Source organism: Streptomyces sp. NPDC021356 (assembly GCF_040641015.1).
In the GTDB taxonomy this organism is placed as follows: Bacteria; Actinomycetota; Actinomycetes; order Streptomycetales; family Streptomycetaceae; genus Streptomyces.
This window is the reverse complement of sequence record NZ_JBFACU010000031.1, coordinates 1-56,409: the sequence shown is the minus strand read 5'-3', so window position 1 is coordinate 56,409 and position 56,409 is coordinate 1. Positions and strand designations below refer to the sequence as shown.

Sequence of the window (56,409 nt, the reverse complement as noted above, 5' to 3'; positions counted from 1 at the left end):
GAGCTTCGCCAACTTCCGGGACAAGGTGACCGCGCCATCCGGGCTGTCGGTCTACCCGCGCGACATAACCCGCCCGTCGAGGCGGGAGGCCGAGCTGCGGTTCACCGACCTGCGCTGGTTCGAGGAGCTGCCGCATGGTGGCCACTTCGCCGCGCTGGAGCAGCCGGAGTCGCTGGTCAAGCAGGTGCGCGGGTTCTTCCGCCTGTTCCGCTGACTGTCCGTGCCACCCCCTGGGAAGCCCGCGCCCAGCAGATGGTCCTGTCCGTCCCCCGGGTTACCGGCAAAACGACGGCCGCGCTCGGCGAGCGGACACTGGCCCGTTCAGGCTTTCGGCGCGGGACCTGTCGTGGCACGGATGACGGGTTCTGGGTCGAAAAGGAGTTCGCCCGTTGGGGTGTCACGGTTGCTGACGAGCGCCAGGACGCTGCGGCCGACCTCCGGCGCGAGCCGGTCGGTGGGCTGGCGCACCGTCGTCAACGGCGGGTCCACGAACTCGGTGATCATCGATCCGTCGTATCCGACCACGGAGACGTCCCCGGGGACCGAACGTCCCTGACGGCGCAGGCCGCGGATTGCGCCGAGTGCCATGTAGTCGCTGGCCGCGACGATGGCGGTGGCGCCGAGTTCGAGCAGGGTGCTTGCAGCCGCCTGGCCGCCCTCCACGGTGTACGACTGCCGGATCACCCAGCGGTGGGGAGCGTCGATGCCTCGCCTCGCCATGGCGTCCGTGAACCCCTGCACGCGCCGGTCGGCCGGACGATTGCCCATCGGTCCGGCTGCCATGCCGATCGTGCGGTGACCGAGTTTGTACAGATGGTCGACGGCCGGCTCGGCGGCCAGGGCGTCGTCGGTCGAGAACACTGGTGCCGGGACGCCGTCGGCGAACGTGCCGTTGACCCCGACGTAGGGGATGTGCCGGGATCGGAGCAGGTCGTAGGTCTCGATGTCCGCCCCTTCCACGGTGTTCGAGGCGGAGAGGAAGACGACGGCCATGACGCCCTTGTCGAGGATCGAGGTGATGAACTCCCGCTCCTGCACCCCGCCGGGAAAGGAAGGACACAGGATGGTCCTCAGACCGTGCGGGGCGAGCGCCGACTCGATGTGCTCGGCGATATCGGTGAAGAACGGGTTGGAGACGTGCTCGGTGACGACCGCCACGAGCTGCCCCTGGACCGGGGGCTCGTAGCCCAGTTCCGCCATGGCGCGCTCTACTGCTTCTCTCGTCTTCGCGACCCCCTGCCGGTGGTTGATCACCCGGCTGACCGTTGCCTCGCTCACTCCCGCGCGGGCCGCGATCTCGACGATGCCGAGCTTCATGCCCACCCTTTCGTCAGATGCTCAGCCTTGTGTTTCACACGCTGCTCCGCAGCCGGGCCAGTCCCATCCTCGGTACCGGCAGGCGGTGCGGACCGGGCTGGAGCGTGACCTGGCGCCGGTCGATCATACGGCCGGTGGGGGACCACCAGGATGACGGCGGTGTTCTGCAGGGCTGTCCAGAAGAGCGGGTCGTGTACGAGCCGGGTGTAGTTGTCGAGACCGACGAAGGTGTCGACGCCCTGGACCGTCTTGTGCAGGCTGAGCAGGAACGACCAGCCGATGGGGTACAGCTTGAATACCGCGAACAGCAGCAGCGCGGGCACGACGAACAAGTAGGGTGCCAGGCGGCGTCCGTTCAGGCGCGGCGCGCGTACCGCCGGGGCCGCCTGCCGGGAGCGGGGGCGCCGGCGTGTGACCGCCGTCATCGGACGACCTTGCGGCCGCTCTGCTGGGCAAGCTGATCGGCCGCCTGCCGCAGTACGGTGGCCGGGTCGGCGCCCTTGAGCGGGACCTTGGTCTGGGCGTCGGTGGCTGCCCTGTGCGCACGGGCGTAGTCGGAGCTGTAGTTGTACGCCGGGGACGGGGTCTTGAGGGATTTCAGGAAGACCTCTGCCGCACACTGGTCGCCGAAGAACTCGGACGGTGCGTGGACGGTGACGGCAAGCCGTCCAACGTCGAGGCGATCACCTGCCTTCCGGACACGTTCTTCGCCTACAACCGCAACGACACCGCCTGGAAGTGGATGCAGTACGTCTACGACCGCCGTGACGACGAACACCCCGTCGCCGAGCAGGGCACCAACGGTGACTACCCCGAAGTGTCGTACACGCTGGTCAGTCAGACGGTCGAGGGGCTGATGGGCGTCCAGCCCGACGCGCCCGACCACGCGCTCGCCACTGCGGCCCGGCTGCCTTCCGGTATGAGCTGGCTCCAGGTCAAGGACCTGCGGGTAGGCCGCAACACGTTCACCCTGCGGCACGACGGTACGACGAAGTCCACCCTCACCAACGCCGCGGGCCCCGACACCTGCACCTGGGAGGCGCGCTTCGCAGGCAGTCACAGGTCGATCAAGGTGAACGGACTCTCCCACCGGGCGCGGACGAAGCAGGTGAACGGCACGACATACAGTTATGTCACGGTGCCGGTCGCACCCGGCGCCTCGGTCACGGCGGAGGCCGCCTGACTCGAGTCGCTGCGCGGCGGCGCAGGACGGGAGAAGTGCGCGTCCGCATTCACCGGTAGTTCGTTGAATCCGATGGTGATGGGTTGACGGCACGTCGGGTTGGTCGTAGAGGGGAGGTAGGAGTCAACTGCCTTGCCGGGAAGGGAGAAGAGGACCGCTCACCGCCCGTGTCCGCCCCCTGAGCCGTTGGAGGACTACGCGGCCAGGTTCGACGACCTCTTCTTCAGCCTGGCCCAGCGGCGCGGGTTTCGCGAGTGCCTGACCGGACGTAGCGTGGCCCACGACAGGGTCCAGGTCGTACGATCCCAGCGGGGCCCTCCTCCCGAACTACTGGAGGAACGATGAGCTGGTCCAGGGCCGTGGGTCAGGCAGGTGAGACTGGTGCCGTCCTCACGGATCGTCATGATCTCGGTCCGCGCGCTGTGCGCCGGCCCGGGCGGAAGCCGGTCGACGACCGTACTGCACTGGCAGGGACCGTGTATGTCCTGCGCAAGGGGTCGTGGTTGTACGGCGCACGGTGTCAGCGCACACGGTCCGCAGCGAGTCCGACGGGGCATCGTCGGCCACGGACCGCCGACCTGACCATGAGCGGCGTACACGAACGTCCCGTCCGAACGGATCGGCTGCTCCGAGGTCATCTGCCAGCGGCGGCTGCGGGACTGGCCCGAGGCCGTGGTATGGCCACGCCTGCATGAGATCCTGCTCGTCGAGGTACGACGTGTCGACCGGTTGGACATGGACGACTGCGCGATCGACGGCTCGCACGTCAGGGCGCTGAAAATGGGGGGCACACTGAGCCCTCGCCGGTCGACCGAAGCCGCCCCGGCAGCAAGCACCGTGTGATCGTCGACCGCCACGGCACCCCGCTTGCCGTCTCGCTGACCGGCGGCAACCGGCACGACGTCACCCAGTTCATCCCGCTCCTGGACGCGATTCCGCGCATCCGGGGCCGACGTGGCCGTCCTCGCCACAAGCCGAAGCGCGTGTACGTCGACCGAGGCTACGACTTCCGCAAGTACCGCCGACTCCTATGGGTCCGCGGCATCGTCCCGAAGATCGCGCGACGCGGCGCCCCGCACGGCTCCGGCCTGGACAAGACCCGTTGGGTGGTAGAGAGAACCCTGCGTGGCTGCACCAGCTCAAACGCCTGCACATCCGCTACGAGATACGCGCCGAAATCCACCGGGGGCTCCTCCAACTCGCCTACGCCATCATCTGCTTGAGACGGCTATGGACCGCATTCTGAAGCGATCGGTCAGACCAGTTCGCGGTGCTGTCCGTTCACCCAACGGATCTGTGCGACCGCATTCGCCGGCCACGCCAGCGTCTGGCGCAGCTCCAGCACCGGGCGGTGCTCGTCACACATGAGCGTCACGCGATGTGCGCCACCGGCGGCGGAATCAGGTCGAAGGCCAGCCAGGGCGTCCGCTCCTCGGCCTTCTCGGTCTTCGGCGACTTGCTGTGGGCGATGAGCCTGCCCAAGTTCTGTGCTGAACACGGCCGGCCCCGTTGAGTTCCGGCAGCCATGCCGGTTCATCCGGTTCGCCCCTTTTTACGCAAAGGGTTGTCACGGCCCATCGACTCGCCTGTCACAGGAACATCTTGATCCACATCACAGCGCAACGGCCCGACCGGAAGCAGGCATCCTCAAAAGCGACAGCGGCTCGCCAGTCCGAGCGGGCCGCACAAGACCACTTCCAAGGAGTGCGCATGCGCGTCAAGAAGATCTCCGCCCTCGCCGTGATCGTCGCCGCGACCGGCCTCTCGCTGACCGCGTGCGGCGCCAGCGACGGTTCGAGCGCGGCCACCCAGAACAGCACGTCGGCTTCCACGAACAGCTCCACGGGCGGCCAGGGCGCGGCCGACGCTTCCTCCGACGCTTCCTCCGGCACCTCCAGCGACACCACCGGCGGCACCGCAACCGGCACCGGCACCGGCACCAGCGGCAGCACCGGCAGCCACACCGGCACCAGCGGCGGCACAGGGAAGAAGACCCCCGCCCGGACCGGGACCACGGCGTCGGGCGCCCCGTGCAAGACCGAGCACCTCGGCTTCAGCGCCGCATCAGCCGGAGTCAAGAACGAGATCGTCGTCAACCTGAAGAACACCGGCTCCGCCACCTGCCGCATGCACGGCTTCCCCGGCGTCCAGCTCCTCGGCCCCGACGGCCTGGGCGACAAAGGCCCCGACGCCGCCCGCACCGACACCACCGCGCCCACCGTCACCATCGCCCCCGGCGAGGAGACCCGCTTCCTCCTCCACTACATCCCCGACACCAGCGGCTCCGGCAAGACCTACACCAGGCTCGCCGTCACCCCGCCCAACGAAACCGTCTTCGACGTCATGAACCTCGACGGCCTGAACATCACCGTCCCCGCCACCACCGGCAACGCCCCCGACGTATACGTCGACCCCGTCGGCTACCACACCGGCACCGGCAAGTGACCGCACCAACAATTCCGGCCCCCGCAAGACACCGGCCCCAGAGCCCCCGTTGGTCAGCGTGGCGCCGTAGGATCCGGTGCCCTCGACCCCGAAGGCCAGGATGGTGCCGAACGAGGCGGCCCAGTCTGCCAGTTGCTGAAACCCGCCGGTGTCGGTGGGGATCGTCAGGGTCGCCAGGATCCCGCCGATCGTGTCCATCACGGCCGCGACGTGCACGTGCTTGTGTGTGTCGACGCCGATCACGACATGCCCGGACCTGGGCTGCTCGCTGTGCTGCACGGGTGGTCCCTCCGGTCGGTAGCGTGGAGTTCACGCTGTCGCCGGTCGGACGGACAGGACTGTCGCGGGGACGCTTTGGCGAGTCGGCTTTAGGCTCCTATCAGGTCACGTCCGTCCGGCGGCAGCGCTTGCTGCGTGCCCGGCGGGCTGCGGCCCCCGCGCGCCCCGCACACTGCCGACCTTGACGTTGACGACGACCAGGAGGAGTGAGCGCCGCGTCCGCCGGCCGGGGCGGGTCGTCGTACTCCGGGAATCCCGCCACCGACCGGCGGGGACGGGACAGAGATCGCGGCAATGCCGGCAGCGGGTATCGGATGCGGCTCGGTCGCTCCGCGCCTATCTCAGACCGCCGCTCAGCACACGACCGAGTGCTGCCTGGCCTGCGGGGCCCCATGTCGGCTTGCCGCCGGGAAGGCCCCGGTCTCCGTTCTGTCCCATGAGCATGAGGAACAGGCTTTTCAGAGCGGCCAGACCGCGAGCGCGCCGGATCGTCCCCCCGTCTGCCTGCGCGTACACGTTGAAGAACCGCGAGGCGGCGCCCGCGGGAAGGATGACCCATGCGGCCGCGAGGTCCCACGCCGGATCGCCGGCGAACAGGGCGCCGAAGTCGACGATGCCCGAGAGCGTTCCGTCCGAGACGACGACATTCGCGGGATGAAGGTCGCCGTGCACCCAGAGTGGCGGGCCCTCCCACTCGGGCGCCGCGACGGCGTCGTCCCAGACGGCCCGGACATCGTCGGCGAGGTCGTCGGGGACGACGGAGTGGAAGAAGTGGTCGAAGCCGTCCGTGCACTTCTTGGGGTGAGCGCCGAAGTCCGAGCTGATCGGCGCCTCGGCGGGCGCCTCCCCGTGGAGCGCCCGGAGGAAGCCCGCCAGCGTGTCGGCCGCATGGTCGCCGCGGCTGATCGAGCTGTGGTCCAGCGGCTCGCCGGGAACCCACGTCATCACGGTCCAGTGCTTGGGGAAGCGCTCGGACGGTTCGCCGAACCGTACCGGGGTCGGCACCGGGAGCGGCAAGCGTGGGGCGAGCACGGGTAGCCACCGCCGCTCCTTGAGCTGGAGCTCCGGGGTGGGATCCATGCGCTGCATGCGCACGGCCAACTCGTTCCCGAGGCGCCACATTTGGTTGCCCCAGCCACCCGCCACCTCGCGGATGGCCAGCCCTGCAAGGTCTGGATGTTGCTCCTGCAGCAGGTCGCGGACCAGGTCTGCGGTGATCTCGATCTCGGTGTCGGTCATGCGAAGTCACAGTACTGGGGCAGGATTCCGGGTTCGCTCGTGATCCGCGACCGGCCAGCTGCCCGGGCCGGCAGCCGACGGCGGTACCTCGACGACGAAGAACAGGAAGTCGGGATGGGCCGACAGGCCCTGGAAGCCGTCCGGAAGTCGAAGGTATGGCTGGTAGTCGCGTGGTGGTCAGGTCGGGGACCCCGGTGCGCGTACGCCGTGAAAGGATGGCTCACCGACGCGATCAGCCGGCCGCCGGGCCGGAGTACCCGCCGCAACTCGGCCAGCGTCGGCCCCCAGTCCTCCAGGGAGCGCAGCACCGGCGCCGCGACCACGTCGTCGAACCTCCCGTCGGCGAACGTCGCGTAGGTCGACCACGTGGAGGGCTGCATCGTCGCCGAGCCGCCGCCTCGCCGGCGCGGCATCCCGGCGCTGATGCCGATGCCGGTGTGGGAAGGACAGGCCCTCGGTCGATGGGCCGACAACCAGCGCGCCGCGGCCCGCCACACCGTCAGGAACGCCGAGTGGCGCGCGGCAGGCGAGCAGGACGGTCCAGTACCGGGGAGCTGTCCGAGGCGCGCGGGAAGGCGCTGGAAGCGAACGACGCGGGATGGTGCCCGGTGTGGGATGCGGGACGGCAGCGCGTCTACCGGTTGTGCCAGGCACACGTGAGGGCCGGCGGCCCGCTCCCCGAGGCCGCGGGTGATGTGATCGTGCAGGGCGAAGGCCTGGGAGCGTGGGCGGCCGCGCAGCGTGCGGGACGGGACCGGCTGATGCCCCCGCAGCAGTACCTGCTGGAGTCGCTCGGGCTGGAGCCCAGCCCCGTCGCCGAGGGCGCGGCGGTGCGGCCGGTGGGGCGGCGGGAGGCGGCGCGCGCGGTCGACCTGGCGACGCCGCGGCCGTTCTTCGAGCGGGATGGGCACCTGCGGGTACCACGGAAGGCGGTAGAGGTGCTGTCGGACGGTGACCGAGATCCGACTGGGCGCCGTCGGCGACAACACCCGACGCCGCGCCGACAATCTGTCCGACGAGCAGCGCGCGGAGTGGACCACCCTCGGCATGCGCTGGTAGTGATCAGGAGGGAGAGGTAGCTCCAGCAGGCTTCGGATGGGCTGGGTGTCTCTGCCAGCGGCGGTCGGCCTTTCCGCGACTGCTGGTTCTGGGCCCCGGTCACCGTGTCTCCGTGGCCGCGGCCCCTTGGCGGCACACACCGCCGTGGCAGCCGACGGCGGGCAGAGCCGGACGGACTGGCACCGTGTCGTACGGCCCCGGTTGTAGGTGGCTACCGCCGTGGTTTACCAACCTGGGTTGGATGGCATCCGCGCCTGCCGGCCATAGGGTTCACGGCGACCAGGAGGTGGGCCATCGACGACTTGGCGGGCAGCGGGAGGACCCTGCCGACAGGTCGCCGGCCCTTGCGTTGACAGGAGGAAGAGTGAGACCGCACAAACTCATCGCTGGGATGTGCGCGGCGGCTGCCGTGGTCCTGGTGGCCACGCTCGGTTCTCCGGCGCAGGCCAGCGAGGCCCAAGGCGTCGTCACCGGCAGCGGGTACTACAAGGACGACTGGAACGACGAGGGCATCGTCTCCACGACCTCCCACACGCGGAGCAACGTGGCCGCGATGTGGCAGGCCGTACTGTGGGCTGACAAGTCGTTGAAACCCGACGGGAAGCCGATGTCCCTGGCGGACATCGACTGTGTCTTCGGGGCGCAGACGCAGTACACCACGAAGCGGTGGCAGCACCGTTACGCGGCAGCCGGCTTGGTGGCCGATGGCATCGTCGGACCGAAGACCCTGCACTACGCCGGCCGTGCACTGGACGAGGCCGGCGGCGACCGGTACGTCTACGTGGGCCTGACGGCGAACCACGGGGAGACGGGACGTTACGTGACGTTCGTCCGCTCCAGCAGCGGCGTCTGGAGCATGTACCTCGGCAATGAACTGCGGCCCCTGTACTACGGCAAGGCGACGTTCAGTGCCTGCCGCTGACCGGAACGGCGACCGACAGAGCGTGCGGCACGGCCTGGCCGTCTCCCGGCGACAGCTCAGGCATGCGCCCAGAACTCCAGCTCATACGGCCGGACGACTCCAGGAAGACATCCGGCCCTCTTCAGAGCACGACGACACACACGGAGGTACATCCATGTCGATTGTCACCGGTGCCCGGCGCATGGCCGTGGCGGGGCCCACCAGCCAAAGAAGGAAGCCCATGTCGTCACACGTCCGGCCACGCCTCACGATGGCGCTGACGGCCGCCATGGCGGCACTGGTGATCGGCGGTCTGACCGCCGCACCCGCGTCCGCCAGTAACAGCTACACCGGCGCCGCCTACATCGGCGGTCAAGGGGACTTCATGGACGACTGGACCGACGAAGGCATCCTGTCCACCAGCTCGAACACGAACTCCAACGCCACATGCTTGTGGCAGAAGGTCCTGTGGTCGTACGGCTACCTCAGCTGGGGGGAAGTAGACGGAAGGTTCGGCTCGGCCACCAAAACCGCCACTGTGAATTTCCAGACGAAGTGGATGGGCTTGAAGTACGCCGACGGTGCCGCGGGCAAGGACACGTTCACCGCGGCCAGTGGCCATGCCCCCTTCGCCCACGGCTACGGTCTCGCGACCGACAACGGCAGCGGCGTCACCACATACGTGGGGTCGAAACACTCGTTCAACCTCTGGCGTAACGGTGACGGCCACTACGACTTCTACGACAGCAGCGGTGTCGTCCGCAGCGCCGGATACAACTACCTCACCTGCACCTGAGCCTCGGCACGGGGCCGGGCGGCCCGGAGCGCGCGGGGGCGCCGCACGGCGGCCCGGCACGGGCGCGGGACGCGGCACGGACGACGCCGTGCCGGGCGGGCCAGGCCGACGGCGGGCAGCACAGAGGCGAGCAGCAGCGCCTCTCCGGGCATGCGGCCTGCAGGCCGCTTCTCAGCCTGCGGAGCGCCCACCGGTGCGCAGGCTGAGTGCCCGCTCGTCTCGTTCAGCCCGAAGTGCTGTGAACTGGGCGTTCAGCTCCAGCCAGCCATCGGGCGGCATGGGCTCGGATACGCGCTCGCCGTCCCAGCCGTCGAAGAAGGCGGCGCAGGAAGCTGGAAGGGCCTGAAGGGATGGAAGTCTTGATCTGGCGTCGGGCGTCCGGCTGATGGTGGGGCTCCCTGGTCGCGCTGTCGCCTTCGCAGGAAGGTCCTCGATACAGACAGCGCGCTGGGGTTGCCGTCTGCCGCGCGGCGGGCTGGAAGACGTGAGGCTGGCGCGCGGGCTGATGTGTCCGGTCGCTGAGGTGGACCCAGGTGCTGCTCGAGATCCGCATCGGAGATGCGGGAGTCCTCGGCGCCAGAGGCCACAGCGTAGTCCCGCATGCCTGTTGTAACTGAGCGCTCCACCTGGCTCGGCTGAGCGCTCTGTCTGGCCCGTCTGGCCAACTGCAACGCTCAGGTGTGCCAAGGGGCGAGCTATGGCATCGACAGGGCTGTACGCTCGGCTGCTTCCAGCCAGGTGGTGTACCAGCGGGCGAACGTCATAGGCAGCCCCTCGTCGTCGAGGAGCGGAGCGAGGTCGACGTCGTCTACCCGGCAGTCGGACCAGATCGTGCCGCGGTGGCTGCCGCTGATGATCAGCCACTCTCTTTGGGCGCAGCCCAGGTGACAGATCACGATGGCGCCGGCGGTGCGCTCAGGGGCGAACATGACGCTCTCCCACCGTTCGTCCCACGCCTCGATGGCGTCGTCGAAGTCCTCGACGGCGTCGAAGTCTTCTTCCCCAGGGCGTTGGGCGAGGACGTCGGTGAGCAGTTCCGGGTCCGGCCCCTGGCGGGGAAAGGGCTCGGCAAGCCCGGACAGGTCGGCCAGGTCCGCGCCGTCACCCTCCCAGCGCCAGCGGCCTTGCACACGGCGAACCGGGAACAAACCGTGCGCGGGGCCGGCGCCGCCCGCGCCGACGTGGAGCAGGAAGACTCGGTACTCCTGCGGCAGCCGCACGCCCATCTGAGCTTCGAGTTCGGCAAGCTCGTCCTGGGTGAGCGGGTCTTCCATGATCCACCTGTGTCCCCATGCCCCGAACACCTTGCTGCCTGCGGGACCTGCACCCGCCACCTCGACGCGCTGACGTACGTTCACCCACCACTGATCAGTCATATGCAGACCGTACGTGCCGCCATCGACACCCGGGGTGCGGGACCTCGCGCTGCCGTCGGCCGTCTTCGACGAGGTCTGCTCGAGGAAATCATCATGAAGGTCGGGGAGCACCGGGAACCGGCTGCCGCATCCCGGCGTGATCCGTCATGCTGACGCCGGTACCGATTACGGGAGGTGGCGGGTGGAGCGGGGCGCTCTCATCGCGGGCAGGTACGAGCTGACGCGGCCGCTCGGCCGGGGCGGCATGGGTGAGGTGTGGTCCGCCCGTGACCGGGACCTGCACCGCGATGTCGCCGTCAAGCTCCTGCACCACGACGACACCGCGTCGCCCGAGCTGCTCCAGCGCTTCGCACGCGAGGCCGTCGCCGCCGCCCAGATCAACCACCCGAACGTCGTGGCCCTCCATGATCGCGGCGTCCATGAGGACGTGCACTTCCTGGTCATGGAGCACGTCGAGGGCACCAGCCTCGCCCAGCATCTGCACCGGCACGGCCCCCAGCCCGTGGGGCGCGCCCTGGGGATCGCCGAGGAGATCTGCGCCGCCTTGGTCGCCGCGCACGCCGTCAACGTCGTGCACTACGACATCAAGCCGTCCAACGTCATGCTCACCGCCAACGGCCGCGTCAAGGTCGTGGACTTCGGCATCGCGGGCTTCACGCACACCCACACGTTCACGGTCGCGCCGACCAGCCTGCTCTCGCCGGTGGGCACCGCACAGTACGGAGCGCCGGAGCAGTTCCTGGACCAGCGGGGTGACGAACGCTCCGACCTCTACGCCCTCGGCAGCGTCCTGTTCGCTCTGCTCACCGGGGAGCCGCCGTTCGGCGACGGCAGTCCGCTGGCGGTGGTCCGCCGCAAACTCGACGAAGAGCCCCGGCGGGTGACCGCGGTACGTCCCGACGTCCCGGCGGCGGTGGCCCGGTTGCTGACGGACCTCCTCCAGCGCGACCCGGACGGCCGTCCCCGTACGGCGACGGCCGTGCGGCAACGCCTCGCCCGGCTGCGCGAGGACCCCGGCCGAACCGTCCCGCTCGCGCCGCCCGCCCCCACGCGCGCCCTTCGAGGCGACGGAGGCCACGAAGAGGGTGCGGAGCCGCCCAAGGACCCCGTCCCGGAGCCGCCCAAGGCCCACGTCCCGGCCCGACGTCGGACCGCCCGTGGAAGCATCCTGCTTCTCGCGGCCCTTCCCGTGGCCCTCGCCCTGGTGGCCACCGTCGTCCACTACGCCACGGCCGAGCACAGCACCGACCGTGCCGACGGCACGGGATCGAGCCCCGGTCCGAGCCCCACGGCGACGGCCCGGTTCCAGCGGATGCCGAACGTGTGCGGCTCCCTGGAGCGAAACCGGTTACGCGGATTCAACCAGCTGGCGGCCTGGGAGCTCACCGAGACCGACAACGACAGCAAGAACGCGAACTGCGGATGGAAGGCGGACGGCACCATCCCCTTCCAGCTGGTCCTCAACGCGCGGCTGCTCGACAGCGAGGCGGACGCGCGCAAGGAGATGGCCGCGATCACGCGTGGTCCCAATCCCTACGACCGCACCATCAACACCAGCGAAGTACCGGAGTCCGACCTGCCGGCGGACGAGGCGCTGCAGTCGGTCAAGGACGAGTCGAGCGAGAAGTCCGGCAAGAAGGACTCGACATGGGTTCATTTCCGGCGCGACAACCTCTTCGTCACTGTCTGGTACAGCGAGTCCGAGATCCCCGCGGACGAGACGGACCGGCAGAAGTTCTGCACGAGCAGGGCGGTACAGACCGCCCGTATCCTCGACGGGTTCCTCACGGACGAGCCGGAGAATCGTGAGAAGCCCATCTGGGGCTGACCGGCGTCGCGTGCAGGGGCGACCGCCCCGACTCGTCCCCGTCTGCGATTCTGTCCGGCATGTCCGCACGCAACCGACGGCTGCCCCGGCACCGTGCCTGACCCCTGACGAGAACCGACGTCACCGAGTATCTCGGCCCGCACCTGCACCACCTCAGGGAGCTGCGGTTCCTCCCCGGGGACGACAGCGGGACCATAGTCCTGCAAGTGGCGTGGGTGGCTCCGCACTCACGTACCTACGGCCGGGGCGTCCACCCGGACTCGGTCGGTTTCACCATCGACGTCCACCCGGTGGCCGCCGCAGACCGCGCCGCCGTTCGCGCCGTCCTGCGGGCGCAGGCCCTCCCGCAACTGCGCGAGTGGACCGAGCTGACGGACCGGAGCCAGCCGCCGGTCGCTGCGCTACTACGAGGAGCAGGGCCTGCTCGTCAGCTCCCGTTCGCCCAGCGGACAGCGCCACTACGAGGACGAGCACGTCCAGCGGGTGCGCCTCGTGCAGGCGTTCCTGGCAGCAGGCATGTCCAGCGGCACCATCGCCGAGATGGCGCCCTGCATGTCCGAGCCGACCGAGGACAGGGCGCGGCAGGCGCTGGAAATCATGGGCCGCGAGCGGGCCCGGCTGTCTGAGGCCATGGACGGCCTCGCGGCCGCCAGGGCCGCGCTGGACCACCTCATCGAGGACAACCACGCGTACCTGGCACGGTCGCCGGACGAAGTTCCGTGAACTGGGGGACGTTCGGATCAGCGCGCGGACCGGAGGAAGATGCCCGCGACGTGGAGTCCGGTCAGATAGATGGTCGCGGTCTTCTCGTAGCGGGTGGCGATGCCGCGCCACTGCTTCAACGTGGCGCACATGCACCGCTCGACGGTGTTGCGCTGTTTGTAGGCCCCTCGGTCGAAGGCGGGCGGTCTGCCGCCGCTGGTCCGCGCCGGGTCCGGCTGGTCCGCGCCGGGCCCGGCTGGCCCGCGCCGGGTCCGGTCGGCCCGCTGGTCGGCCCGTTCAGGGATCACCGCGCGGATGCCGCGTCTGCGCAGGTGGTCGCCGATCTCGCGGGACGAGTACGCCTACCAACGAAACGATCGCTTTCCCACAGGCCCCACCGGAGCTGCAAGCAGCGGCGGTTGACGCTTATCCGCGTGGGATGTCTTGTCAGCCAGGACCATGTCGGCCTGGTGCGGGACGCCAGGACCATGTCCGGCCTGGTGCGGGACGCCAGGACCATGTCCGGCCTGGTGCGGGACCGTCCGCGGCGGCGGGAAACGCGCAGGCGGTCCACGATGCCCGTGAAGGCGGGTGCGTCACCGGCCTGTCCGGCGGTGAGGACGAACGCCGGTGGCCGGCACCGGCCGTCGGCCGCGTGGTGGATCTTCGTGGTCGGTCCGCCGCGGGAGCGGCCGATGGCATGGTCCTCCGGCTCACAGTCCGGGGCCCCTTTTTGCAGGCCCCGGCCGCGTGCCGGTGAGCGCGCATGATCGCGGAGCTCACCGACACGGCCCAGGTCAGGTCCTCGTCCGCGCCGGCCTGGGCCAGCCAGGGCGGTGAACATCCGCTCCCAGGCGCCGTCGACCGCCCACTCCGCAGCCGATTGAAGACGCCCCGCCAGTTGCCGGACTTCTCCGGCGAATGCACCCGCCGGGCCCCGGTCTGGAACTTGTAGGCGATCGCGTCGATCACCTCACGAAGGTCCCACCAGCGGCCACTCCGCCTCAGCGTCCGGTCCGGGAGCAACGGCTCGGTCCGCGCCCACTGCGCATCAGCCAACGGCCCACCCAGACCAACGATCAGACGATCCGAACGAAACCGCCTAGTACGCGAGCTGCCCGATGCCTCCGTCAACGCGCAGCACGGTCCCTGCGGTGTAGGCGGATTCGTCCGACGCGAGGTAGACCGCCGCCTTCGCCAGCTCGGTGGCGGTTCCCAGGCGATGCAGAGGCACGGTCTGCCGGAGTTCCTCGTAGAGGGCGGCCTGGCGCTCGGGGCCGAGGGGCGCGAACGCGTTGGTGATCGTCGGGCCCGGGCTCAGGCCGTTGACGCGGATGCCCCGGTCCTTCAGCTCATGGGTCAGCCCGCGCGTGTAGGAGAGCAGGCCCGCCTTGGCCGCGCCGTAGACCGTGGCGTTCTCATGCCCGATGTACGCGGAGACCGAGCCGACGAGGATGACCGAGGACTGCTGCGAGAAGAGCGGCAGCAGGTCCCTGATCAGGAAGAACGGCGACTTCAGATTGGTCGCGAGGAGCCTGTCGAACGCCTCCTCGGTCCATGCCTCGATGGGGAGGTGGGTGACGTCGGCGGCGTTGCTCATCAGGATGTCGAGCTTGGGCCATTCCTCCCGCAGGCGCGCCGCGAGCGCCGCCTGGCCGGGTACGTCGCCGGCGTCACTGGCGATGGTCAGCAGCGGGCCGTCCAGCACCCGGGCCGCCTCGTCCAGCTTTTCCTGCGAGCGGCCGGTGATGGCGACGGTCGCTCCCTCGGCGAGGAATTCGCGGGCCGTTTCCAGGCCGATGCCGCTCGTCCCTCCTGTGATCAGTGCGTGCTTTCCTGCAAGACGATCCATTGTCCTGTCTCCCTTCAGATTGCGGTGCGGCCACCGTCGGCGGCCACGACCGCGCCGGTCATGTAACTGGCCCGGTCACTGGCGAGAAAGGCGATCACGTGGGCCACCTCGGCCGGGTCGGAGGTGCGCTTGAGTGCGGTGGTCAGGCCCATGCCACCCATGTCCGGGCCCATTGCCGCGACCACCTTCGAGGTGCGCATCGGGCCCGGAGCGACGGCGTTGACCCGCACGTTCGAGTCGGCGTATTCCGCCGCCCAAGTGCGGGTGAGCGATTCGAGCGCCGCCTTGGTGGCGCCGTAGACGGCCATGCCCGGCATGCCGAGGCCGGCCGCGGTGGAGCTGACGTTGACGATGCTGCCGCCGCCGCCCGCGGCCATCTTCTCCGCGAGCAGGCCGGTGAGCAGGAAGGGCGCCCGCACATTGACCGCGAAGGCGGCGTCGTAGCTCGCGAGGTCCTGACCGGTGGTCGGGGAGAACGTCATCACGCTGGCGTTGTTGATCAGGATGTCGACGGCTCCGGCGTCCTCGGCCAGCTGCCGCACGCCCGCCAGGCCGGACAGATCGGCGGCGATGAAACGCACCGTCTGGGCGGAGCCGCCACCGGCTGCGCGGAGGTCTTCCACGACCTGGGCGCCTCTCCGCGGATCGGTACCGGTAAGGATGAGGCCGGCTCCGCCCGCGGCCAGCGCCTTGGCCGTGGCGTGTCCGAGTCCGCCGATCGCACCGGATCCGGTGACGAGTGCCGTCTTGCCTGCGAATTCCATTGCTTCGCCCTCCCTGCCGGTCGGCGAGCGACCGACTTCTGTGTGACTGTTCAAGAAGTGTCCCAACGGAAGCTACGACTTCTTGAACGCCGAGTCAAGAAGTCGTAGTATCGGCCGTGTGGCACGAACCGGACGCCCCCGCGAGTTCGACAAGGAACGGACGCTGGAGCGCGCACTCGAACTCTTCTGGTCCCGGGGATACGGGGCGACGTCGATCCAGGACCTGGTCGACGCGCTGGCGGTCGAACGAGGCAGCCTCTACGGAGCGTTCGGCGACAAGCGCCGCTTCTACCTCGAAGCCGTCAGGCTCTACTGGGAGGTGTACGAGCGGCACCTGACCGCTGCGCTCGACACCAGCCCTCTCCTGCCGGCCCTGCGGGAGATCCTGAACCATCCCGCGCGGCTGGACGAACTGATCTCCGACGTGGGCGTGCCACATGGCTGCCTGGTCGGCAACACGACCGCCGAACTCGTCCCCCAGGACAGTGAGGCCACGGAGATCGTCACCCGCTCGTACCGCCGGTTCACCGACATCGTCGCCGGCGCGCTCCGCCGAGCACAGGCCGCCGGAGAGGTCACGGACACCTGCCCCCCCGAGGCCCAGGCGCAACTCCTCCTCTATATCGTCCAAGGCCTCTCGCTCGTGTCGAGAGCGGGGCTCGACAGGACGGCGGCCCTGGCGGCGATCGACACGGCGCTGGACGGGCTGCGGGCGTGACCGGAGCCCTCGGGGCGGCACCCATCGGCCCGGTCCACATGCTGACCGAGTGGGCGATGGCGAACGGCGACGCAGTGCCCGAGGCGCTCGAAGCGGATCCCGGGCCGGTCGCCCGCGGCGACTGACTGATCGTTTCGGAATGCGACGGGCGGGCCGGGCGGCCGTCACTCGTCCGGAGTCGGGCCATGAAGGCGATGAGCCGACCAGGGTGCATCCGACCTGCTCAGGTCTGAGGCCCCCGGACGCCTCGGTTGACCATCGCATTATCTGCAACTAGGTTGGTGGCAGTTGTCGGCGGCGACAGGAGTCGAAGATGGCGGGGCTCAGCAGCAGAAGCGCCGTCGCGATTCACGCGCTTGCGATGCTGGCGCACCGGCGGGGAGGCTCGTTGACTTCCGCCGAGATCGCGGACAGCCTCGAAAGCAATCCAGTTCTTGTGCGGCGCATCCTCGGCCGCTTGAGAGACGCTCACCTCGTGCGGTCCACCGAGGGGCGGGGAGGTGGCTGGTCCCTCGCTCGCACCCCGCGGGACATCACGCTCTATGACGCGTACGCCGCCGTGGAGGGGGAGCAGATCTTCTCCAGGCACCCCCATCCGCCCAGCGGGGCGTGTGCGGTCGGCCGCAACATCGGCGACCTGCTCGACGCCGAGTTCCAGAACGCGGAGCGGGCTCTGGAGGAACGGCTCGGCAGGACGACGATCGCCGCCCTGCTGCAGCAGATACTGGCCTCCGACAACGAAGCGAAGGACCGCTGATTCAGCGGTGGTGTGACGCATACACGTCCTGCGTCATGACGCACACCCAAACTGTAACTCTCTTAGTTGCAGTTTGCTCCGGGGCCCGGTGCTCCAGGACCTCCCGGCTCCCGGTGTCAGCAGCACCGTCCATCTGCACGCACCCGAACCTGAACACCTGCTCATTACGTGCCAGGAATGAGAGCGATGAACCAGAAAAACGAAGCGACCGCGACCGCCGAGGCTCGCGGTCCTGCGACCTACGACCTCGTGATCAGTCGCGCACGTGTCTTCGACGGCCGCCAGACGCTCACCGGCCTGTATGACGTCGCCGTCGACGGCGCACGGATCGCTTCCGTATCGGCCGAGCCACTCAGGGGCAGACAGGAGGTGGACGCGGCCGGAGGATGGGTCATGCCGGGTCTGATCGACACTCATATCCACTTCTACGACGTACGCGCGGTCTCCGATCCCGATTCGATGCGGGCCTTCGAGGAGAACGAGCTCCCGGGACGGCTCGGGCTGTTCCTCGACCACGGGATCACCACCATCAAGTCGGTGGGCGATCCGACGGACGGAATCCTGGCCACACGGGCCAGAATCGCCGCTGGCACGCTGCGGGGCCCGCGACTGCTGGCGACCGGTTGCGGCATCACCGGACGCGGTGGGCACCCCGCCGCCACGGTCTTCAGCGACAACCCCTGGGCGCGCGAGCGCTTCACGGGGGAGGCCGGCAACGTGCAGGAGATCCGCGATCTGGTGCACCACCTGGCTGACCGCAAGGTGGACGCGATCAAACTCCTGTCAGAGGGGGCGTGCGCACACTCCGGCGGGCCGAAATACCTCTGGCAGAATCCTGCCTTTCCGGATGGTGTGGAGTTGGAACGGCTTCCCCTCGACCTCCTTCGGGCGGGTATCGAGACCGGGCACGAGCGGGGTCTTCGGGTCACCGTCCACACCACCCAGCAAGCCGCGGCACGCGAGGCGATCGAGGCCGGGGCGGACGGCCTGGAGCACGGGGTCACCGTCGAGCCCCTCACCGACCGCTCGCTCATCGACCTGATGCTCGAACACGGCATCACCTACACACCCACGCTGTGGATCGACGACGCCCACCCGGACGCCCGTGGCAATCTCCGGAAGGTCGCCGAGAGCGGCGTGCACATCGCGCTGGGCAGCGACACCTTCAGTGGTCGGGGCCTGTTCGGAGCCAACACTCTGGAAGAGGCCGAACTCATGGTGGCGGCCGGGATGACGCCCACCCAGGTGCTGGTCGCAGGCACCAGCGGTGCGTCGCGGCAGTGTGTACGCCCCGACCTCGGCACGGTGGCCCCCGGCAAGCGCGCCGACCTGCTCGTGCTGAACGCCGATCCCACCACGGACATCCGCAACGTACGCGATCTCCGCATGGTGCTCCTGAACGGCGAACTCGCCGTCGACAAACGCTAGATGCTCTGTCCGGGGAAGCTGTGAACGGGTGAGCCAGGTCCCCGCTGGGGGATCTTGAACAGGTGAGGGCCTTTCGTTGCTCGGTGCGGATTGCGACATCTGCACCGAGCAACGAAAGGCCCTCGTGGACCACGGTAATGCACCCCTGACCGAGACCGGACGGCTGCACCTGGCACGCTGCGTGGTCGAAGCCGACTGGCCTCTTCACCGGGCCGCGGAACGCTTCCGGGCCGAAGGGCGGGAAGGTGTCGGTGGGATGCGCGCGCCAGTGCTGCGGGGCGCTGGGCAAGCGGGCCGTCTGCCAGGTCGCGGTCAGTGTGCACGCGGTCTCCGGCACCGCGTCCTGCCCGCTGCAGTGGCGGTTGTCCGTCTCCCGGGAGTGGGCCGACGATCCGGGGTGGCGGCGCAGGACCGGGATGCCGCAGGAGATCGGGCACCGGGAGAAGTGGCGCCTGACCTTGGACAGCATCGATGAGCTGGTCGGGTGGGGCATGGTCCCGCCGGTGCCGGTGGCCGACGCCGGCTACGGGCAGAACGCCGACTCCCGCGACGCCTCGACGGCCGGGGCATCGGCTATGTCGTCGCCATCCGCTCGGATGCGGCCGTCCAATCGCACGACGCCGCGCCGGTCCCGCCGCGCCCTGCGCCCGGAGGGCCCGTACCCTCCGAACGCTGTGGGTGTGGGGCGGGCTAGCAAAATCCGTTCAGGCCCCACCACTCGCCGTTGGTGCGCTCGCCGCCCGCCAGGAGGCCGTTGCCGCGGCCCTGGTAGGTGACCAGCCAGCCGAGGTTTCCGGAGCCGCCGTCGATGACGTACTTGTCGTTGGTGACGGCGGCCAGGTCGGGTCGGCCGTCGCCGGAGAAGTCGCCGACCGCGATGAGGTTCGCCATCGCGTTCCAGCCGCCGTTGCCGACCAGGACGCGTCCGCCGAGGGCCGAGGCGCGGCCCGGGTAGAGCCACAGCTTGCCGGTGGAGGCCTCACGGGCGTAGAGGTCGGGGCGGCCGTCGCCGTTCATGTCGCCCACTCCGGTCAGCGCGTTCACGCCGTTCCAGCCGCCGGTGCCGATCAGCTTGCGTGAGCCGAGGGCGCCGGTGGAGGTGCCCGGGTACAGATACAGCTTGCCGGTGGACTTCTCGGCGGCGATCAGGTCGGCGCGGCCGTCGCCGGTCAGGTCACCGACGGCGGTGATCTCGCGCATGCCGTTCCAGCCGCCCGTGCCGATCAGCTTGCGGGCGCCCAGGGACCCGGTGGAGGTGCCGGGGTAGAGCCACAGCTTGCCGGTGGATGTCTCGCGGGCGATGAGGTCCTCGCGGCCGTCCCGGCTGAAGTCTCCGTGCCGGGTCAGGGCGTTCATGGCGTTCCAGCCGCCCGTGCCGATCAGCTTGCCGGTGCCGGTTCCCGAGGCCAGCCACAGCCGGCCGGCCTCGTCGCGGGCGATCACGTCGGTCCTGCGATCGCCGTTCATGTCACCGAAACCGGGCGTCTCGGGGGACGCCTCGGCGGACCAGCTCGGGTAGGCCTGCTGAGAGCATTCGCGCTCGGTGCGGGCGAACTTGACCGAGCTGATCGTCGCGGTGGGGGACGAGGAGTACTCGCCGGCGCCATTGGGGTCCGCGGGGAAGTAGCCGCCCCAGGGGCTGTAGTTCTTGTCGTCGTAGAGGCAGGCGATGGACTTCGTACGGTTGACGTACGAATGGATTTTGTTGTCCCAACTGCCGAGATCCGCGACGCTCTTGTTCGTCTTGTACATCGTCCCGGTCGCGCTCTGGCCCGACCAGCCGCACCAGTAGCCCGTCGGGCAGTCGTACGAACTGGCCGCTGCCGAAGTGGCGTTCACGGCGGCCACACCGGTGCCGGCGAGCACGAGACCGGCGAGCGCCGCCGCCCCCCGGGCAAAACGGTTTCCCATATGCATCCCTCCCTTGGCTGTGCGCTCGTACTTTACCCCGCCTTTACCGGTGGGGGTATTCCTTCATGGGGAGGGACGCGATGCGCCGGCGGAGTGCCCCGGACAGCAGCCGCAGGCCGGCACACCAGTAGCACGGGGACGATCGGTCCGGGAACCCGGCTTGTCGACGGACACCTCATGGATCCGGCGGAGCAACCCGCAGCCACGAAGACCCACACCCGACTCGGCACCTGTCGGGACGGTCCCGTCCCAGCGGATCCAGGGCTGAGGAGCGACGGTGGCCTCGGCGCAGCGTGGCAGCAGCGGGCGATCGCCTCACGGAATAGGTCGAACAGGCGCCGCAGGGTCACGTGGGGCTGTGTAGCGAACGGTGGAACTCGGTCGGACTTTTTCAGCGGCTGCCGACGGTGAGCCGACCGTCGGAGGTGATATCGAAAGCCTGCGGGGCAGCCCTTCCAGCGCATGGTCCGGCGGTTCGGCTCAGGTGCTGCGCGCGCGGGCGGCGAGCAGGGCTGCCAGGGTGCACGGTGCGAGCAGTGCACCAGGTCCATCATGCCCACGGCGGTTCCGGACCGGACGGGCAACGCCGCCGTCCCAGCGGCCCTCCGGGCGCTGATCCGCAACGCCCGCCCCGTCGGGATCAGCGTCCCGGTCTTCGACCTTCTCCGGGACTGGGACACGAGATCAATCCTTGCTGCTCATACGGTGCTCGCGATGGGTCTGCCGCCGTCCGGGTCGTCGGATGGGCGCCTCGGTGGTGAACCACGTAGGCAGCAGTTCAGGGTGCTGATCGGTTACCTGGCGGGCAGCCGCGGAACGCCGCTGCAGGTGATCTGGTGGCTGTGTTGACGGGGCCGCCCAGATTCACCACGAGTGCGATTGCGTCCGCTCACGTCTGAGGAGTCTCCGGATCAGCAGGAACACACCCACAGCGATCAGGGTCATCCCCATGAGGATCAGGGCCGCACCCAGGGTGATCAGAAACGTCCCGATGAGGATCAGTAGTGCCCCGGCGAGGACCAGCAGTGTGCCGATGATGAAGAGAAAGATGGCGAGGACGGTCACAGTTGTCCTCCTGTCTCCCTCCCGCTCTAGCTTCTTCCCCGCTCCCCGAGGCTCCGATGTCCCGGAGGTGGGGGGCAAGGTGGGGATGATCCCGTAGACGTACATCGGAGCGATGTCCTGCCCCCACGTCCGCAGTAGCGGGGGCCGCGCGGCAGACGCGGGCCTGTCGCGGTCAGGGAGCCGGCCACCGTGGTACTGGAATGCCATCCGAGCAGACGTGAGGACTTGTGGTATGTCTCACAATAGTGAATAACAGATGAAAGGCACGCAATCATATCGAAAGGTGCCAGCTGATGAGTGCAATGTCCGCAGAATCCGGGGCAGGCAGCGGGACCTCCGGGAACCCGCCCTCTTCCATGACCGGGCCCAAGAGCCTGGTGACGGAGCGGGGGCGCACCACGATCGCGGACGTGGTGGTGCAGAAGATCGCCGGGATCGCCGCCCGTGAGGTGGCGGGGGTGTACGACCTCGGCACCGGCGGGACGCGGGCGATCGGCGCGGTACGCGAGCGCATCCCGGGCTCGCGGGGGCCGAGCGTCACCCAGGGTGTGTCGGTGGAGGTCGGCGAGACGCAAGCCGCGGTGGACGTGGACATCGTCTGCGTGTACGGCGTGTCGATCGCGGAGTTGGCGGCCGCGGTCCGCCGTAACATCATCCAGGCGATCGAAGGCATGACCGGTCTGCAGGTCGTCGAGGTGAACATCGCGGTGGACGATCTCCGCGTGGCCGGGGACGCGGACGAGGACGCGGACGCAAGTCCGGTCACGCGCGTGCAATGAGCCAGTCCGAGTTCTCCTGCCTCAGTGCGGCGAAAGCCGCGCTGGTACCCGAGCGGGACCCTGATGTGATCGCGGCAGCCGCGGGCGGCTGTCCGGCGGTCAGCCGGCTGTCCGCGGGCCCGTTCGGTGCCGCCGCCGCCTGTCTGCCGGGGCGGCGCGTGGCGGGGGTACAGGTCGCGGGAGAAGTCGTGCGCGTGCACGTGGTCGGCCGCTACGGCCATGCGATGGCGGAGATCGGCGCGCAGGTGCGCGACGCCGTGGCCGCCGTCGCCCCGGGAGCGGTGGTGGACGTGGTCATCGAGGACCTGGACCTCGGCGATCTGCCTCCCGGCGGATGAGGGCCGCCGAACGCTTCCTGTCTACTTCCGCCCGTCTGCTGTGAGGTGTGCTGTGACTCCTACCGCTCTCGGCCTGGGTTTTGGCGTGGCTCTGGGCTTCGCCGGTGTCTTCGGTGGCATCGTCGCCTTCGTCGTGGTCCTGGTCGTGGGGCTGGCCGGACTGCTTGTCGGCTGGGTCTTCGAGGGAGGATTCGACCTGCGGGCGTCCCGCGACGCCTACCGCGCCGGTACCCACCGCTCCCGGACGCGGGTGTGAACGGCCCCCGCGATGGCGTCGACACCGACGCGCCACAGGATCAGGCGTTTGATCCAGGAGGCGGGCCGGGCCGCACCGTGATCGCCGAACGGGTGGTGGAAAAGATCGCCGCCCGGGTGGTGCAGGAGTCCGAACGGCTCGGCGGCGATGTGCCCCGGGTGCTGGAGATGCCCTTCGGACGCCGCGGCATGGACCGTCCGGCGCGAGTGACGGCCTGGGTCGACGGCCAGGTCACCGGCTTGGCCATCACCGTCTCCCTCGTGTGGGCGGCCTCGGCTCGCGCCACGACCCGGCGGCTGCGCGACGATGTCATCGACCGGGTGGAACAGCTGACCGGGCTGCACGTGGACCACGTCGACATCGACATCGCACGGCTGCCGCCTCCGCCCCGGCCGGCGCGGAGGGTGCGATGAGCGGGGTCGGGCACCGGATCCTGTGCGCGCTGACCGCCCTGGTGCTGGCCGCCGCCGGCATGAGCGTGCTCATCGACGTGATCGCGGTGGCGGTCAGCCGTATCACGGTGGTCTGGCCGCAGCAGGCTCTGGCCACGCACCTCGCGGACAGTCGCTGGGGCGAACCCGCGGTCATGGCGGTGGCGGCCGCGATCGCCCTTTCGGGCCTGCTCCTGCTGCGCACGGCAGCCTCCCGCGGCCGACGCCGCCTGGTCCCGCTGCTCAGCGCGGACGAACAGACCCGCGTCGTCCTCACCCGGCGCGGCCTGTGCCGCAGCGTGGCCGACGCCGTCGGGCAGATCGACGGCGTCGACGCACAACGCACACGGATCGGCCGCCGCCGGGTCAAGGTCAAGGCCACCACACCGCGGCGCGACGTCGAGCAACTGCACGACCTGGTCAGCGCGGCGGTCGGCGAGCGGCTGGAGGCGCTGTGCACCGCCCGCGAGTACCGGGTGACCGTTAAAGTGCGCACCACCGGGAGACGTCCATGAACCGTCCTCCCCACCGCATCAACCGGATCGCGCTGGCTCTGGTGGGCCTGGTGCTGCTGGCCGGCGGAGTGCTGGCCCTGCTGCGAGGCGCCGGGTTCTTCGGCGCGGCCGGCCCGGATGCGGCGCTGCTCGTCCCCGGCGAACGTCACTACGCGGCGGCCTCGGGCTGGGTGTGGCCCGCGGTCGGCGCCGCCGCCGCCCTGGTGACCATCGCCGGCCTGCTCTGGGCCCTGGCTCAGCTACGGCGGGCGGGGGTGCGGAGCCTCGCTCTGGAGGCCGACCGCAGCCGGGGTGCAACCCGGCTGAGCGCTGCCGCGGTCACCGACGCGCTGGAGGACGAAGTGCACTCGTACCGGGGCGTCCACCAGGCACACGCTCGGCTCACCCACAGCTCCCGCTACCCACGCCTGGACCTGCGCGTCGTCCTCGCCGCCGATGCCGATCCGCGCCCGATCCGCGCCAGGATCGAACGGGAGGCCGTGGCCGTCCTGCGACGCGTCCTCGACCAGGAAGACCTGCGCGCCCGGATCCGCTTGGACGTCACCTCCCGCCCCGTGCGCGGCCGCATCGGATGAGCCGTCCTGCCGTACGCCGCCGTCCCAGGGTCGGGGCTTGGCCGGCATCGACGGGGTCTCACCAGCAGGCGTCGGGGAAGCAGGCCGAACTCGACCGTCGGGTGGTGGCCGCCCAAAGCGGCAGGTTCGGCGATCTCCTGAGATCTTTTGAGTGAGCGGATCCGGAGCAGTGAGAAGCCGTTGTCAATCCGCGCGTGATGGCTTTGTTTCGCAGCTCAGGCATGTTGTAGGCGAGTGGGCGGCAGGGATGCAGGTGCCGTGTCACCGTACCGTCGGAGGGCTGGATGCCGTCGGCCATGGGGCTGTCGGAGGAGCGGGAGCTGTCCTCGCCTCAGCGTCTGGAGACCGCCGCGAGGAGGCAGAGCGCGCTGCGGTCGCGCGCGCCGCGGCCGAGCGGGCCTGCGAGCGCGCGGTGATCGCGTGGGAGGAGTTCGCGGCGGCGCCGGCCGAGGCCCGTGCGGCGGACGGTCCGTCGCCGGATAGCGGGGGGCGTGGGACCGGGACCGCGGCCGCCGATCGGGCACGATCGTGCCCGATCGGCGGCCGGGCCTTCAGCCGGCCGTCCTAGCCCAGGACCACCAGCGCATCATCGGCGCCCTGGAGGTGGCGGTGCCGGAGGGGACGGGGCCACTGAACTGCCGAAAGATCGCCGCCCGGCCGGGTTGGGAGGCGTCGGCCGCCAGGGTGGGGCGGGTGCGAGCCAAGGCCCGGCGGGTGGCCGAGCGGGGCCGGCTGGTCAAGGAGCCAGGCGGCCGGTTCAGCGCCGTGTGGCCAGGCGGCGGGTCATGAGCGCGGTCATCGACCAGTAGGTCATCGCCTCCGCGGCCGTGGCGGTGCGCTCGTAGGCGCGCGCCAGGCGACGGGGCGCGGCGGAACGGTGGCCTGGCCGCTCTGATCTCCGGGCACTCACTCCGATACGCGGGCAAACGCCCGGGTCAGGCGGAAGCTCATACACCACTTCTCCGGACGTAACCGCGCACACAAGCAGCTGGGCACTCTGGACCCGCAAGTTCCACCGCGGATGCCGGGTGCGCCGGCGCCAAGGGGTGGAGACAGCCCGTTGTCCGGTCTCCGGTCGGTTCAGGTGCCGCCGCCGGCAGTTGGAGACTCCCCTCACTCCAATGGCCGCTTTGCGGGCCGACTCGGTAGAGGACCGCGCGGCAAGGCGGCGGAACAGCGGTATCGGCTGGGAAGAGTGGCTGATGCGGCCTCCTGGTACGAGCGCAGCCGCCGTGCCGTACCACGGCACGGTCGGGGTGTCATCTCTGCGGGGGAACCGAAGACTCACTGGCGCAAGGCCCCACACCTTCCCTCGCCGTGGACAACGCTGTGCATGGCGGGCTCCCACCGTCAGAACGGGAAAGCGATGAAGAAGGCGATACCGGTCCTCATTCCGCTCGCGATACTCGGCGCCGTGGCCTCCCCCATCATGGCAAGTGAGTACTCCCACGGGGGTTCGACCACGGACCGGGCCGTCCTGCAACCGGTCCCCCTCAACGGCCGGCACCAGGACTCCGGCTCCCTGACTCTGTTGCTGAGGGGCAACCAGGCCACCGTCGAAGAGCGCGTATCCGGTGTCGCGACCACGTTCATGAACGCGCCCTACCCGCACGTGCAGCACCTCCACGGCGGCGCGACGGGTGCGTGCCCGACCGCCAAGGCCGACGCCAACCACGACGGCGTGATCAGGACGGCCGACGGTAAGCCCTCCTACGGGGCGATCCGGACCACCCCCCTGCCGGTCGGCGGTGTCGCGCGCCCGGCGGCGGGCACCAACACCAAGATCGCTCCCAGCTTCGCCCATCACCGCACCATGACGCTCGATGCAGCGACGCTGCAGTCGATCCGTAAGAGGATCGCGGTCATCGTCGTCCACGGCTTGGATCCCGCCACCACGCCCGAGATCGTCACCAGGCGGAGGAGCGAGCCGGCGTCGAGCCTGCCGCCGACGGCCTCCTCCCCAGCCTTTTACGGACACCTGAAGGCCGGGCATGTCGGCAAGGTGCCCACCGCTGCGGCAGCAACCGGCCCCGGTGCCGACCAGAGCATCCAGAACACCGGCTTGTTCGCCGCCCGCGGCGCCCTGCCGCCGCGGCCGAAGGCGCCCTGGTAAGGGGCAATGCCGCTCCAGCACCCGTTGAGCTGCGAGCCCGGGCCACCCCAGGCCCATTGCCCATTGCCCATTGCCCATTGCCCATGACTGAACTGCCCCCTGGAGCGACAGGTGACCGTCACGGCTTCGTGGAGGCCCCCTGCGACGTGGCATCTGCGGCTTCAGCGCGCGTCTTCACCGGGGCCCGGACCAACGCCGACGCCCGGCCCGCAGAAACGCGGGAGGGCATGCTGGCGCAGCCGGTGATGACCCAGCCGGCGGATTCGGCGGACGCACGTCGGGTGGGCGCCACCACATCTGTCCACTGGGCCGTCGGCGATGCCGTGCAACTCGCCCGGAGCCTGCGCCAGGCCATGGACACCACCAACGTCGTACCCATGCCCGGAGGAGCCGACTGATGACCGCGGACCACGAGACCGTCACCTGCCTGTTCGACTTCAGCGAAGCCCTCGAGTTCGACCCCGCGCTCGCGCACCTGATGCGTCGCGGCTCCCCCACACGGATCCGGCTCCCCTACGGCGACGCCGATGCATGGCTCGTCACCGGGTTCGACGCCGTCAGACAGGTGACCACCGACCTCCGGCTCAGCCGGGCCGGCATCATCGGCCACGACTACCCCCGGATGACACCGGAGCCCATCGTCTCCCCCGAGTCGATCAACGTCATGGATCCGCCGCACAGCAGCCGCGTCCGCCACCTCGCCTCCCAGGCGTTCACCCCGCAGCACGTCGAAGGCATGCGACACCGGATCACGCGACTCGCGGACCGCCTGCTCGACCGGATGGAGGAACACGGCCCACCGGCGGATCTGGTCTCTCACCTCGCCGACGCGCTTCCCCACCACACCATCCTGGACCTCCTCGGCGTCGAACGCCGGGAATGGCCCCGGATCCAGGAATCCGTGCATCAACTACTCGTCGTCGGCGCTGACAACAAGGAGGCCGCCGCCACAGCCAAGGCAGACCTGACCGCGTACTTCGCGAAACTCGTCGACCAACGCCGAGACACGCCCGGCCCGGACCTCATCAGCACGATGGCCGCAGCACGGGACGGTGAGGAACAGCTCGACGACAAGGAACTCGCGGTAACGGCCTTGATGCTGGCGCTCAGTGGCCAGGACACGGCGACGTGCCAGATCAGCAACATCGTGTACCTGCTCCTGACACGTCCCGAACTGCTGCGACACCTCAGGCGCCAACCCGAGACCCTCGCCGACGTCCTGCACGAGATGCTCCGCCACATCCCGTTCCGCAAAGGGGTGGGCATCCCCCGGATCGCGCTCGAGGACCTGGAACTGGACGGCGTCCGGGTCCGGGCCGGCGACTACGTCCACGTCTCCTATCTGACCGCCAACCGTGACCCCGAACGCTACCCGAACCCCCACATCATCGACCTGGACCGCCCGAGCAGCCCACACATGACATTCGGCTGGGGAGGGCACAGGTGCATCGCCATGCCACTGGCCATGGCTGAACTCGAAGTAGCCGCCGGACGGCTCCTGGAGCGATTCCCCGGGCTACGGCTCGCCGTGCCGCCCGAAGAGGTCCGGTGGGACACGAAGACGATCAGACGGTTTCCGCTGGAGCTACCGGTGACCTGGTAGGAGACACCTGCGGAGAGGTCGCTTTCTCCCCGTGTTCCCTTCAGGAAACTGCTGTTTGGCCGGTGGTGCCGGGTTGCGCCAGGAGATGGTGGCCGCGTCGGTGAGACAGTGGACCATGAGGTCGGTCATGGCAGGTTTCTCGGCTACCTCACGCCGGTCGCCTTCGAACAGAGATCAACTACGCTGGCCATCGCTGCATGACGACCGGTGTCCACGATCAAGGTGGAAGCCCCGGGCCCGGCGCCACCGCTGCACCGACCGCTCGCTCACCCGCAACGCGGCGGTGATCTCCTTGTTCGTCACCCCGCCCTCGAAACGAGCCACGGCCTGCAGCCTGATCCGATGCGCTGGTACGTCAAGGAGGGCGCCGCGCCCGGCCCGGCCGTGCTGTTCTTCCACGGCGGCGGATACATCTAAGGGGGCGGTCCGCTCACCACTGGATGGTGAGCGGACCGCCCCTCGCGTCGTCCGGACTCCTCTACGAGCGCGGTTGGTCCCGCACGATCTCCTGCGCTTGGGCCACGACCTTCGGCCGCGGGGACCAGCGGAACAGCCAGTATCGGTGAAATTGATCATGAACGCCGAGGGCTGATCATTCAGCACAGGCCGCCCGCGTGCGACGGGTGTTCGGTGAAAGAACCGCGATGGTTGGTGGCGGGTGGTTACGTCCGCTGCATGCCAGTCGAATTTCTGGCCGATGAGCAGGCCGAGGCATACGGGAAGTTCTCCGAGGAGCCGACGAGGCCCGAGCTGGAGCGGTTCATCTTCCTGGACGACGTGGACCGGGACCTGATCGCGCCGCGGCGTACGAAGCATCACCAGCTTGGGTTCGCCCTTCAGATGTGCACGGTGCGGTATGTGGGGCTTTTTCTGGGTGAGGACCCCTTGGATGTGCCGTGGTCGGTGGTCGAGCATCTGGCCGAACAGCTGGGGATCGAGGACGCGTCGTGTGTGAAGCGGTACACGGAGCGGCGGCAGACGGTGTACGACCACGCGTGGGAGATACGTGACGCGTACGGCTATCACGCCTACGAGGACCGCGAGATGGGCCGGAAGTTCCGGGCGTTCCTGCATGGGCGGGCATGGACGGCGCATGCCGAGGGGCCGAAGGCGTTGTTCGATCACGCGGTGGGCTGGCTGCGCCGTAACCGGGTGCTCTTACGGGGGGGGTGAGTGTGCTGGCCCGGCAGGTCGCCGAGGTCCGTGCCGTCGCGGACAAGCGGCTGCATGCCACAGTCGCGAAGGCGGCCCGGCGAGCGGACCCTGCGCTGCCCGGCGACCTGGTGGCCACGTTGAAGACACCGGAGGGCGGGCGGTATTCGGAGCTGGAACGGATGCGCCGGCCGCCGACGCGGTCCACCGGCACCGCGACGAAGGGCGCGTTGCAGCGGGTGGAGGACATCGCCGCCTTCCAGCTGGGGCGGGTGAGGCTGGAGCGGGTTCCGCCGAACCGGCTGTCCGCGCTGGCCCGGTACGGGCTGGGCACCAAGGCGCCGAAGCTGGAGCGGACCCCGGAGCCCAAGCGGACGGCGATGCTCACCGCGGTGATGCGGCACCTGGAGGCGAAGGCGGTCGATGATGCGCTGGACCTGTTCGAGATCCTGATGGCGACGCGGCTGATCAGCACCGCGAAGCGGTCCACGGACAAGGAGCGTCTGTCGACGCTGCCGCAGCTGGAGAGGGCGGCCCGGATCACGGCCCGGATCTCGAAGGTGGTCATCGAGGAGCTGGAGCTGATCGATGAGACCGGCTGCGATGTGGATACGGCTGCTCTGTGGCGGGCGCTGGAAGAGATCGCGCCCCGGGCCGTGCTCTCCAGCGCGGGGGCCACGGTGGTGAGCCTGGTGCCGGAGGACGAGGACACCGCGGAGAGTGCGCTGCGCGGGGCGCTGGCGCTGCGCTACAACACCGTGCGCACGTTCCTGTCGCTGCTGGGCGAGTCGAAGGCGTTGGATGCGGCGGCAGACGGATTCTCACCGGGGTGCAGCGGCTCCCGGCGCTGGCGCGGCGGAAGGTGGGCGAGAAGCCGCTGCTGCCGCGCGAGGTCGACGACAAGCTGGTGCCGGCGCACTGGCGCAAGGCGGTGTACGCGAACGCCGAGCTGCCTCAGGGGGCGGTGGACCGTGACGCCTATGTGGTGTGCGTGCTGGAGCAGTTGTTCCGCGCGCTCAAGCGCCGTGACGTCTTCGCCTCTCCCTCGCACCGCTGGTCCGACCCGCGTGCCCGGCTGCTTCAGGGCAAGGGCTGGGAGGCGGTGCGTGAGGACGTCCTGGCGGGTCTGAGCCTGGACGAGGACACCGAGCAGCACCTTGGGGAGCTGATCGCCGTGCTGGACGCGACGTGGAGGCAGATGGCCGAGCGGCTTCACGAGGCCGGCACGGATGCGAAGATCAGCATCGAGGTGCAGCCGAACGGGCGGGCGAAGCTGAACGTGGAGAAGCTTCACGCGCTGGGTGAGCCGAAGTCGCTGAACTGGCTGCGCAAGCGGGTCGAGAAGATGCTCCCGAAGATCGACCTGCCGGACCTGCTGTTCGAGGTGCATGCCTGGACCGGGTTCCTGGACGCCTTCGTGCACCTGGGCGACGGCAGGACCCGCATGAAGGACCTGGCCACCTCGGTCGTCGCCCTGCTGGTGAGCGAGGCGTGCAACATCGGCATGACCCCGGTCATCAACCCGAACATCGAGGCACTCACCCGTTCCCGGCTGGTCCACGTCGACCAGTACTACCTGCGAGCGGACACCATCGCCGCGGCGAACGCCGCGCTGATCGGGGCCCAGGCCCGGGTGCCGATCGTCCAGCACTGGGGCAAGGGGCTGCTCGCCTCCGTCGACGGCCTGCGCTTCGTCGTCCCCGTCCGACCATCAACGCCGCGCCGAACCCCAAGTACTTCGCGAAGAAGACCGGATCACCTGGCTGAACGCGATCAATGACCAGGTGATCGGCATCGGGCAGATGGTGGTGCCCGGCACCCCGCGCGACTCCCTGTTCATCCTGGACGCGCTGCTGAACCTGGACGGTGGGGTGAAGCCGGAGATGGTCGCCACGGACAACGCCTCTTACTCCGACATGGTCTTCGGCATCTTCAAGCTGCTGGGCTACCGCTTCTCCCCGCGGTTCAAGGACATGGAAGACCAGCGGTTCTGGAAGGCCCAGAGGCCCGGCACCGAGACGGCAGGCGGGTACGGGCCGCTGGAGGCAATCGCGCGGAACAAGGTGAACGTGAAGAAGGTGATCACACACTGACCGGGCATGCTGCGGGTGGCCGGCTTCCTGGTCACCAACCAGGTCCGCGCCTACGACCTGCTGCGGATGTTCGGCCGCGAGGGCCATCCCACGCCGCTGGGGCAGGCATTCGCCGAGTACGGACGGATCGCCAAGACCCTGCACCTGCTCGCCGTCGTCGACCCGGTCGACGACACCTACCGGCGCCAGATGCACAAGCAGCTCACCGTGCAGGAGTCCCGCCAGAGGCTCGCCCGCGACATCTGCCACGGCAAGAAGGGCACCATCCACCAGGCATACAGGGACGGGATGGAAGACCAGTTGGGCTCGCCGGGGCTCGTTTTGAACGCAGTCGTCCTGTGGACGACAGGCTACATCGACGCCGCTGTCGCCCAACTCCCCGCCGAGGGCCTTGAGATCAGGGACGAGGACGTCGCGCGGCTGTCCCCGCTGAACACCGGAATCTGAACTGCCTGGGCCGCTACAGCTTCACCTCCTCCACCCCAGCCGCCGGGTTGCTGCGGCCGTTGCGCGCTCCGGACGCGCCCGACCTCGATGACGACGGCGGCGGGGAGGAGTGACGGCCCGGCTTCACGCCTCCTGGGGCTGGTCGCCGTAGGTACGGGCCTGGGTGAGCCACATGGCCGCGTACTCGCCGTCCTGCTGGAGCAGGGACTCGTGTGTCCCCTCCTCCAGGAGGTGGCCGCCGTCGAGGACGATGATCCGGTTCGCGGCGCGGGTGGAGCCGAGCCGATGGATGAATAGCCAGGGTTGAGGTATCGACTTGGGTATGGCCATGCAAGATCAACGATCACGGGGCTTGCGAAGCAACGCGTTGTTTCCACACGGCTTCGTGCGCCGGCCAGGCGTTGCTCCTGTCCGCCGGACAGGTCGCGGCCTCCCCGGTGGGAGAGGGCGAGGTCGGTGTCCAGGCCGTCGGACAGGCGGGTGATGACGTCGTCGGCGCCGGACGCCTTTGCGGCAGGGAGCCGCGGAGACCTTGCTATGACGTGAGTCACCTGGCATTTCCGGGGATGCAGGGGAACTCGATCATTCCTTCCTGCGACTGCTGTTTCAGTACGTCGACGATTCTGAGGAGAACCCGGTGAGAGCACTGCGCTGGACGGCCGCAACCGCTGCCGTCCTTTTCGGACTGTCGGCCTGCGGCAGCGCCGACCCGAGCCCGACCACCGCGGCGTCGTCATCGGCGCCGTCCGACTCGGCAAGTACGGGCGGGCACGCGCAGGCTCCCACATGCCCCGAGCCGCCGAAGGTGTCGACGCCGCCGAAGCGGGTCGTCACGATGGACGGCGGTGCGGCCGCGATCCTGGAGCGCCTCGGCCTCGAAGACCGGATCGTCGGCACCGCCGCGCCCGACTTCTTCAAAGCCTTTACCGGGGCCGAGGCGAAGAAGCTGGCGAAGATCCCGGTCCTGGACCCCGGCCAGGGCAATGCCGAAAAGGTCATCGCGGCCAAGCCCGACCTCGTCGTCGGTATTTCCAGCTACAGTTTCGGCGGGTTCGACGGCACGCCGACGGTCCAGCGGCTGGCCAAGGCCGGGGCGAAGTCGTTGGTGGCGTGCGACACGAACAACGGCACCACGGTCAAAGACCTGTCCGAGACGACGACGTTCATCGAGCAGGTGGCGAAGGTCTTCGGTGTCGAGGAGCGGGGCGCCGAACTGGTCGACCAGATCACCGCGTCGGCCGGCAAGGCGAAGGGCGCCTCCGGGACGCCGGTGCGGGTGCTCGCTCTCTCCGCACCGCCCGCGGCCGGGCAGCCGGTCATGGTGCAGGGTGGGGCCGGGCTGTCCAACGGCATCATCACGCTGGCCGGCGGCAAGAACATCGCCGAGGACGCGCTGCAGGACTTCGCCAGCCTGAGCGCCGAAGAGATCGCGAAGCGCGACCCGCAGGCGATCGTGGTGATCTCCGGGTTCTCGAAGGGCAGCGACGACGACCTGCTGAAGTCGATCCGCAGCAGTTCGGTGCTTGCCGGGACGACGGCGGTGAAGGAGAACCGGTTCGTCGTGGTGCCGCAGAGCCTTCTGCTGTCGCCGAGTGTCCTCAACGCAGACGCGGTCACGAAGATCGCCTCAGGAATCCACGAGTGAGTGAGGCCGGGAGCCGCCGCCCCCGGGGCAGCGGGCTGCTGGGCAGGCTCCCCTTCGCGATCGTGGTGCTCGTGCTGCTCGCCGTGCTGGTCGTCTCGTCCCTGGTCGCCGTCGGCCTCGGGCCGGTGTCCATCCCGCCCGGCGAGGTGACGTCCATCGTGGGCACCCACCTCACCGGGCGGGACGCGGCGGGCCCGTCCGACTTCATCGTGTGGGACCTGCGCGTACCGCGGGTCCTGCAGGGTGTGTTCGTCGGCGCCGGGCTCGCGGTGGCCGGGCTGCTCACCCAGGCGATGGTCCGCAACCCCCTCGGCGAGCCCTTCATCCTCGGGCTCACCTCCGGGGCGGGTGTCGGCGCGGTACTGGTACTGACCAGCGTCGGCGTGGGCGTCGCCGGGCTGCTCACGCTGCCGTTGGCCGCGTTCGGCGGCGCGGTGGTCACCGCACTGGCCGTGTTCGCGTTCTCCCGGGCGCACGGGCGGATCCAGCCGGGCCGGCTGGTGATGACCGGCGTCGCCGTCGGTCAGCTCCTGGCCGGGGTGATCTCGTTCCTGTTGCTGCGCACACACGACGTCAACGCGCAGCAGCAGATCTTGTTCTGGATCCTCGGCAGCCTGGCCGGCGCCCAGTGGCCGCTGGCCCTTACCTGCTCGTCTGTCGTGCTGGTACTGGTCCTCGTCTCGGCGGCGGGCGCCGGGCGACTGAACCTGCTGGTGCTCGGGGACGAGGGGGCCGCGTCGCTCGGACTCGACGCCGCCCGCCTCCGTACGGTGCTGCTGGGCGTGGTGGCACTGCTGACCGGGACCGTCGTCGCGGTGTCGGGCAGCATCGGGTTCATCGGGCTGATCGTGCCCAACCTGACCCGGTTGCTCGTCGGCGCCGACCACCGCCGTGCGCTGCCCGTGACCGCAGTGCTCGGCGCGCTCCTGATCGTCTGGGCCGACACGGCCGCGCGGCTGGTTCTGGCCCCGACCGAGCTGCCGATCGGCATCCTCACCGCGGCGATCGGTGTCCCGCTCTTCCTTGTGATTCTGCGCCGCAGTGCGGCGGGAACGGTGGGGCTGTCATGAGACTCGTCTTCGACGGCGTCACCGCCGGCTACACCGAAGTACCCGCTGTCCACGACGTGACGTTGACGATCGCCGCGGGCGAGTTCGTCGCCGTGATCGGCCCGAACGGCAGCGGGAAGTCCACTTTGCTCAAGACTGTCTACCGGGCACTGCGGCCGCGGGCGGGGACCGTACTGCTCGGGGACGAGGACGTGTGGACGGCTCGGCACCGCGATGTGGCGCGGCGGGTCGGGGTACTCGGCCAGGACCAGGCCGGCGGCTACGACTTCACCGTGCGCGAGGCGGTCCGGCTCGGCCGATACCCGCACCTCGGCGCCTTCGACCGGCTGTCCGCGGCCGACGAGGCGGTCGTGGCGGACGCGATGGAGCGCACCGGCGCTGCCGCGTTCGCCGACCGGCCGCTCTCCACGTTGTCCGGTGGGGAGCGGCAGCGGGTACTGCTGGCCCGGGCGCTGGCACAGGAACCCGGACTGCTGGTGCTGGACGAGCCGACCAACCACCTCGACCCGGCGCACCAGATCTCCGCGCTGAGCCTCGTCGCCTCGCTCGGGATCACGGTGGTCGCCGCCTTGCACACGCTGGACCACGCCGCCCGGCACGCCACGACGATCGTGGCCCTGAACAGGGGCACCATCGCCGCAGCGGGAGCACCCGCAGAGGTGCTGACTCCCGCCGTCTTCCGCGACGTGTTCGAAGTGGACGGCAGTGTCGTCCCGGACCCGGTCGACGGGCGGCCTCGCGTGCTGCTGCGGGAGCTGAGCGGCTGAGGTCAGGGCCGGCGAAGTCCGCGACGGTACTCATCGGTTGCGCGTCACTGCGGGTTCCGCCGCGGGTCTTCGGCCGGCACTCAGCCGAGCAGGCGTTGCAGGAGCTCCGGATGGTCTGCCAGGGCCTGACAGAGGCTCTCCGTGCGGAGGCCGTCGTACTGGGCGGGGTTGGCAGTCGTCCAGTCGATCGGGCCGAACGGGGGCTCGGGGTCGTACTCGATGAACAACTGGACCACGCGCGCGACATCCTTTCCGGCGAGCCGGGCGACGAGGTACAGGGCCATGTCGATGCCAGCCGAGACTCCGGCGGAGGTGATGACGTTCCCGTCCTCGACCCAGCGTTCCGCCACCGGAATCACCCCGAACTTGGCGAGCAGGGGGCGGTACCGCCAGTGCGTGTTGGCGCGGCGCCCTTCCAGCAGGCCGGCGGCGGCGAGCAGCAGCGACCCGGTGCAGACTGAGCCGATGTCCAGGTCCGTTCTGGTGCACTCGCGCCAGCCGGTCAGATCCCGCAGCTCGCTGCGGTGCCGCTTGGCGGCGCGGGAGGTGAAGTCGTAGAAGGCCAGCTCGGACGCGGCCACGCCGACCTGCTTGGCGACGTGCTCAACCGCGTCGGGCGGCAGCTCCAGGCGCATCCGGGGGAACCGGCCGCGCCAGGTCAAACATTTGAGCTGAACCGCGAAGCCCAGCCTGGTGGCGCCGGTCTTGTTCCGTAACCAGCCCGCCTCGTCGCTGGACAGGGTGAAGTGGTCCACCACCCCGTCCAGGCCCAGATCCCGCCCCACTGCTCAGCTCCCTTCCGCACGCCCCGTGGTCGGCATTGGGCTGGACGGTAGAGGTAGGCGATGGACAACGAGCGCCGGTATCGGCGAAGTGCCCCGCAGGGACGGGGGGGACCTGATAAACGTACCGGCTTCTGTCGCAGGGCCGCGTCCACGTCGCGGGGCACGGCGGGGCCGCCAGGCGCACGGGCCGACACGCTCCCCGCCGGGGCGCTGGAGTGTACGGGCCCGTCAGGGTTGGGCAGCTGCAGGCGGAGCAGCTGACGGCGCCCGTCGAAACCGACCACCCCCTGCTCGGGGGTGACCCTCACCTGCTCAGTGGATCTCCCACCCATTAGGCACCTGACCTGCGAACGGAATTCACAGTCGCAGTCCGGCCCGCCAGTGGCTGGAGAGACTGCCCCGCATGCCATGCCCGGCGGGCACGTAACGCCTTCGGCTGCTTCGATGGTGGAAGTGTGAAGGGAGACCCCTGGTGTCTGTGGCCCGGTCGTTGTCACCTGAAAGCGTGACCGAGCTGACCAGGGCGCTGGACCTGAGCGGGGTGTTCGCCAACGGCACGCTCGGCGGGGTGCTGGCCCGGGACCGTCGTCTGGATCTGTTCGGCTTCCTGGTGATCGGCATCGTCTCCGGCCTGGGCGGTGGCATCCTCCGGGACACCCTGCTGCAGCACGGCACTCCCGTGGCCCTGACCGACTACACCTATCTCACGGCCGCCGTCGCCGGCACCCTTCTGGCCTTCCTGGCCGATCTGAGCCGACACGCCTCCGGTTGGGCCTTCAGCCTCCTGGATGCCTCGGCGCTCAGCGTCTGGGCGGTCGCCGGAGCGCAGAAGACACTCGCTGTCGGCCTGGGCTGGCTGCCGGCCGTGCTGCTGGGCACCATCACAGCGGTCGGCGGCGGGGCCATCCGGGACCTGCTGCTGGCTCGCACCCCTTCCGTCTTCGGCGGCACACCGTTGTACGCGACCGTCGCGATCGTGGTGAGCGCGGTCATGGTGGTCTGCAGCCGGCTCGGCGCGCCCACTGTAGGCGTGCTGGCCGGAATCACGGTCGGTATCTCGCTGCGGCTGGCCGCGTTCCACTGGGGTTGGAGGCTGCCGGGCAGCCGCGACTGGCGGCCGGGGGCGTTCAGGGGCCGGGATCCCTGACATGAACGGGCGCTGCGATCACCCACCGAGATGCAGGAGTACACAACCATGACGCTCAAGGACTCCGCGGATGCCGTCCTGGCCGGTCTCGCCGGCATCCGCTCCGAGCTCGAAGAGGTCTACAAGGACTTGCACGCTCACCCCGAGTTGGGCCACCAGGAACACCGCACCGCGGCCGGTGTGGCCGAACGCCTGAGAAACAGCGGCCACCGGGTGCACGAGGGGATCGGCGGCACCGGTGTGGTCGGCGTACTGGCCAACGGCGAGGGGCCGACCGTTTTGCTGCGGGCCGACATGGATGCCCTGCCGGTCCTGGAGGAGACCGGGGTGCACTACGCCAGCACGGCCGAAGCCACGGACGCTTCCGGTCGGCGGGTGCCCGTGGCGCATGCCTGCGGTCACGACATGCACGTCACCTGCCTGTTGGGGGCTGCGCGGCTCATGGCCGCCACGCCGGGAGCGTGGCAGGGCACGCTGGTGGTCTTGTTCCAGCCTGCCGAAGAGCCTGGGGACGGCGCCGACGGGATGCTCACCGACGGGCTGACCGACTGTGTTCCTCACCCGGACGCCGTATTCGCTCAGCATGTGCTTCCCTATCCGGCCGGGCAGGTCGGCACCCGCGCCGGGTCCTTTCTCTCCGCAGCGGACAATCTGAAGATCACCGTCCATGGCCGGGGCGCTCATGGCTCGGCACCGCAGGCTGCCATCGACCCGGTGGTGATGGCCTCGGTGATCGTCGTCCGGCTCCAGACGATCGTCTCGCGCGAGCTGGCCGCCACCCAGCCGGCCGTGGTCACGGTGGGCTCCGTCCAGGCAGGCACGAGCGGCAACGTGATTCCGGAGTCGGCCGAACTGCTGGTCAACGTGCGCACGTACGACGACGAGACCCGCAGGGCCGTCCTGTCCGCCGTGCGGCGCGTCGTCCATGCCGAGTGTGAAGCCTCCGGGGCGACTCGCGCACCGCAGATCGAGGAGGGCATCCGCTTCCCGCCGACCGTCAATGACGGCGTGGTCACCCGCGAGGTCTCCGCCGCTTTCGCCGCGATGTTCGGGGAGCGCGCGGTCACTGCCGAGTTGCAGAGCGCCAGCGAGGACTTCAGCCGGATCCCGGACGCCTTCGGCGCCCCGTACACCTACTGGGCCCTGGGCTGTGTCGATCCGGACGCCTACCAGGCCGCCCGGCAACGCGGCACTGTGGCTCAGGAGATCCCGGTCAACCACAGCCCTCGCTTCGCACCGGTCCTGCAGCCCACGCTGGACACCGGCGTCCAGGCCCTGGTCACAGCCGCACTCACCCGTCTGGGGAAGCCTGGCCGTATGAGCCGATGAGCGTTCCGGCCGTTTCGCCTGTGATGCCGCAGCAGAGCAGCAATCGACCGCCTCGGCGTCCACCGCGCCGGCGCTTCAGCACCTTGGTCGAGGAACGCGCACGGGCCGCGGTGGACGCACGCGGTCACCTGGACGGATCTGCCAGCACGCGCTCCGCTGACGGCCGTGGTTTCGTTCCTTGCGGAACCCCCTGCCCGTCCGAGCCCGCGATACGCAAAAACATGTGATACGTGCATTGAATCGAGGAACCGATGACTATGTACAGGGTCGGCTACTTCGTTGGAAGTCTGGCGACTCACTCCATCAACCGGACGCTCTCGAAGGCTCTGATCCGGCTGGCCCCATCCGATTTGGAATTCTTTGAGATTCCGATCAAGGATCTGCCTCTCTACAGTTACGACTACGACAGCGACTACCCTGCTGAGGGCAAGGCGCTCAAGGATGCCATTGCCTCCGCCGACGCCCTCCTGTTTGTGACCCCTGAGTACAACCGATCCATTCCGGGCGCCCTCAAAAACGCCATCGACTGGGCCAGTCGCCCCTGGGGCAGCAACTCATTCGCGCACAAACCCTCCGCCGTGATCGGAGCGTCCCCCGGCGCCCTCGGTACAGCCCTCGCCCAGCAGAGCCTGCGCGGGGTCCTCAGTTTTTGCGACTCGCCGCAAATGAATGCACCGGAGGCGTACGTTAGATTCAAGCCCGATGTTTTCACCAGTGATGGTGAAGTCGTCGACGAGCATACGGAACGTTTCCTTCGAGACTTCATGGAAGAATTCCGGGATCACGTTGTCCGGGTCCTCACTGTGCTCCCGCGAAACCCTTGAAGCGTGCGAGTCCGGATTCGTCACGCTCGATGAGAGGCGACATGAAGGGGTTCGTGTGGGCCAGCCACGGATGAACGAAGAGCGCTTCTACCTGTATCCCATGAAACGTGTAGCTGCCGTCCTGGACGACGAGGAGCGGTGTACGGCTGCCTGCCATCGCTCGGAACAAGCCGGGATCGATCTGTCCCACGTGAACGTACTGCAGGGGCCGGAAGGGCAGCGACTCCTGGACAGCGAGGGAATCCCTCGTGGGCTTCTCGGCCGCTTCGTGCGGGGGCTACAGCATGGGGGCTACGAAAGCGAGACCCTCGCGGCCCACTCTGCCGCCCTGAGCCAGGACAAATGGCTGATCTTCGTTCCGGTCCGAAACAAGGACGAGGCCAGGCGGACGGTCGACATCCTACGAGCGCACGGAGGCAGCCAAATTTTCCACTTCCGCCGTTGGGCAGTGCAGTTCTTTCCCCCGAACTATCGAATGAAGCCGTAAGGGGACTGCGACGCTGCCCCGCACCATGCTGTTCCCGGCGCCGGCATAGGAGGCGGACATGCGGCACGCGGTCACCAATCTGGACGATCTGACCGCTTTCCTGGCCCGTCTGACCGCCTTGCTGCTGCGTTCTTCCGGCGAGGGCGCCTACTCCATCGAGCGGGCTGTGGGCACCGCTGCTCGGGCCTTCGGTGGCCAGGCGTCCGTGGTCCTCGTGCCGGAAGCGGCCGTGGTCTCGGTCGCCGCGGCAGACGGTCGCATGCGGACCGTCTGTGTGCACGGCTTCCCGGAGGTGTTCCGACTCGACCAGGTAGCGGCGCTCAAGCCCTTCCTGGCCGACATCAAGGCGGGCAAGCTCAAAGTGGCCGAGGCCGACCGCAGACTGGCACGCATCGAGGCCGCCCCGCCGCCCTACCCTTGGTGGCTGAAATTTCTCGGCGTCCTGCTGTTCTCCCTGGGTTTCGCCCCGCTGGTCCAGCCCACCTGGTACGAGATCACCACCACAGCCGTCCTGGGCTCGATCGCCGCGGCCCTCGTGGTGGCCGCCGTTCGTGCGCCGCGGCTGTCCAAGATCCTCCCCCTGGTGGTCTCGACCGTCGTATCCGTCGTCACCATCGAAGTGTTCACCGGCGATCCGGCACACGGCGGCCCGGTCCTGCTGATGCTGCCGGCGCTGTTCTACTTCGTTCCCGGTGACTTCCTGAGCGCATCGACTACCGAGCTGGCCGTCGGCCTCATCACCACCGGCGCGATTCGGCTCGTCTACTCCATGTTCCTTCTCGTCCAGCTCTACCTCGGCGTCCTGATGGGCATATTCGCCACCGGCACACCGCTCAACGCCCTCTTCGACACCGCTGCCCACGCCGACCTGCCCAAGTGGGCACTGATCCTGGGCGGGATCGTCTTTACCGCCGGTACAGTCCTGGCCTTCGCAATCCCCCACCGCTTCTTCGGGACTCTTCTCGTGCTGGTTTACGCCACCGTCGGGGTGCAGTCACTGTTCACCGAGCTGATCCGGGAGACCGGGGGCACATTCGTCGCTGCCGTGGTGCTGGCCGCCGCGGCCAATCTGCTGGACCGCAACCCCGCCTGCCCACCCCGGTTGATCCTCATCCTTCCTGGCTTCTTCACCCTCACCGTCGGCTCACTGGGCCTCCGCGGCCTGACCACCCTGGCCGGCGGCTATGTCATCGAAGGCTTCCAAGACCTGCAGAAACTCATCACGATCGTCACCGCCATCGCCATCGGCCTGGTCGTCGGTATCGCACTCACCCATGCCCCCACCACAACGCGGCCCACCTCTTCCAACGCTTCATCGATGCCCCAGTGACCGCCCTGACGGTCCTGCACCCCCAAGCTGCCACCAAGTGACGTGTAGCTGTGCGTGACGGCGGTCGCGCTCGGTGATTCTCATAATGAACAGTTGCGGGAATTCTGCGAGAGACCCGGAGCCGATCACGTTTCCGCAGGTCGCGATTCGCAGAAGTCCTCTCAAAACCGAGACGTCGTGCGAGGCAGTTCTGACAGACCGCCGGGGTGGATCTGACGGCCGATCAAACCGCATCTGCGGCAGAACGAAACGACTGTCCGAACTGTGAAGCCCCGGCGAGCAGTCCCTGCCGCACCCGCGGGGGCAAGACCGCGACGAAGTACCACACCCCGCGCTTCATCCTCGTCCCCGCGCTCCGCGAGGAGCTGGAGGTCCTCGTCCCCGAGGACCGGGGTCCCGAGCGGCCCTGGAGACCGGGCACGCCCGTCGAGGCCGCCCCGGCAGAGCCGACCGCGAAGCCGATCCGAATCGGGTACGCCCGCTGCTCGACCGCGCAGCAGGAACTCCAGAGCCTGCTCGACGCACTCGCCCGCGCCGAGTGCAAGCGGGTCTTCTCCGAGAAGATCAGCACCCGGGTGAAGACCAGGCCGAAACTGGAGGAGGCCCTGAAGCTGGCGTACGACATCCGGGAGGCCGCCCCCGACCAGGAGGTCATCCTCACCGTCCACGAGCTCAAGCGCCTCGCCCGCAACGCCGCCGAGCTGATGACCCTGTCCGGCCAGCTCCAAGCCGCCGGCGTGCAACTCGAACTCCTCACCGGACCGCTCAGCGGCATCTACGACCCCAACGGCATGGGCGCCATGTTCTTCGCCGTCCTCGCGGCCGCCGCCCAGATCGAGCGCAACTACATCCGGGAGAAGACCCTGGAGGGCCAGGTCACCGCCGCCGCGAAGGGCAACCACGGCGGACGGCCGAAGGTCATCGACGACGACTCCCTCCTCTTCGCCCGCGCGCTCAAGGACAAGGGCGTACCCGTCTCCGAGATCGCCAAGAAGCTGACCGTCAAGACCGGCAAGAACGCGGGAAAGAACCCCTCGGTCGCCTCGCTGTACCGGGCGCTCGCCGAAGCCGAGCACGCCGGGACACCGGCCATGCCGGAGATCATCGCCCCGCGCCGGCCGGCACGGGTGGACCTCACCGGCCCCGGCAGCGGCACCGACCCCGAGCTGATGGAACGCCTCCAGCGACAGGTCCTCGGCGGCGGCGCTGCCGGCGACGTGCTGGGCACGCTCGTTGAACAAACCGAGGACCAGGGAGACGGCGTCGTGGCGGAGCTGCCGGCGCAGGCCCGCGGCGCGAGGGAGGGCGAGTGATCCCCGGACCGCACCGGATGAAGGGCGGCGCGGCCCAGCTCGGCGCGCTGCCCGGTCAGGTCGGCCCCTTCGGGCCGTACGGCGCCGAGACGCGCGATCCTGGAGACATGGAGATCGAGGTCCTGGTCGTACCGGACTGCCCGCACCAGCGGCTCGCGGAGGAGCGGCTGCGGCAGGCGCTGGATGCCGCCGGGCTGGTCGCCACGGCCTTCACCACGCGGGTGGTCGGCGACCAGGCCGAGGCCGAGCGGTCCGGTTTCACCGGCTCCCCGACAATCCTCATCGACGGCCGTGACCCGTTCGTCGAGCCCGGCACCGTTCCGTCGCTGGCCTGCTGGATCTACCGCGCCCCCGCCGGCCCGGCCGGAGCCCCCAGCCTCGACCAGTTCCGCCGGACCCTCGAAGCCGCCGCCGACGCGGGCCGACCGCCCAGCCCGGTGGCGCGGGCGGTGCGGACCACCAGAAAGCTGGAGGACCCCGGCGAACACCTCGCCGGGGTCCTCCAGCTTCAAGATCAATCTCACCGATAACCGCTGTACCGATGTTCCCCAAGGCCGACCTTGGCAAGCATGTCATCGGCTTCCGGGGGTGCCCACAGGCGCCCCTGAACACGGCCCATCCTCGCGGTCGCGGGAGCCCTCGATCGGCCGGCGGTGCCGCCGGAGGGCGGAACCCCGGCGGGCGCGGGCGGCTACGGCATCAGTAGAGCGCCCAGAGGGAGATACGCCCGTTGTTGTCGACGCAGGTGGCGTCCTGGTAGTGCTTCTTGGCCTCGGGGATGTCCGCCTGGCACGCTGCCATGTTGGGGTACATCTCGGGGCCACCGGCGACGTCGTGCCAGCTGGCGGCGGAGGCGGAACCAGCCGTCAGCGGAATCGCGACCGCAGCGGCAACGGCAGCACAACCGTAGGTCATTCGCTTACGCCACGACTTCATACATCACTCCTCACGTAAGGGGCCGGACCGCGGGCCGACCCAGCCCTGTCAAGTCAACCCCGTGCCCGCAGACCCTCCGAACAGTCCTCAGTTCACGACACCGACACCATCTCTCCCAGAGGCACTAGGTGTATTGCCCTGTGATGTCGTGATCAGCCGGCGGTTTCAGGAGGTCGTCGATCCAGATCATTGCGGCTCGGCGGTGGCGGTCGGCGGGGTGGCTTTCGGGTGACTTGTCGTAGGGGGTGGCGATCTCTGGCCAGGCCTTCAGCTTGTAGGCCTTCAGCTTGTAGGGCTTCAGTGCCGGGTGGCCGTCCGGCTCCGGCCTCGGGCCTGATGAGGCGGGCTGTCCGGCAGCTGGTCAGGTAAGCAGTAAGAGGCCTCTGATCAGCGAGAATGAGGATTGTCGAGGTCGTTGTCCCTGCTGAAACCAGAGGTGCTTCTCAGACGAAGCACTCTGTCGACCGCGGGCCGCCCACGATCCCGGCAAGGCCCCGCGGCATCGCGACGTCCGCGAGGCAGTCTCCGACCAGTGCGACACCTCCTGGACGTCGCGATGCCGCGGTGCGAGCCGGACCCGCACGGACTCCTCGGAAGGCACCCACGACTTCGCTTTCGCCCGACCCGGGGCTGACCAGCGACCTTCCACCGTTCCGACGACAACATGAGCGCCCGGGCAGTGGAACCCGGCGCCCAACCGACGCGACAGGCGGGCCGCTCGCCTGCCCGCCATCGGCTCCGGAAGGCGAAAGGGCTCACCGACTCCGTCGGCGGACCCTCGCGCGGGTTCGAGGCCAACGCGTGCAATCATGCTGAATTCCAGGTGAGTTGCGGGAGTCGAACGGGGGTGGCGTGGCAGCGCTGTGGTGGGTGGTGGCGGTGGTGGCGTTCTTCGCTGTCGCGGTGCCTTGCCCGCAGTTCCAGTGCCCAAGACGCCTTCGGCTTGCGCAACCACCCCCGCGACACCCTGCGTTCGTGATCGGGCCACTCCAGCGACACCGGCCTCGGACCAGGCATCGCCCCCCACAACTGCTGGCGCACTTCCCCCAACGACACTGCCTAGGAGAGCGTTCATGGCATCTCGCTCAGAAGCGGACAAGAAGAAGAGTCCGGATCGGTCAACTGCGGCTCGGGCAGCCGCCGCGAGCCCCCCGGCCGGTCTCCTCCCGCTGCAGAGAAGCGCCGGCAACGCCGCGGTGACCGCCTGGCTGGAGACCTCCGGCATGGCGCGGTCGGCGCAACCGGGCCGAGATGACCACCAGCACTCGTCCGGCTGCGGCCACGAGTCTCGCGCCCAGCCGGGCGCGGCCACCGGGGCAGGCTCTCGTGCGCCGCGTTCGTCCGGGTCCCTGGGGACAGCGGGTATCACCGCGCTCCAGCGCTGCGTCGGCAATACCGCGGTCAGCACAGTCGTCAGCCGCTCCGTCGACGCGCTGGCCGAGGCAGGTGAGGAAACGGCGGGCCAGGAACGGTCCGAAGAGCCTCAGGTGCAGCGGCTGGCCATCCATGATGTGCTCCGCTCGCCGGGTCGGCCACTGGATTCCGGTATGCGGGAGGAGATGGAGCAGCGCTTCGGCGGAGCCGATTTCGGGTCCGTGCGCATCCACACGGGGGCCCAGGCCGCTCGGTCGGCGGACGAATTGCAGGCCCAGGCCTACACCATGCACAACCACGTGGTCTTCAATAAGGGCGTCGAGAGCAACAAGCGGGTTGTCGCCCACGAGTTGGCACATGTCGAAGAGAACATGAAGGGATCGTCGTTCCGGTCTGTCCCCTACGCCGGCGGGGTCAATGTCTCTGAACCGGACGGCGCATCGGAGATCGCGGCCGAGCAGACCGCACACCGTGTCATGAACTCACCTGTCGGTGGCCCGACCGTCTCTCGGAAAGAGATCAAGGGAGGCGGGGAAGCCGCACACTCAGGAACTCCGGGAGTGCAGCGACTGCTCAAGGTCGGCGAGCGGGATTACAGTAAGGAGTACAAGCGGGAAACCGCTCGGCTTCCGGAAGCACAGCAGCGGCAGGTACTCAAGAGGATGATGAAGGAGGTGAGAGACTACTTTTACAATGACGCGGCGCATGATTTCAGTGAATCGGAGCGCAGAAGTTTCCTCAACGAAGAGGGCAGGATCAATTGGCAGTTGGCCAAGGCGATCGTCAGCCCCGTCGGGATGAAGAACGAGTACCACCCGGTACTGAAGGGCGTAGTCGGAAAGCACCCGGACTTCGGCGCGAAGAACCATGACATCCAGGTCAACAACTACACGGAACTCGCCCGCAACCTCATGGGATGGGTATACGCCAAGGACAACAGGAGGAGGGAAAAGGCAAACGCGGAAGCTCTGCATGAAGACGCCAACCTGAATACCTATCTCAACGTCCTCCTGCGGCGCCTGCACCAGTACGGCAAGGCGGTCCAGCACGACAGGATGATGGACGACAGGGACGTCGCGGCAATGAAGCAAGAGCTGCGCACCGGGCTTGCTCATATCCGGGCTCAGGAGCCCGGAGATCCTGACCGCAAGGCGGGGCAGCCCGTCGGTGCCTATCTGGCCCACTTCGACGGGACGATGAACCCGAAATTCGCGGGCACTCATCTCGACGCTCGGATCGTGGCACGAGGCGGGCTGGCCGCGGTGATGAAGGAGCCCGAGAACTTCGCGCTCCGTGAGAAAATGATAGCCCTGCACGACCTCTCCGAGTACTTCGGGCATTCTCATCACACGCCCCAGACAATGGGGAAGGGGGCGGTCGAAGAAATCGGCGAAGCGGACAGCCTCAGTACTGCTGGGTTTGATCACCGTGGCAGGCGGGTCGTTACACAAGACCGCGGGCAGAACCCTCTCTTCAACCCCGACGGCACCCGTAAACTGAACAGGCGTGGCGAGCCGCAGACCCACCCGTCGACACGGAACGAGAACGACCTGACGACCAAGCTCGCACGGTCGAGGGACATGCCCGTCTGGGCAGGACAGTCCTTCACGGCGGCCCGAATGTTCAAAATGGCGCAGGCCAGTGGAGCCAGCCCGGAAGAGATCGCGGCAGTCGGCTGGGGAATCTTCGCGTTCTGGCGTACGGACTTCGACCACACCACTGCTTTCGCCTATCACACGCTGCATGAAGTGATGGACATCGCCCAGAACTTCGGCGTTCCGTATGACATAGACCAGCCGTATGCTTCCCATTCGATGCTCAATATCAGGCGGGGAGCCGAAACCATAGCGACCCTTGCGGACGAAATAGCGGATCTCGGTGTGCGGGCCGAGCAGGGAGTCGCGGGAATGGAAATGCGGAGGCGGGACAGGTCTCGCATGTGGACGGACCGCGACGAGGATCTCCTGGAGCATTTCGAACGAGTCCGCGACAACGTAAAGCAGGTTTATTCCGACGTGCAGCGGTGCGCAAGCACCATGCACCAATGGGATCGACTGTCCGAGGTGGAAAGGTCAAAGCTCCTCAAGAAGGTCGTCGATGAACTTCCGGACTGGAAAGCGCAGACCAGGAGGATCAGCAACCTGCTTGCGCGCGCGGGCCGCTGACCGCACCCGCACGGCGACGCCCGAGCGGACCCCGGTTCGTTGCGAACCGCGGCCCGCCGCGGGGCGGGTCGGCTGGATCAGCCGTTGTGAGCCTCACCCGCACGGCCTCCCCGGAAGGCACCCACGACTTCGTCACCTGGCTCGCCAGGCGAGGACGATGGCTGTCCTACTCGGTCGGCATGGTGATCAGCGAAGCAACACGGCTGGCCCAAGAGCATGCGGCTGACCGCACGAGGGGAACGGCCCCGTCCTGGCGCCCGGTTGAGGATCACGGCCGCGGACGGCATGCGCATCACGTGCTCGCGCCCCACGCCTGACCGGCCGATCGCCGAACGCGAACTCCATCACCGGCTCCGGAGAGCCCATTTCTGATCCAGAATGACGGGATGGTCACGCTTGAGACTCCCCGTTTGATCCTGCGCCGCTGGCGCGAGGAAGACATCGCGCCCATGGCTGCCATCAATGCCGACCCCGAGGTCATGCGGTGGATCCGTGACGGCAGCGTCCGTGACGAACAGCAGACTCGCGGCGGGGTCCAGGCATGGGAGAGCGAGTGGGAGTCACAGGGCTTCGGCCTGTTCGCCGTGGAGATCCGGTCCACTGGCGAGCTGGCCGGGTTCACCGGCCTTTCGGTGCCCGGCTTCTTGCCGGAGGTACTGCCGGCGGTCGAGGTCGGCTGGCGGCTGGGACGTTCCCACTGGGGGCAGGGCCTGGCCACCGAGGCCGCTGTGGCCGCCGTACGGTTCGGGTTCCAAGAACGAGGGCTGGAGCGGATCGTCAGCATCGCTCAAGTGGGCAACGACGCCTCCGAACGGATCATGACCAAACTGGGGATGCATCCGGTCCGTGAGACCGTCAATCCCACCTCCGGTCGGCGAGTACGAGTGTTCGCGTTGTCGTCGGACCAGTACCTCACAACCCCTCGTTGACGGCGGCAACAAGGACGGTGGCCTCGTAGCGGCCCGCGAGCTTGTCCTACCTGTGGCCACGTCTCGGCTCGATGTCTCTTGAGGAGCGCGGTTCTTGCCGGATGCGTACGCCTTGTCCGCCCGCCCCGTCTCGGGCGCGCGCGACCTGCCGCACCCCGGACGGGGCAGCCGGATGCGGCGCAGCACGACCGGCCTGGAACCGCGGAGAATCCCCGCGCTGGCCGGCAGTGAACACGCCAGCAGCGCGATCACCTGTGAAGAAAGCCTTTGCGCATCCGCCGTGCGGATGTTGGGGTGGCACGGTGACCGACCACGATGAGGCAGCGACTGCTGCTGTCCGACCGTTGACACTGGCTTGGGTGAGCCGGCACCTGGACGTCGGCGAACGGATCGTCAGAGCCGAGGCGCTGCACGGCGGCATCACTGCCGAGATGCGGAGGCTGACCATCGGCAGGCGGGATGGAGGTACCCGTGACCTCGTGCTACGGAGCTTCGTCGACCCGTTCTACGTGGAGCGGGCCGAGGACTGGCTGAGCAGGGAGACCGGCGCGCTGACCATGCTCGCGGGGACCGGCGTGCCGGCCCCTGGACTGGTCGCGGTTGATCCGGCCGGCACGCATTGCGAGTATCCGTCGCTTCTGATGACACGTCTGGCGGGCCGGACGGTCCTCAAGGATGAGGGATTGGAGACGCGCGTACCGCTGCTCGCCCGCCAACTCGTGGCGATTCACGCCCTGCGACCCGCCGAGCGGCCCCGGGATTATGTGACGTTGACGACCGCCGACACTGTCGTCAGGCCGAAGTGCGCCGACGCGGCGGTATGGTCCGCGGCGGTCGACGTGATCCGCAAGCCCCCGCCGCCCTATGAAGGGCGATTCCTGCACCGGGACTTCCAACCCGGCAACGTGCTGTTCGACGTGCCGTCCTCAAGGCCGGCAGGTGCCCGGATCACGGGGGTCGTCGACTGGGCAGCGGCCTCCTGGGGCCCGGCGGATCTCGATGTGGCGCACTGCTCGACCACTCTCGCGCTGCTGCACGGCCCGGCGTGGGGTCTTCGGTTCCCTGAGGCGTACGAGGAGGCCGGCGGGGTGCTGGCCGCGGGCGCGCGCGAGCGGCTGTACTGGCGGGTGCGCGACGGGCTGGCGAGCTCGGAAGAAGTGCGGTCGGTGACGCAGCCATGGCGGGAGGCGGGGAGAACAGAGCTGACGACACGAGTGGTGGAGGAGCGGCTGGACGCCTATGTCACCGCTCTGATGGACACGCCGGGCTGAACCAGAGCGGCCCGGGTACGGTCGCGAGTGCCGCACCCGGCCACCCGTCCGACAGCTGAGCCGATCGCACACCCGCATCGGGGCACCCTCGGGTCGAGGCCGCCGAGGAGCGACCTGATCGATGACGGTCCGGCGGGATCTGCCGTGGTGCCCGGTGGCCGCGAGCGGGAAGGCGGGGAGCGAGCGGGTGGGGCACCGCCCCACATCCGCGGCCATCGCGTGCCTCGGACGCCTTCCCGGGGCGGCCGTCCGTATGTCCCTCCCAGCCCGTCGAGCCGGTCCGGTGAGGTGATCCCAGCCCCGAGCGAGCAGTTCCCCCGTCTCGTCCGCGCCCGTGCGGTAGGCGACAACCGCACGGCCGCGGTACCGGACGGCCTGCGCGCACCGCCCCGATCAGCTCCCCTCGGGCCTGCTGAGCGATCACCACCACCAGGTCCAGCGCCGTTCCTGTGCGGTCACCTCCCCCGTGACCACGAGGGGCAGGACACGTGCGGCGCCGCCGGGGAGCCGGAAGGCCGCGTACTACTCGTCGGTCACATTGAGCACGGCGACAGAGCCATCCGGAGCAGCCCTCCACGGACGTCGAGTCCCCTCGCCCCGATGCTGCACGAGGACGGACTGCGGTCATTGCGCCAGGCGCGTGCCGCGGCGCCAGACGGCGCGGGTGTTGAGGGTGTCGCTGATGTTGCTGGTCGGGTCGCCGTCGACCAACAGGAGGTCGGCGCGCAGTCCTTCGGCGACGCGGCCCCGGTCGCTGAGGCGGAAGCGGCGGGCCGTGGTCGCTGTGGCCGCGCGCAAGGCTCGTGCGGGCGTGAGGCCGGCTGCTACGAGGTACTGCAGTTCGTGGTGCAGGCTCGCTCCGTGTGCGAGGCCCCCGAAGAACGTCTCGGGCATGGAGACGTCGGTGCCGGCCAGTACGTCGATGCCGGCGGCGTCCAGTGCGCGCACGGTGTCGTACACGTCGTCGAGCTTGCCCTGCGGGTAGCGGTCGTAGCTCGACCGCAGGGTCTGGTCCCACTTGCTGTCGAGACGTGCGGCGACCCGCGGGTCGTCGGCGAGTTCGCTGCCCGTGATGCCCATCATCGAGGCATTGAGGCTGATGCAGGGAACGACGAACATGCCCGCGTCCTTGATGAGGCTGATGATCTCCGCGGTGTGCGGCTGGTCCATGAACACGTGGACGACGCCGTCGATACCCGCTTCGGCGGCCATCCTGGTGGCCTCCACGGTCAGCGCGTGGGCCACGGTGAGGGCGCCGTACTTCTTGGCTTCCGCCACACCTGCGTTCACGGTGGCCTGGTCGAGCGAGGGCAGCCCCGGGTGTCCCTCCACGCTGCCGTCATCGATCATGAACTTGATGAAGTCCGACCCACGGGCCAGGAGTTGGGGCACGAATGCGGCTGCCTCCTCGGGCGTTGTCGAGAAGGGCATCAAAGGCATCACCGGGGGAAGGTCCCACTTCGGCCGGAATCCCTCGGGCATCAGCTCGCTGGGGTGACCACCGGGCGGTGTGATGGCAAATCCGGCAGAGCGCACGTCAGCCATGGTGTCGTCGTCGGTGATGAGCCCGCGGTTCTCCCGCGTGTTCATCCCCTGCATCTCCAGTTCGGTCGTCACCCCGAATCGCAGGGCGAGCGCCAGGGAACCCGGGGCGGAGTGAACATGGGCGTCGATGAGTCCCGGCAGCAGGGTGGCGCCGCCGCCGTCGACGATCTCGCTGTCCCGGGGAGCATCGCCCCCGACACGAGCGATCCTGCCGCCGTCGATGACCACGGTCTGCACCCCGAGGTTCTTCTCCCCGTCGAAGACCTGGGCGTTGGTGATCGCGGTGAGTGCCATGGCGGCCCGCCTCGTTTCCTTGCTCGTCCACATTTACATACCCAATGCTATGCACTTATCAGTAGGCATGCAAATGTGCGGGCGCGGGCTACACTCAGACACATGAGCAGCGCCTCTTTCTCCGATCAGGCCCCCGACGACCTGGCGCTGGACCAGATCGGCCCGGCGCTGTCCCGGCTGCGACGCCGCGCACCGGCTTCGAGCAAGGACCTCTCCCGCAACCTCGTACTCAATGTGATCGCCGACGCGCCGGGTGAGACGACGGTCGGTGGCCTCGCCGCCGAGATGGGCGTCGCCCAACCGGTGGCCAGCCGGGTCGTGGCCGCGTGCATCCATGACGGCTTGTTGCGCCGTGCGGCGTCCCAGACCGATGGACGCCGCACGGTGCTCGAACTCACCGAGCTCGGCGAGGCCGAACGCAACCGCTTCGCCGCTGAACAGCGAGAAGCGTTCCAGGAGATCACCGCTGCCTGGTCGCCGGAGGAACGCATCCAGTTCGCACGCCTCTTGGTCCGCTACGGCGCCGACGCCACCGCATGGTCCAGGAAACAGGCCACACGCCAACGCTGACAGCCGGCAACTGACCGTTGCCTACGCGAAGAGCGGACGAACACACCTGTCCCTCCCGCCGTGAACCGAGTCCACACGGCCTATGGAGCAGCCGGCCGGTTCAGCCTGCAAGCCGCTGCAGCCATTCGCGCAGCAGAGCCGTCTCCGTTTCCCGCAGTGGAACCCCGGTGCCCGCAGCCGGGGACCCGGTGGTGAGTGCGGTTTCCAGTGCGGCATCGAGGGTGAGTGCGCGCGAGGCCAAATCCGACCCGGACGAGGCGGGCGAGTCGGTGGTGACCGAGGCGATGACGGTGTCCCGCAGCCGTGTCGAAGTGGTCAGGTCCCGCACCGAGGGCTCTTCGCCGATCAGCGCCAGTGCGGCACCCGTCGTCGCCGCGTGGATGACGCGGGTCGCCTGCTCCACCGGGACCCGAAGGCGCCCGGCCTCGGCCGCCCGGCCCAGCAGTCTCACCAGCAGGGCGTGCGCCTCGTCCGCTGCCGGGGGCCGCTGCCCGGGGCGCACCGTGCCGTACATGAGCATGTAGAACGCGGGGTGCCGCAGCCCGAAGTCGACGTGCAGGTCCCAGCCGCGGTAGAGGTCGGCCACCGGGTCGTCGGGTGTCAGCGCCAGTGCCTCCCGTTTCTCGGCCAGGTACATCTCGAATCCGTAGGCGGCCAGTTCGACCAGGAGCCCGTCCTTGTCGTCGAACATCCGGTAGAGCGCGGGGGCCGTGATGCCCGCGGCCGCGGCGACAGCACGCGTGGAGACCGCGTCACTGCCACCTTCCTCCAACAGCTTGGCGGCGACCTGCAGTACCTGGCGTCGCGCGGCGCGTCGTCCTTCGTTCATGGAACAACGATATCCGACTTTGCGTATCGCCGCCTTATCGGTGCTACTGTCTGAGACGGAACAGCGATCCAGCTGATTGGTGGCCGGCACCTGCCCGCGGCACCTGGGCATGCGACATGCCCGGCCCGGGCCCGTGGTCACCAAGCGCGGAGCCGCGCGGCCGCCCGCCGCAGCGGGCAGCTCGTCGTCCGCCGGCGCACCACCGAACACGCCGCCATCGCGGCAGGAGAGGAACACCCATGTCCGACATCTCGATCGTCATCGCCTCGCATTCCGGCTACGGCCACACCGCGCAGATCGCCACGGCCGTCGCGGACGGCGCGCGCTCCATCGCCGGGGCGCACGTCCACCGCGTGGACGTCGCCTCCCTCAGCGACGCCGACTGGGAGCTGATGGACGCCGCGGACGCCATCATCTTCGGCACCCCCACCTACATGGGCACCGCGTCGGGCGCGTTCCACGCCTTCGCCGAGGCCACCAGCAAGCGGTGGAGCACCCGCGCCTGGAGCGACAAGCTCGCGGCGGGATTCACCAACTCCGGCTCCATGAGCGGCGACAAGATGCACACCCTGCAGTACCTCTCGCTCCTGGCGGCCCAGCACGGGATGCTCTGGGTGAGCCTGGGCCTGCTTCCGGGCTGGAACACCACCACATCCAGCCCCCAGGACGACAACCGCCTCGGCTTCTACCTCGGCGCCGGCGCACAGAGCTTCAACGACACCCCCGCCGTCCACGACGCAGACCTGAACACCGCCCGCCACCTCGGCCGGCGCGTCGCCGAGCAGACCCGCATCCACCGCGCCGGACTGACCGTCGCAGCCCACTGACACAACGGGCCACCGACAATTGTCTTCCAGTGCCGCCCCCGCCGACGTCCGCCCGCGCAGAGCGACGTCCGGCACGCACGCTCGCCGCGTTCGCCGAAAGCCCGAGCAAGCCCCGGTACAAGGGCATCGGCAGCCTGGCGATCGCACGCCACCGGCCGCCGCTCCTCCACGGGCAGACGTTGGCGGGGCGGCACTGGCTTCTTTCTGGGGAGTCATTCATGCAGCACCGGACACTGGGAAGCCAGGGCCTTGAGGTCTCGGCGATCGGCTACGGCGCGATGGGCCTGACGATGGCCTACGGACCCACCGACGAGGAAGCCGGCGTCGCCGCCCTCCGTCGCGCGCACGACCTGGGCGTCACCTTCTTCGACACCGCCGAGATGTACGGCTGGGGCACCGGGTCCAACGAGATCATGGTCGGCAAGGCAGTCAGGGACTTCCGCGACGAGGTGGTCCTGGCCACCAAGTTCGGCGTCGACATGTCCGTTCCTCCGGAGCAGATCGGCGGCGTCCTCAACAGCCGGCCCGACAACATCCGCAAGGTCGCCGACAACAGCCTGCACTACCTCGGCGTGGATCACATCGACGTCTTCTACCAGCACCGCGTCGACCCGGACGTGCCCATCGAGGAGGTCGCGGGCACCGTCAAGGAGCTGATCGACGCGGGCAAGGTGAAGTTCTTCGGCCTCAGCGAGGCCGGACCCGAGACGATCCGCAAGGCGCACGCCGTGCAGCCGGTCTCCGTCCTGCAGACCGAGTACTCCCTGTTCGAACGGGACGTCGAGCAGCTCTTTCCCACCCTGGACGAACTCGGCATCGGCTTCGTCGCCTACTCCCCCCTCGGCCGCGGATTCATCACCGGTACCGCCAAGCCCGCCGGCCAGTACGAAGCCACCGACATGCGCAACCTCGACCCTCGCTGGCAGCCGGGCAACTTCGAGAAGAACGTCGAAGCCGTCGGCCGGCTCGCCGGGCTCGCGGCGGCCTTGGGTTCCACCGTCTCCCAGCTCGCGCTGGCCTGGCTCCTGACCCGGGGTGAGCACGTCGTGCCCATCCCCGGCACCCGCAGCCCGAAGCGCATCCAGGAAAACGTCGGCGCCGCCGACCTCACTCTGACCGAGTCCGACCTCAAGGCCATCGACGAGGTCCTGCCCGAGGGCGGCTTCGGCGCCCGCTACACCGAGGGGCACGTGCCCACCTGGATCTGAGAACCCCCTGGACGAACGAGCTGCTGCTGGTGTGCAGCAGGCGCTGGCGGGAGTGGAGCAGGCCCGCACCGAGTCGGCGGCGGGCTCCGGCGCAGGAGACGGCGGGCCTCCAGGCTGGACGGTGTCGGTGGTCTCGTCGCCGGTGACGTCGGTGATGGTGAGGAGGGCGATACCGCTGACAGGGTGCGCCTGGAGGAGAACGAGCGAGGCGGCGACCGTGGCCCGCAGGGACAAGGGTCGCCAGAGGACCCGGCAGAGCATGGCGAGCCGACGGTGCTGGTGCAGTCGTCCCGGGTCCTGGGTGATGACGGCGGGCGGCAGGGCGGAGCGGGTGTCCGGCCGGTCTCCAAGCACCGCGTGAGTGACCGGGGCGGATGGCGGGTGACCAGGCTTTCGGAGTGCCAAGCGTCCCTGCCGGCCTGCCGGCACTGCCCGATGGCACGTCTTCGGCCGGCGAGCCCTGCGAAGAGGGCACCGGCGCGGGTGACTTCCTGCTCGGTGTGGTTGGTCTGGGGGCCTTCCGACGGCGCCTGCTCTGCCTTCGCCCGCAGGCACCGCCTCCGGTGTCGGGTGGCGAAGTGCCGGATGAGCCGGCGGTGTTCGGGGTTTCTCGGTGGCCACGGGCCGTTCCGGTCAGTCACCGCTGGTGGAGGTGAGCTGACGGTCGACGCGCGGGAGGAGACCGCTGTCCATCAGCAGTGCCGCAGGTGAGTGACGGTTCGCCAGGTTGCTGTCCGGTGCCGGTGCAGTTCGCAGAGACGCCCACCGAGTAGGAGCCCCTCGAAGCCGCAGCGATCCCGGAAGAAGTCGCGGACGATGCCACGCGATCTCGGCAGGTAGGTGTGCCACCGGCGCCCCGGCCCGGCACCCATCGGCCGGCTCGGCGCCCATCGGCCGGCTCGGCGCCAGTCGGTCGGCTCGGCAGCCGGGTCAGCTGCGGCGGACACGCGTCGCGCGTTCGTGGCAGGTCCGGCGGGTCCGGAGGACCGGCCCGTGCGGCCACTCAGCGGGTTCCCAGGCCGGACGGTCACAGCCTCCGCGATCGCGGATCATCCACCGTTCATACTCCTGCGGCGTCACCGCTCGTCCGTCGGGCATCAACCGGACCCGTTGTGCGATGCTCGGCATCTTCCGTATGTCAAGCATCGACGCGCCGACAGTTCCGGTCAGGGCCGCCGCCGGAAGAGGTGAGCTGGCATCAGAAGATTACCCTGACGGGTCAATGGCCAGTCAATTACTCATAATTAATGACTATTTGATGACCCATCAGTTCCTTGCCACACGGTGGTCAAGCGCTCCGCATACCCCGATCGGCTCCCATGAAACAGCACTCCCGCTCCGTTCGAGATGACAGCCCGGATGCGGCTGCGTACGTTCGGTCACAGGACGGCTGCCGAGCCGACCTCTCTGAGAACGAGGAGTAGCACTGCCATGATCATGACCCGTTCGCGCGCCGTCACCGCGGCCGTCGCCGCCGCAGCAGCCCTGACCGCGACCGGCATCACCTACGCCGCCGCCTCCCCCGCGCCGCAGATCCAGACGGTCCCCGCCGCCGTGCAGGCCGCCCCGGCCGCGCCCATGGGCGGCGACACCGGTGGCAACGCCTCCAAGGGCAACGAGGGCAAGGGCAACGAGGGCAACGACCACGAGGGCGGCAACAACCACGGCCGCCGGGACTTCGAGGAGGGCTGGATCCACATCAACGAGCGCTCCTACTCCGCCCACCCCGGCGGCTGCATCACCGTGATCAGCGGCCTGGGCTCCAAGAGCCTCAACATCCGCAACGACAGCCGCAAGACCGTCGAGGTCTTCCGCGGAGTGACCTGCGACAACGGCGCCCCC

General features: G+C 69.0%; 49 protein-coding genes and 12 pseudogenes (1 of these 61 only partly in view). 42 read left to right on the top strand and 19 right to left on the bottom strand.

Annotated elements, in window-relative coordinates:
* Positions 1–214: the 3' portion of an epoxide hydrolase family protein gene (locus tag AB0G56_RS32100; RefSeq protein WP_360976346.1), read on the top strand. 908 nt of this gene lie to the left of the window's left edge; 214 of the gene's 1,122 nt are visible here — the last part of the coding sequence; its start codon lies beyond the left edge, outside the window; its stop codon occupies positions 212–214.
* 107 nt (positions 215–321) lie between these two features.
* On the opposite strand, the gene AB0G56_RS32095 is transcribed toward AB0G56_RS32100, so the two are convergent.
* On the bottom strand, positions 322–1,317 hold the full coding sequence (locus AB0G56_RS32095) for a LacI family DNA-binding transcriptional regulator (protein WP_360976343.1): 996 nt from the start codon (positions 1,315–1,317) through the stop codon (positions 322–324).
* The gene (locus AB0G56_RS32090; protein WP_360976340.1) at positions 1,314–1,742 is read right to left on the bottom strand and encodes a sugar ABC transporter permease; all 429 of its coding nucleotides are present in this window, start codon (positions 1,740–1,742) and stop codon (positions 1,314–1,316) included. The genes AB0G56_RS32095 and AB0G56_RS32090 overlap by 4 nt, the downstream gene beginning before the upstream one ends.
* Before the next feature lie 221 nt (positions 1,743–1,963).
* Here AB0G56_RS32090 and AB0G56_RS32085 point away from each other — a divergent pair, with 221 nt between their 5' ends.
* The 3 genes and pseudogenes from AB0G56_RS32085 (at position 1,964) to AB0G56_RS32075 (ending at position 4,945) form a co-directional block, all read left to right on the top strand.
* Positions 1,964–2,500, top strand: a complete 537-nt coding sequence (locus AB0G56_RS32085; protein WP_360976336.1) for a hypothetical protein — start codon at positions 1,964–1,966, stop codon at positions 2,498–2,500.
* 359 nt (positions 2,501–2,859) lie between these two features.
* A pseudogene (locus tag AB0G56_RS32080) lies at positions 2,860–3,746 on the top strand (IS5 family transposase).
* Between the two features lie 464 nt (positions 3,747–4,210).
* Positions 4,211–4,945, top strand: coding sequence for a DUF4232 domain-containing protein (locus tag AB0G56_RS32075; RefSeq protein ID WP_360976333.1), 735 nt, complete (start codon positions 4,211–4,213; stop codon positions 4,943–4,945).
* Between the two features lie 60 nt (positions 4,946–5,005).
* Here the strand turns inward: AB0G56_RS32075 and AB0G56_RS32070 are convergent.
* From AB0G56_RS32070 to AB0G56_RS32060, 3 genes and pseudogenes are all read right to left on the bottom strand, one after another.
* Positions 5,006–5,188, bottom strand: a pseudogene (locus AB0G56_RS32070) (transposase); the annotation flags it as partial.
* A 372-nt stretch (positions 5,189–5,560) separates the two neighbouring features.
* Complete coding sequence (locus AB0G56_RS32065; protein ID WP_360976327.1) at positions 5,561–6,463, bottom strand: aminoglycoside phosphotransferase family protein; 903 nt, start codon at positions 6,461–6,463, stop codon at positions 5,561–5,563.
* Positions 6,464–6,469: 6 nt separating this feature from the next.
* Positions 6,470–6,865: pseudogene (locus AB0G56_RS32060) on the bottom strand (methyltransferase domain-containing protein); the annotation flags it as partial.
* Between the two features lie 1,021 nt (positions 6,866–7,886).
* Here AB0G56_RS32060 and AB0G56_RS32055 point away from each other — a divergent pair.
* Positions 7,887–8,444 (top strand): peptidoglycan-binding domain-containing protein, encoded by a 558-nt coding sequence (locus AB0G56_RS32055; RefSeq protein WP_360976324.1) that lies wholly within the window; start codon positions 7,887–7,889, stop codon positions 8,442–8,444.
* 154 nt (positions 8,445–8,598) lie between these two features.
* Positions 8,599–9,219 carry a peptidoglycan-binding domain-containing protein gene (locus AB0G56_RS32050; protein ID WP_360976321.1) on the top strand — a complete coding sequence of 207 codons (621 nt, stop codon included), beginning with the start codon at positions 8,599–8,601 and terminating at the stop codon, positions 9,217–9,219.
* A gap of 695 nt (positions 9,220–9,914) precedes the next feature.
* Here AB0G56_RS32050 and AB0G56_RS32045 read toward each other — a convergent pair.
* Complete coding sequence (locus AB0G56_RS32045) at positions 9,915–10,595, bottom strand: SMI1/KNR4 family protein (protein ID WP_360976462.1); 681 nt, start codon at positions 10,593–10,595, stop codon at positions 9,915–9,917.
* Between the two features lie 181 nt (positions 10,596–10,776).
* Here AB0G56_RS32045 and AB0G56_RS32040 point away from each other — a divergent pair, with 181 nt between their 5' ends.
* Both AB0G56_RS32040 and AB0G56_RS32035 read left to right on the top strand, forming a co-directional pair.
* Entirely contained in the window at positions 10,777–12,423 is a 1,647-nt protein-coding gene (locus AB0G56_RS32040; protein ID WP_360976318.1) for a serine/threonine-protein kinase, read from the top strand.
* Positions 12,424–12,795: 372 nt separating this feature from the next.
* Positions 12,796–13,146, top strand: a pseudogene (locus AB0G56_RS32035) (MerR family transcriptional regulator); the annotation flags it as partial.
* A 17-nt stretch (positions 13,147–13,163) separates the two neighbouring features.
* On the opposite strand, the pseudogene AB0G56_RS32030 reads toward AB0G56_RS32035, so the two are convergent.
* The 5 genes and pseudogenes from AB0G56_RS32030 to AB0G56_RS32010 all read right to left on the bottom strand — a co-directional run.
* A pseudogene (locus AB0G56_RS32030) lies at positions 13,164–13,487 on the bottom strand (hypothetical protein); the annotation flags it as partial.
* A 242-nt stretch (positions 13,488–13,729) separates the two neighbouring features.
* Positions 13,730–13,834: pseudogene (locus AB0G56_RS32025) on the bottom strand (IS5/IS1182 family transposase); the annotation flags it as partial.
* Positions 13,835–14,007: 173 nt separating this feature from the next.
* Positions 14,008–14,184, bottom strand: a pseudogene (locus AB0G56_RS32020) (transposase); the annotation flags it as partial.
* Between the two features lie 43 nt (positions 14,185–14,227).
* Complete coding sequence (locus AB0G56_RS32015; RefSeq protein WP_360976315.1) at positions 14,228–14,977, bottom strand: SDR family oxidoreductase; 750 nt, start codon at positions 14,975–14,977, stop codon at positions 14,228–14,230.
* 14 nt (positions 14,978–14,991) lie between these two features.
* Positions 14,992–15,741 carry an SDR family oxidoreductase gene (locus AB0G56_RS32010; RefSeq protein WP_360976312.1) on the bottom strand — a complete coding sequence of 250 codons (750 nt, stop codon included), beginning with the start codon at positions 15,739–15,741 and terminating at the stop codon, positions 14,992–14,994.
* Positions 15,742–15,859: 118 nt separating this feature from the next.
* On the opposite strand from AB0G56_RS32010, the gene AB0G56_RS32005 reads away from it, so the two are divergent.
* From AB0G56_RS32005 to AB0G56_RS31980, 6 genes and pseudogenes are all read left to right on the top strand, one after another.
* Positions 15,860–16,459: a TetR/AcrR family transcriptional regulator gene (locus tag AB0G56_RS32005; protein WP_360976309.1), complete on the top strand. Its 600-nt coding sequence runs from the start codon at positions 15,860–15,862 to the stop codon at positions 16,457–16,459.
* A gap of 8 nt (positions 16,460–16,467) precedes the next feature.
* Positions 16,468–16,584, top strand: a pseudogene (locus AB0G56_RS32000) (transcriptional regulator); the annotation flags it as partial.
* 188 nt (positions 16,585–16,772) lie between these two features.
* Entirely contained in the window at positions 16,773–17,216 is a 444-nt protein-coding gene (locus AB0G56_RS31995) for an Rrf2 family transcriptional regulator (protein WP_360976306.1), read from the top strand.
* Between the two features lie 186 nt (positions 17,217–17,402).
* Positions 17,403–18,644 (top strand): amidohydrolase family protein, encoded by a 1,242-nt coding sequence (locus tag AB0G56_RS31990; protein ID WP_360976303.1) that lies wholly within the window; start codon positions 17,403–17,405, stop codon positions 18,642–18,644.
* 124 nt (positions 18,645–18,768) lie between these two features.
* A pseudogene (locus AB0G56_RS31985) lies at positions 18,769–18,873 on the top strand (leucine zipper domain-containing protein); the annotation flags it as partial.
* A pseudogene (locus tag AB0G56_RS31980) lies at positions 18,863–19,272 on the top strand (transposase); the annotation flags it as partial. The pseudogenes AB0G56_RS31985 and AB0G56_RS31980, both read left to right, overlap by 11 nt.
* Before the next feature lie 62 nt (positions 19,273–19,334).
* Here the strand turns inward: AB0G56_RS31980 and AB0G56_RS31975 are convergent.
* Both AB0G56_RS31975 and AB0G56_RS31970 read right to left on the bottom strand, forming a co-directional pair.
* Positions 19,335–20,555, bottom strand: coding sequence for an FG-GAP-like repeat-containing protein (locus tag AB0G56_RS31975; protein WP_360976300.1), 1,221 nt, complete (start codon positions 20,553–20,555; stop codon positions 19,335–19,337).
* A gap of 864 nt (positions 20,556–21,419) precedes the next feature.
* Positions 21,420–21,620 carry a hypothetical protein gene (locus AB0G56_RS31970; protein WP_360976298.1) on the bottom strand — a complete coding sequence of 67 codons (201 nt, stop codon included), beginning with the start codon at positions 21,618–21,620 and terminating at the stop codon, positions 21,420–21,422.
* 356 nt (positions 21,621–21,976) lie between these two features.
* Here AB0G56_RS31970 and AB0G56_RS31965 point away from each other — a divergent pair, with 356 nt between their 5' ends.
* From AB0G56_RS31965 to AB0G56_RS31925, 9 genes are all read left to right on the top strand, one after another.
* The gene (locus AB0G56_RS31965; protein ID WP_360976296.1) at positions 21,977–22,399 is read left to right on the top strand and encodes an Asp23/Gls24 family envelope stress response protein; all 423 of its coding nucleotides are present in this window, start codon (positions 21,977–21,979) and stop codon (positions 22,397–22,399) included.
* Complete coding sequence (locus tag AB0G56_RS31960; protein ID WP_360976294.1) at positions 22,396–22,737, top strand: hypothetical protein; 342 nt, start codon at positions 22,396–22,398, stop codon at positions 22,735–22,737. Before AB0G56_RS31965 ends, AB0G56_RS31960 begins: the two co-directional genes overlap by 4 nt.
* Before the next feature lie 52 nt (positions 22,738–22,789).
* Positions 22,790–22,993 carry a hypothetical protein gene (locus tag AB0G56_RS31955; RefSeq protein WP_360976292.1) on the top strand — a complete coding sequence of 68 codons (204 nt, stop codon included), beginning with the start codon at positions 22,790–22,792 and terminating at the stop codon, positions 22,991–22,993.
* A gap of 77 nt (positions 22,994–23,070) precedes the next feature.
* A complete protein-coding gene (locus AB0G56_RS31950; RefSeq protein WP_360976290.1) occupies positions 23,071–23,406 on the top strand; it encodes a hypothetical protein in 336 nt (111 codons plus the stop codon).
* A complete protein-coding gene (locus AB0G56_RS31945) occupies positions 23,403–23,939 on the top strand; it encodes a DUF6286 domain-containing protein (RefSeq protein WP_360976288.1) in 537 nt (178 codons plus the stop codon). The genes AB0G56_RS31950 and AB0G56_RS31945 overlap by 4 nt, the downstream gene beginning before the upstream one ends.
* On the top strand, positions 23,936–24,514 hold the full coding sequence (locus AB0G56_RS31940) for a hypothetical protein (protein ID WP_360976285.1): 579 nt from the start codon (positions 23,936–23,938) through the stop codon (positions 24,512–24,514). Before AB0G56_RS31945 ends, AB0G56_RS31940 begins: the two co-directional genes overlap by 4 nt.
* Positions 24,515–25,880: 1,366 nt before the next feature.
* Positions 25,881–26,627: a hypothetical protein gene (locus AB0G56_RS31935; protein WP_360976282.1), complete on the top strand. Its 747-nt coding sequence runs from the start codon at positions 25,881–25,883 to the stop codon at positions 26,625–26,627.
* Between the two features lie 146 nt (positions 26,628–26,773).
* On the top strand, positions 26,774–27,025 hold the full coding sequence (locus AB0G56_RS31930; protein ID WP_360976279.1) for a hypothetical protein: 252 nt from the start codon (positions 26,774–26,776) through the stop codon (positions 27,023–27,025).
* On the top strand, positions 27,025–28,230 hold the full coding sequence (locus tag AB0G56_RS31925; protein ID WP_360976276.1) for a cytochrome P450: 1,206 nt from the start codon (positions 27,025–27,027) through the stop codon (positions 28,228–28,230). The genes AB0G56_RS31930 and AB0G56_RS31925 overlap by 1 nt, the downstream gene beginning before the upstream one ends.
* 174 nt (positions 28,231–28,404) lie before the next feature.
* Here the strand turns inward: AB0G56_RS31925 and AB0G56_RS31920 are convergent, their stop codons facing one another.
* Entirely contained in the window at positions 28,405–28,806 is a 402-nt protein-coding gene (locus AB0G56_RS31920) for a helix-turn-helix domain-containing protein (protein ID WP_360976459.1), read from the bottom strand.
* A gap of 99 nt (positions 28,807–28,905) precedes the next feature.
* Here AB0G56_RS31920 and AB0G56_RS31915 point away from each other — a divergent pair.
* Positions 28,906–32,035 (top strand): annotated as a pseudogene (locus AB0G56_RS31915) (Tn3 family transposase).
* Positions 32,036–32,045: 10 nt separating this feature from the next.
* On the opposite strand, the gene AB0G56_RS31910 reads toward AB0G56_RS31915, so the two are convergent.
* On the bottom strand, positions 32,046–32,252 hold the full coding sequence (locus AB0G56_RS31910; protein ID WP_360976273.1) for a hypothetical protein: 207 nt from the start codon (positions 32,250–32,252) through the stop codon (positions 32,046–32,048).
* A 475-nt stretch (positions 32,253–32,727) separates the two neighbouring features.
* On the opposite strand from AB0G56_RS31910, the gene AB0G56_RS31905 reads away from it, so the two are divergent.
* Genes AB0G56_RS31905 through AB0G56_RS31895 form a run of 3 tightly spaced genes read left to right on the top strand, consistent with a single transcriptional unit; the run spans position 32,728 to position 35,404 of the window.
* A complete protein-coding gene (locus tag AB0G56_RS31905) occupies positions 32,728–33,567 on the top strand; it encodes an ABC transporter substrate-binding protein (protein ID WP_360976271.1) in 840 nt (279 codons plus the stop codon).
* Positions 33,564–34,637, top strand: coding sequence for an iron ABC transporter permease (locus AB0G56_RS31900; RefSeq protein ID WP_360976269.1), 1,074 nt, complete (start codon positions 33,564–33,566; stop codon positions 34,635–34,637). The genes AB0G56_RS31905 and AB0G56_RS31900 overlap by 4 nt, the downstream gene beginning before the upstream one ends.
* Positions 34,634–35,404 (top strand): ABC transporter ATP-binding protein, encoded by a 771-nt coding sequence (locus AB0G56_RS31895; protein ID WP_360976266.1) that lies wholly within the window; start codon positions 34,634–34,636, stop codon positions 35,402–35,404. The genes AB0G56_RS31900 and AB0G56_RS31895 overlap by 4 nt, the downstream gene beginning before the upstream one ends.
* An 80-nt stretch (positions 35,405–35,484) precedes the next feature.
* Here the strand turns inward: AB0G56_RS31895 and AB0G56_RS31890 are convergent, their stop codons facing one another.
* Positions 35,485–36,189, bottom strand: a complete 705-nt coding sequence (locus AB0G56_RS31890) for a DUF4158 domain-containing protein (RefSeq protein WP_360976263.1) — start codon at positions 36,187–36,189, stop codon at positions 35,485–35,487.
* Between the two features lie 505 nt (positions 36,190–36,694).
* Between AB0G56_RS31890 and AB0G56_RS31885 the strand changes: the two genes are divergently transcribed.
* From AB0G56_RS31885 to AB0G56_RS31855, 7 genes are all read left to right on the top strand, one after another.
* Entirely contained in the window at positions 36,695–37,336 is a 642-nt protein-coding gene (locus AB0G56_RS31885; protein ID WP_360976260.1) for a trimeric intracellular cation channel family protein, read from the top strand.
* A gap of 48 nt (positions 37,337–37,384) precedes the next feature.
* Entirely contained in the window at positions 37,385–38,665 is a 1,281-nt protein-coding gene (locus tag AB0G56_RS31880) for an amidohydrolase (RefSeq protein ID WP_360976256.1), read from the top strand.
* Between the two features lie 251 nt (positions 38,666–38,916).
* Positions 38,917–39,489, top strand: a complete 573-nt coding sequence (locus AB0G56_RS31875) for an NADPH-dependent FMN reductase (RefSeq protein WP_360976253.1) — start codon at positions 38,917–38,919, stop codon at positions 39,487–39,489.
* 55 nt (positions 39,490–39,544) lie between these two features.
* The gene (locus AB0G56_RS31870; RefSeq protein WP_360976250.1) at positions 39,545–39,976 is read left to right on the top strand and encodes a hypothetical protein; all 432 of its coding nucleotides are present in this window, start codon (positions 39,545–39,547) and stop codon (positions 39,974–39,976) included.
* A gap of 58 nt (positions 39,977–40,034) precedes the next feature.
* Positions 40,035–41,306, top strand: coding sequence for a threonine/serine exporter family protein (locus AB0G56_RS31865; RefSeq protein WP_360976247.1), 1,272 nt, complete (start codon positions 40,035–40,037; stop codon positions 41,304–41,306).
* A gap of 206 nt (positions 41,307–41,512) precedes the next feature.
* On the top strand, positions 41,513–42,619 hold the full coding sequence (locus tag AB0G56_RS31860) for a recombinase family protein (protein ID WP_360976244.1): 1,107 nt from the start codon (positions 41,513–41,515) through the stop codon (positions 42,617–42,619).
* Positions 42,616–43,149 carry a hypothetical protein gene (locus AB0G56_RS31855; protein ID WP_360976241.1) on the top strand — a complete coding sequence of 178 codons (534 nt, stop codon included), beginning with the start codon at positions 42,616–42,618 and terminating at the stop codon, positions 43,147–43,149. Before AB0G56_RS31860 ends, AB0G56_RS31855 begins: the two co-directional genes overlap by 4 nt.
* Positions 43,150–43,318: 169 nt before the next feature.
* Here the strand turns inward: AB0G56_RS31855 and AB0G56_RS31850 are convergent, their stop codons facing one another.
* A complete protein-coding gene (locus AB0G56_RS31850) occupies positions 43,319–43,534 on the bottom strand; it encodes a hypothetical protein (protein ID WP_360976238.1) in 216 nt (71 codons plus the stop codon).
* 1,094 nt (positions 43,535–44,628) lie between these two features.
* Here AB0G56_RS31850 and AB0G56_RS31845 point away from each other — a divergent pair.
* The 4 genes and pseudogenes from AB0G56_RS31845 (at position 44,629) to AB0G56_RS31830 (ending at position 49,294) form a co-directional block, all read left to right on the top strand.
* Complete coding sequence (locus AB0G56_RS31845; protein WP_360976235.1) at positions 44,629–47,094, top strand: DUF4157 domain-containing protein; 2,466 nt, start codon at positions 44,629–44,631, stop codon at positions 47,092–47,094.
* 89 nt (positions 47,095–47,183) lie between these two features.
* Positions 47,184–47,451 (top strand): annotated as a pseudogene (locus AB0G56_RS31840) (IS1380 family transposase); the annotation flags it as partial.
* Positions 47,452–47,480: 29 nt separating this feature from the next.
* Complete coding sequence (locus tag AB0G56_RS31835; RefSeq protein ID WP_360976233.1) at positions 47,481–48,023, top strand: GNAT family N-acetyltransferase; 543 nt, start codon at positions 47,481–47,483, stop codon at positions 48,021–48,023.
* A 302-nt stretch (positions 48,024–48,325) separates the two neighbouring features.
* Positions 48,326–49,294: an aminoglycoside phosphotransferase family protein gene (locus AB0G56_RS31830; RefSeq protein ID WP_360976230.1), complete on the top strand. Its 969-nt coding sequence runs from the start codon at positions 48,326–48,328 to the stop codon at positions 49,292–49,294.
* A gap of 624 nt (positions 49,295–49,918) precedes the next feature.
* Here the strand turns inward: AB0G56_RS31830 and AB0G56_RS31825 are convergent.
* Complete coding sequence (locus AB0G56_RS31825) at positions 49,919–51,133, bottom strand: amidohydrolase family protein (protein ID WP_360976227.1); 1,215 nt, start codon at positions 51,131–51,133, stop codon at positions 49,919–49,921.
* A gap of 102 nt (positions 51,134–51,235) precedes the next feature.
* Here AB0G56_RS31825 and AB0G56_RS31820 point away from each other — a divergent pair, with 102 nt between their 5' ends.
* Positions 51,236–51,703, top strand: coding sequence for a MarR family winged helix-turn-helix transcriptional regulator (locus AB0G56_RS31820; protein ID WP_360976224.1), 468 nt, complete (start codon positions 51,236–51,238; stop codon positions 51,701–51,703).
* Positions 51,704–51,803: 100 nt separating this feature from the next.
* On the opposite strand, the gene AB0G56_RS31815 is transcribed toward AB0G56_RS31820, so the two are convergent.
* Entirely contained in the window at positions 51,804–52,532 is a 729-nt protein-coding gene (locus AB0G56_RS31815) for a TetR/AcrR family transcriptional regulator (protein ID WP_360976221.1), read from the bottom strand.
* A gap of 239 nt (positions 52,533–52,771) precedes the next feature.
* Between AB0G56_RS31815 and AB0G56_RS31810 the strand changes: the two genes are divergently transcribed.
* From AB0G56_RS31810 to AB0G56_RS31800, 3 genes are all read left to right on the top strand, one after another.
* Positions 52,772–53,359 (top strand): flavodoxin family protein, encoded by a 588-nt coding sequence (locus tag AB0G56_RS31810; RefSeq protein WP_360976218.1) that lies wholly within the window; start codon positions 52,772–52,774, stop codon positions 53,357–53,359.
* A gap of 218 nt (positions 53,360–53,577) precedes the next feature.
* On the top strand, positions 53,578–54,567 hold the full coding sequence (locus tag AB0G56_RS31805) for an aldo/keto reductase (RefSeq protein WP_360976215.1): 990 nt from the start codon (positions 53,578–53,580) through the stop codon (positions 54,565–54,567).
* A 1,431-nt stretch (positions 54,568–55,998) separates the two neighbouring features.
* On the top strand, positions 55,999–56,409 hold a 411-nt coding region (locus AB0G56_RS31800), incomplete at its 3' end, for a hypothetical protein (RefSeq protein ID WP_360976212.1).

Bases quoted from the DNA above. Each gene is read 5' to 3' on its own strand.
- AB0G56_RS32095 (WP_360976343.1), bottom strand. From the start codon at position 1,317: ATGAAGCTCGGCATCGTCGAGATCGCGGCCCGCGCGGGAGTGAGCGAG.
- AB0G56_RS32090 (WP_360976340.1), bottom strand. From the start codon at position 1,742: ATGACGGCGGTCACACGCCGGCGCCCCCGCTCCCGGCAGGCGGCCCCG.
- AB0G56_RS32075 (WP_360976333.1), top strand. From the start codon at position 4,211: ATGCGCGTCAAGAAGATCTCCGCCCTCGCCGTGATCGTCGCCGCGACC.
- AB0G56_RS32065 (WP_360976327.1), bottom strand. From the start codon at position 6,463: ATGACCGACACCGAGATCGAGATCACCGCAGACCTGGTCCGCGACCTG.
- AB0G56_RS32050 (WP_360976321.1), top strand. From the start codon at position 8,599: ATGTCGATTGTCACCGGTGCCCGGCGCATGGCCGTGGCGGGGCCCACC.
- AB0G56_RS32045 (WP_360976462.1), bottom strand. From the start codon at position 10,595: ATGACTGATCAGTGGTGGGTGAACGTACGTCAGCGCGTCGAGGTGGCG.
- AB0G56_RS32015 (WP_360976315.1), bottom strand. From the start codon at position 14,977: ATGGATCGTCTTGCAGGAAAGCACGCACTGATCACAGGAGGGACGAGC.
- AB0G56_RS32010 (WP_360976312.1), bottom strand. From the start codon at position 15,741: ATGGAATTCGCAGGCAAGACGGCACTCGTCACCGGATCCGGTGCGATC.
- AB0G56_RS31995 (WP_360976306.1), top strand. From the start codon at position 16,773: ATGGCGGGGCTCAGCAGCAGAAGCGCCGTCGCGATTCACGCGCTTGCG.
- AB0G56_RS31990 (WP_360976303.1), top strand. From the start codon at position 17,403: ATGAACCAGAAAAACGAAGCGACCGCGACCGCCGAGGCTCGCGGTCCT.
- AB0G56_RS31975 (WP_360976300.1), bottom strand. From the start codon at position 20,555: ATGGGAAACCGTTTTGCCCGGGGGGCGGCGGCGCTCGCCGGTCTCGTG.
- AB0G56_RS31965 (WP_360976296.1), top strand. From the start codon at position 21,977: ATGACCGGGCCCAAGAGCCTGGTGACGGAGCGGGGGCGCACCACGATC.
- AB0G56_RS31960 (WP_360976294.1), top strand. From the start codon at position 22,396: ATGAGCCAGTCCGAGTTCTCCTGCCTCAGTGCGGCGAAAGCCGCGCTG.
- AB0G56_RS31945 (WP_360976288.1), top strand. From the start codon at position 23,403: ATGAGCGGGGTCGGGCACCGGATCCTGTGCGCGCTGACCGCCCTGGTG.
- AB0G56_RS31940 (WP_360976285.1), top strand. From the start codon at position 23,936: ATGAACCGTCCTCCCCACCGCATCAACCGGATCGCGCTGGCTCTGGTG.
- AB0G56_RS31935 (WP_360976282.1), top strand. From the start codon at position 25,881: ATGAAGAAGGCGATACCGGTCCTCATTCCGCTCGCGATACTCGGCGCC.
- AB0G56_RS31925 (WP_360976276.1), top strand. From the start codon at position 27,025: ATGACCGCGGACCACGAGACCGTCACCTGCCTGTTCGACTTCAGCGAA.
- AB0G56_RS31920 (WP_360976459.1), bottom strand. From the start codon at position 28,806: ATGATCAATTTCACCGATACTGGCTGTTCCGCTGGTCCCCGCGGCCGA.
- AB0G56_RS31910 (WP_360976273.1), bottom strand. From the start codon at position 32,252: ATGGCCATACCCAAGTCGATACCTCAACCCTGGCTATTCATCCATCGG.
- AB0G56_RS31895 (WP_360976266.1), top strand. From the start codon at position 34,634: ATGAGACTCGTCTTCGACGGCGTCACCGCCGGCTACACCGAAGTACCC.
- AB0G56_RS31880 (WP_360976256.1), top strand. From the start codon at position 37,385: ATGACGCTCAAGGACTCCGCGGATGCCGTCCTGGCCGGTCTCGCCGGC.
- AB0G56_RS31875 (WP_360976253.1), top strand. From the start codon at position 38,917: ATGACTATGTACAGGGTCGGCTACTTCGTTGGAAGTCTGGCGACTCAC.
- AB0G56_RS31865 (WP_360976247.1), top strand. From the start codon at position 40,035: ATGCGGCACGCGGTCACCAATCTGGACGATCTGACCGCTTTCCTGGCC.
- AB0G56_RS31850 (WP_360976238.1), bottom strand. From the start codon at position 43,534: ATGACCTACGGTTGTGCTGCCGTTGCCGCTGCGGTCGCGATTCCGCTG.
- AB0G56_RS31845 (WP_360976235.1), top strand. From the start codon at position 44,629: ATGGCATCTCGCTCAGAAGCGGACAAGAAGAAGAGTCCGGATCGGTCA.
- AB0G56_RS31835 (WP_360976233.1), top strand. From the start codon at position 47,481: ATGGTCACGCTTGAGACTCCCCGTTTGATCCTGCGCCGCTGGCGCGAG.
- AB0G56_RS31825 (WP_360976227.1), bottom strand. From the start codon at position 51,133: ATGGCACTCACCGCGATCACCAACGCCCAGGTCTTCGACGGGGAGAAG.
- AB0G56_RS31820 (WP_360976224.1), top strand. From the start codon at position 51,236: ATGAGCAGCGCCTCTTTCTCCGATCAGGCCCCCGACGACCTGGCGCTG.
- AB0G56_RS31815 (WP_360976221.1), bottom strand. From the start codon at position 52,532: ATGAACGAAGGACGACGCGCCGCGCGACGCCAGGTACTGCAGGTCGCC.
- AB0G56_RS31810 (WP_360976218.1), top strand. From the start codon at position 52,772: ATGTCCGACATCTCGATCGTCATCGCCTCGCATTCCGGCTACGGCCAC.
- AB0G56_RS31805 (WP_360976215.1), top strand. From the start codon at position 53,578: ATGCAGCACCGGACACTGGGAAGCCAGGGCCTTGAGGTCTCGGCGATC.